A 53584-nucleotide genomic window follows, 5' to 3' on the forward strand; every position below is an offset into this window, starting at 1 on the left:
ATTGCCAATGGCTGGCCAAACAGCGATATCGACGCCCTCATGCCATGGAATTACCAGCGCTGAACGGCCTCAGCTGCCCGCTTACGATCTATCTCCACTGTGACTCGACCGCCAGCCATTACATCAAGGTGATGATGGACGGCATCTTCGGCCATGAGAACTATCGAAACGAAATCACATGGAAGCGGGCGCAGACAGTCAAGGGTAACTTCGGCCAAGGAACGAAGGCGTTTGGCAGGAACACCGACACAATCCTCTTTTACACTGCTTCAAACCACTACACGTTTAACACGCAATTTGCCGACTATTCAGACGAATACCTAGAGAACTTCTACAAATTTAAAGAAGCGGACGGTCGCCGGTATCGATTGATAAGTATGATCGGGCCGGGCGGCGCCGCAAAGGGCAACCCGTTCTACGAAGTCATGGGTGTTGAGCGACACTGGCGCTACTCGAAAAAGAAGATGGCCGAACTGATCGACCAAGATATGGTTGTGCAAACCAAGCCCGGCACAGTGCCCCAAAGGAAACTCTATCTCGACAAGGGGCGCGGGGTCGCGGTTCAGACGTTGTGGGATGACATCAACGCTCTATCGGCTGGTTCGAAGGAATCTCTCGGGTATCCGACGCAAAAACCAATTGCGCTGCTTAAGCGCATTATCGAAACGTCAAGCAACAAAGGCGATGTTGTTTTTGACCCGTTCTGCGGGTGCGGCACAACGATCTATGCGGCTCAGGAGACAGAGCGCAACTGGATCGGCTGTGACATTGCAATCCTATCTATCAAGCTGGTTCGCGAGGTGCTGACTGAGAAGTATCGAATGGTAGAGGGCCACCACTACGTTGTAGATGGTATTCCTACGAGCGTGGATGGCGCACAGGAGTTGTTCGATAAAGACCCTTCAACATTCCAGAACTGGTTTGTCGAGCGCGTTGGCGGCTTTCCTATGCAGCGTAAGAGCGCCGACAGGGGGATTGACGGTCGTATCTACTTCGAGACGCGCGATGGCCTCCGCGAAATGATGATCCAGGTGAAGGGCGGCAAACACGTCCGCCCCACGGACGTTCGCGATCTTCGAGGCGTTTTGGAGCGGGAGAGCAATGCCGCAATGGCGGGCTTCCTTAGTATCGCGCCGCCCTCCAAGGCAATGATGTCTGAGGCTGCTGAGGCTGGCACCTACGAATACGCGGGGGTTCAATATCCGCGCATCCAGTTTCTGACCACGGATGATGTTTTGGTAGGCAAGCGCGAGTTCCACATGCCAACTCGCGTCAATACCAAGATCAGCACCGGCCAACACTCTCTTGCACTGTAAGAGGGCGTAGCCGAGGGCACAGGAAGTTACTCATTCCCCCCAAGAGTAGGAAGGAACATCCCCTCCTCCTTGGCAGCAGCCAGGAATGCCTTACGGGCCTCCTCAGGTTCCATCTCGTCGGCAATGCAGGCGATGCAAACGCGCACCGCTTGGTTCCATTTGGGGCCACGCTTGGTCCACTTCATCAGCTCCTGGCCGGCTGCCTCGACGTTGTTCACGTTCCGGGTCAGACCAGCGCGCTCAGTCCTCACAGGGACCGGAGGGGAGAACCAATGGGTTGCCATGCCAAAGCCGCCAATTGATCATCAACTCGACGCCGGCAGCGAAACGGTTCTTTTCCTACGAACGCGACCGATGACAAACGCAGTTGGACATAGGAACATTGGAATCAACGCAAACTCTGGCCCAGTCTCTAGGGCCCACGCAACGACCGGCAGAGCGGCAATGATCGCAGCTCCCCCAGTTGCAACCATGACCATGACCACAATCGCAATCGAAACGATGGTAACGGCTGCGAGAATCGAGGCGAAGAACCCGATAATCGACGCTGTCCAGCCGCTCGGCAATCTCTTCGCGATCCAGATTCCGACGACCACCATGATTACGGCAAGTACCAGATTGTATTGCACGTAGATGCTCATCATGTAGCCAGCAAACGTGTCCATCTAATCCTCCCAGCCGCCCTCTCTATCCCCTTTACCATGCACCAAGCCGGGTCGGGAATGTTTGGTAGAAATTTCTGAGCGGGGGATCGGATAACTGGCTCGCGCGAGGACCCCCCGTGCCCCCTCTTCGTCACCACGCATGGCGCGCTAAGCCTCCCATTGTCACAGCATTTGTCACAAGCTGGCAGTTTATCCAACGATTTCAACAGCATGGAACAGATAAGGTATCCAATGCGGTGCGCTATGGGCACATGAGGGCATGTGAAGGGGAGCGCAAGGGTTCGGAATGTCCGGTCGCATGTCTCATAATCGGTGCTTTTGTGAATTGACAATCTGTCACGATTTGACCCGGCGATTGCCCCACGGTTCAACGCTAGGTGCAAACGCTAGGGGCACATCGGCAACGCACATCGGCAAACCTTGCCGTGTCTCTAGCTCCGCGCGTATAGGGGCGCAGGCGGTTTCCTGTTAGGGCGATTGATGGCTGACAGTTATTTGATGCTTTGGAGTGGATTGCTTGTCGGCACGCTTGGCGTGTCGGGGATCTGGTGTCGGTCACGCGGTGATAAGGCGGGGATGTGGTCTTGCCTGCTCTTGGCGCTATTTGGTGCGCTTGCGTTGATGCTGGGGAGGTGGAATTAAGACTCCGCAAGCGGACTTAATCGGCCATTTCGGGCATTTCGCGGATTATTCTCAAACTTTCTTTCATAACAATTTCAGCGGGTTAGCATGAACATGCAACCCATCTGTTGTTTTTTCAACAGCTCCGCTTGCGTATCTAATACGGTTGTGAGACAAAGAGACACCGAACGAGACGGCGACGACGCCAGACGGACGGGACCGGGGACAAGACCTCGGCGCAGGCAAGGGCTTCCGAGCCCAAACCATACAGCGGAACCAAAGGTCAGACTGGTGCGGAACCGGGAGGCGCGCATAACCGGGATGGTTGCGAGATAAGAGCCTAGAGCGAAAGCTGAAGAGCTAGGTGGACCGCAACTAACGCAGTGGCAAGACCGCAAGGTTGAACCGGGCAGCGTGACAAGTGTGATCTTGTCAATCCCCTAAGGTACTAGGTACGGCAACGTAGGGGATCGACAAGCTCACATTTGGAGATTTCCAATGATCAACACCGCTTCTGAAATGCAGGCTGCATTGCGCACCGCTAAATTCGCAGGCGTCATCCTCTATGAGGGGCCGTCAATGATCGACGGTTCGCCAATCGTCGTCATCGCTAACCGGATCACGGCGCGTTCCAAGAATGAGAAGACTGGCGCAATGATCCAGACTTTCATCATTCGGTCGGACATTGACCCTGTCACGGCTTTGAAGTCTGGCGACGATGCATCGGTCTGCGGCGACTGCCCGCACCGCCCGGCAAACAACGGCACATGCTACGTTCGCGTGTTCCAGTCGGTCGCGTCCACCTTCAAGGCATATAAGCGCAACCGTTATGCCCGGCCCGGCGTCGACTATGACGTCAAGCTGACCGCTGACCTGTTCCGTGGTCTCGCCTTCCGCATGGGTTCCTATGGTGACCCTGCAGCGGCCCCTTTCATGGTCTGGCGTCGGGCAACCGTCAACGCCGCTGTGATCAACGGCTATACGCATCAATGGCGGCAGGTCGAGTTTCAGGCTTTCCGCCTGCTTTGCATGGCCAGCGCCGATAGCGTTGCCGACATGAACGACGCCCATGAACTCGGCTGGCGCACCTTCCGCGTTCGGGCTGCAAATGAGCCTGTCGCGGCAAAGCGTGAAGTGGTCTGCCCTGCATCGAATGAGGCTGGCAGCCGCACTAGCTGCGCCGATTGCAAAGCCTGCGGCGGTCTGTCGGCCAAGGCCAAGGTGTCAATGGTGATCATTGCCCACGGCGCAACGGCCAAGCGGTTCGCAACTGCGGCCTAACGCCTCCCACAAGGTACCAGTTCCCTGAGCGCATCGGCCGGCTCCTCCAGTGCTGGCCGGTGTCGCTCGGGTCAATCTCAAAGGACCCTCCAATGCCAACTGAAACGCTTGTCGCCGCTGTCCTGTGGTCTGGCCTGATCACCGGCTGCGCCGTGTTCTTCATCGCAACCCTTCGGAGCCCGTCATAATGGACACGTCAATCTGTGAAGCCGCCATGTGCCTCTGGGAGGCCATGCTCGAAGCCCGCTCGATGGAAGGCACCTCGCAAGCCGCTTGGGCCGCGCCGATCTTCGCCCGATGGGACCAATGGGGCACCGTCGAGATGCGCCATGACTGCGTCGCCCTCGCCCCAATCGCCGAGCGCGTTTGGATGGCCATTCGGGAGACCGGCGAGGAGGATCATCTGGTCCCCTTCGATTGGGAGTTCATCCCGGCATTCTTACGCCGCGTGGAGTTCACCGACGCGCGTTGCAGCTATGCCTTCGAGACCATCGACGAGGCAGCCATGGTTGCCGATCTGCTGGCCATCAAGGCGGTGCCGGCATGATCGTCTACAACGTCAGCCGCGCTTGGTTCACCATGAAGAACGACGCCGAGGCGCACCGCAAGCGCCTTGGGCTGCCACCCGCCACCACCGCAACCATCCGCATCGACAGCCGCGAAGAACTCGCCGGCCTACTCAACTCCCTAATGGGCTTGGGCGAGATCGAGGTGGCCGAGGCCAAGACCATGGTGGCTGGTCCAGCCTTGGTCCCGCCCGAGGTCGTTAAGCGCAACCAGATCACCAACACACCACCGGATTGCGTCCCCGCGTTCCTCGTCAGGGAGTGGGAGCAGAAGATGAAAGGCGTCTACAAATAATGACCAAGTTCGTCGTCCAGCGCCTCGATCAATACACCGACCGGGGCAACAAATGGCTGCTGTTCACCGAGCATCAGGATGGTGCCCGCACCACTCTCGGCTTCCACATGAAGCGCACCGCTGCGGTCACTGTGGCGCGGCTCCTGGCGGGTCGCCGGGGCAAGGTCGAGGTCCGTGACAAGCCCGTCCGCATCACTGAGTGGAGGATGGAAGCGTGACCCTCACTCAGTTTGTAGATGCAAACGCAATGTTTATGTTTTGGTCCATCTCCCTCTGGATCGCCTGAGCCTTTTCACGCTCAGACGCTACACTCAACTCGTGCAGGGATTGAGGAGTTGCGCCGACGAGGGCTTCGATGGAGTGAGACAAAACCTTTTTTGCTGCGTCGAGTATCGCGGCCTCAGCTTCTACTAGACTCTGAGCTTCTTTGGCTTTGATGCGAACACGCGCAACAATAACGTGTCCGAAATCTTCGCCCAATTCAGGGGCATCAAACTGAAGTTCAACTCGACCGAATAGGCAATCCCTATCTGGCGTGAATGATATTTCGGTTACAGTCCCACGTTCCAGTTTCATCGCTGCCAATCCTAATTAGAATCGCACGCTAGCACGTCCGCGCAACCCTTGTGGATTAATCGCCCTTGGGCACGTGAAATGTAGCCGCCTTCCGGGCCAGCACTGCCACACCCCTAGTGAACCAGATTTGCTCGACTTCCCTCGCGGCCTCGCGGGGGGTGTCCTCGAACCCACCGTGGCTGAAGCCTGTGTCCCCGATCATGGCGTTCATTGTCCAATACCAGCGGTGACCCTGAGGGCCACCAGCCATTTTGTAGATGCGGCCCACTCCCTGCTCCTCGGCAAAGGCCGAGAAGTCGTCGGGACGGTCATCCCACGTCCGCTTCCACCTCAACTTCAACTCGATCTCGCTCATGCCAGGACAAATACTGCCTCGACGTGAACGGAGCAAGAACAGGAGATCACCATGCACCACGTCAACGAACTCTTCCTGACCGAGGGGAAGGCCACCACCTTCATGCGGGACTACAGCGACAAGTACCGCCCCTCGATCTTCGGCACCCGGCTGGCCAAGCGGCGATCCCGTTGCGGCCAGTATTGGGAGGTGGTCGGCTCCCGCTTCGCCATCAACTGATGGCACATTTCTTGCATTTCGTAGTCCCGGTTCGGGTGGTCCGCCCGGGTCAAAACTCTCAGCAACTCTCAAAGGCAACTGACATGCTCAAGAAGGAATTTTTCAAAGGCCAGCGTATCCGCATCATCGAGCCGGCGTGGGCCGACCACACCGATGGCTTCGCTACGGGCAACACCGTGACCATCACCGAGCCGGACCTTCACGGGCTGGTCGAAGCGGTCAGCGCCACGACAGGCAACACCGGCATACTCTACCCCGACGAGTTCGAGGTGATCGACGCCAAAGAGCCCACGGCACCGATGACCAAAGCGGTCCTCGATCTGCTGCGCCTCAAGGGCTCCACCACCGCCCTCGAAGCTGGTGGCGTTCTGAAATGTCGCCAGTTGCCGGCGCGCATCCTCGAACTGAAGCGCCTCGGCCATATGATCGTCACTCAGATGAGCGTCGACCCGACTGGCCAGAAGTACGCCCGCTACCATTTACAGGCTGCGTGAACCTTAGCCGGGGAGTGTGAGTTTCTCCTAATGTAGTCTCGCACTCCCGCTCTGGTGCCCTTACGTGAACCCTTCGCGGGGCCAGGAAGGGAAACCATGCCGAACGTGCCTGCAAAGGAAAGAGTGAGACGCACTGCCGTGATCGAGTTGGTCCTCGGCATCTGCGCAGAGATGGTCGCTCTTGGTGATAACCGGGACCTACATCTGGTCCTGATGGCGATACGCCTCGGGAACTACCAGAAGCGACCGATGGACGTGACGGGGCTTGCTGCGGCAACGAGCCTGCCACGGACGACTGTGATCCGCCACATCAAGGCTCTGGAGGAGCTAGGTAGGATCACGGTCGTGAATACCGGGCGCCGCGCGCTGCCGATCCTCATTGGTACTGATCGCCCGCTGACAAAGGGCTTCTACAAGAGGCTGGAGCAGCTCGTTCTTCAAGCATCAGCTAACCTGTCCAAAATGGACACGTTACCGGATAGACACAAAATGTGACCGTCGTTAAATCGATTGTAGCCGCCCCACCCACGGGACCACGGCCAACTCAGGGAACTACACATTATGCAACCACACCAGATCGAGGTCCTCCTCGATAGACTGACCCGTATCGCCATCGCTTTGGAGAGTGCGGGAGGGGTCGCGCAAGGGGGAAGCGCGGCAGCCCCCAACAACCCCTACCAGAGCCCTGACGTGCCCGATGGGTACGACACGGTGCTCGGCTACTTCTCGAAGAACATGCCCGGCGCGTTCGAGTTGATGGACGACCCCATCACTGGAACCCTTCGGGACGGACACTGGCTCACGCATCAGGCCAGTCGGCGGGGGATCGGGATCATCAAGGTCCCAGCGCCGGAACCTCTCGTTGAGATCGGCATCAACGAACTGAACGCCTATCCGGTGTCGCTTCTCCAAGAGCGTATCCGGTAACACAGGCGGGGGATAACAGGGGGAACTGTGGCGGAGGTCTATGAGGGAACCTCCGCTATTGCAGTAGATGCGGGACTGGAATAACAACTACCTCGTACCTATCACTGGGAAGGAGTTACCACCATGAACGCTGGCACGCGCGGGGTCGAGAACAAGACCGCCCGCAAATTCATCGCCTTCATTGACGAGTTCAGGAAACTGAACGCCGAGATGCAAGCCCAACAGATCAGCCTGTTCCTGCACATCGTTGCGCAGCCGGAGCTGACCATCAAGGAATACGCTCAGCGCGCCGGGCTCGGCGACGGTGGGCCTATCTCGCGCAACATTGAGGCGCTTAGCGAGAAGCGGAAGGTCATGGTCGCCGGCAAGCCCGAGCTGGTCGACGGTCACGGCCTAATCGAGACCTACGAGGACCCTCTGGATCGCCGCTTCAAGCGCGTCAAGCCGACGCAGCGGGGTCTCCGGGTCTACAACACCCTGATCCAACTCTTGGGGAGCTAATCATGTCCGTCAGGAAACGCGGCGACACCTATATGGCCGACTTCATGGTCGCGGGAACCCGCTACCGTGAGACCTTCGACAGCGAGGTTGAGGCCGAAGCATACGAGCTGGAGACGCGCGCGGCCCTCGTGCGTGGCTCTCCTGTCCCGTCCCCCAAGAACGGTCGCACCGAGACCGGCTCCTCCCTGCACACGCTCGGGGCGCTGTTCGACTATGTGAAGACCGACCATTGGGAGAACAACCCGAAGATCAAGGCTCCGCATACGGCCATCGCCAACGGGCGCGAGGTCGTGGAGTTCTTTGGGCGCAACACGCCGGTCCAAGACCTCACCCAGGACGAGATGAAGCGGATGGCCCGCCACGTCGTCGAGAGTGGGCGATCCTTCGCCACCGCTGACCGCAAGCTCGCCGCTCTGTCCAAGATGCTGCGCTTCGCGGTCGAGCGTGGGGTTATCCCTCGCGTCCCGAAGGTGCCCCTCTATCGAGAGGACAACGAGCGCCTGCGGTTCCTGACCAAGGACGAGGCTCAGAAGCTCCTGAAGCTGTGGCGCGACTGGCATCAGCCTGACGCCCACGCCTTCACCGTCTTCGCCCTGCACACCGGGGCGCGCGTGGGAGCCATCATGGACCTCCGCTGGAACGCCTTCGGCCCGGGCTTCAACACCGTCCTCTTCCTCGGCGGCGACAAGAAGTCCAAGCCACGGACCCTGCCGATGTCGAAGGCTGCCAAGGAAGCGGTTATCGCCATGCAGCGCGCCTATCCCGACAGCAGAGGGCCGTTCCAGCACATGAAGGGCTCGGACGGTAAGGCTCGCCATCTGCGTGACCTGTGGGACGAGATGCAGAAGACCCTCGGGTGGGACGATGTCGTGGTCCACACGCTTCGCCACACCTGTGCGAGCTGGTTGGTCCAGAACGGGGTCGACCTCAAGCGCATCCAGACGTGGCTCGGGCACAAGCGCATCGAGACCACGCTGAAATACGCCAAGCTGGCGACCGGCGACCTCGACCTTGCCGGCGACATTCTCGGGGACATCCTCGACGACACCAAGCCGAAGCTGAAGGTGGTTTCCGCCGACAACTAGGCGCTCGTTGACTTGTGACAAACGCCGTGACAAACGGTGACAAAGTGACAATTTCAGCGGGTATGGTGGAATTGGTAGACACGCTTGGTTTAGGTCCAAGTGCTTGAAAGCTTGGGGGTTCGAGTCCCTCTACCCGCACCAGCTCCGCTAGCGGAACAGATTTAGGTTCCAGTGCCGAAAGGCGTGGGGGTTCGAGTCCCTTCATCCGCACCACCCTTCGCTCTTCGAGCTTCGGGTGGCAGGCCGCTCGAAGCTCGTTAGACGAAGGAGTGCCCTCCGAAGCCTTGGCGGAGGAGGACAGGCGCCACTATGGCGCACCATTTCGATCCCCCGAGCGCCGACACCTAGATTCTTCCGCGCTTCAATAGAGCGGCTCCTCGAACAGCGTCTTGTCGCCGTCCACCAGCGCCTTGATCTGCGCCGTGCCGTTGGCCGCGATCGCGACGCGGATGCCGAACGGCCGCACCCGCATGTCATTCTGGATCGCCATGCCCTCGCCCTCCGGCAAATAGAAGCGCTCGATGCCGTAATCCGGCGCGATCGTCGTGGCTGCGCTGAGATCCGAGCCCTCGGAGACGTGTCCGACGATATCGGCTTCACCGGATGCTGCCGGCACCGGCGCTTGCCCGAACCAAGCCGCGGTCGGACCCCAATAGCCGTCGGCGCCCGGCTTCAGCCTGACCACGATCGGCGTGTCGTCACTCGCCAGCTTGCCGGCTGGAATGTTGCCGATCAGCTTCACCGGTATGCGCGAAATCTCGTAGCCAAGCGAAATATAGTCACCGCGCAGGAGATCGCGCGGATCGATCGGCTCAACCCTGAGCAGGACCTGCTTGCCGTCGCGCAGGATCGCCGCGCGTCCGGCGATGATCCAGCTCAGGAAGCCGATCTGGACAAGCGCCAGGACCAGCGCCGAGATGATCAGTCTTTTGCCGGTCATCATGCTGCCGCTCCTGTCATGTCCGGGGCGTTCATGCGCTTTTCTATGCGGATGATAATGAAAGCAAGAACGGCGAGAAGCACCGCCGCCGCAAGAAAGAAGCCTGCCGTGTCGAGCATTGATTGCAGCATCACCACATAGATGATGGCGAGTTCGAAGGCGAAGCCCGCATAGGCAACCCAGCGCAGTCCTCGGCTCTCGCGGCCGCCCAGCACGATCGCCGCGACGATGCCGGCCAGCGCAACAGCCGAGGCAATGGCGAAGCCGCTGCTGTAGCTGCTTTCATCCGCCAGTTCGAACTGGATCATCGCCAGGCCGGTGAGAAAGCCGATCAGCGCGTGCAGGGGCAGCCTGCCACCCAGTTGCAAGATCCTGTCGACCGGCCCGGCAGCAAAGATCGCAGCGATAAAAAGCAGCACCGACGCGACAACGAGCGGGATAGCGACTTGCAGCGTGTCGTACCGCGTCACCAGGAGCACGAGATAGAACAGCACCGACAGGATGATCAGGTGGCGCGCCGCCTGGCTGCGCGTCCAGAACGAAACGGCAAAAAGCACCAGCGCCATGACGACGAAGAGATGCGGGAATTCCGCGCGATACTCGAAGCCTTTCAGGAACAGCCAGGCATCGGCGATGCCGACGGCAGCGACGGTCAGCGGGTTCGAGCGCAGCGCCACCGCCGCCAGCGCCGTGCCGGCGCCCCAGGTGACCACGGCGGAGGCCTCGTCGCCCGACAAGTGGTACATCTGGCCGATCAGCGCGATCGATCCGCCGAACGCTGCTGCCGCGACGATCCACAGCGCTTCGCCGATCGCCGCATGGTCACGCATTTTCAGCACCGCGCCGCCGACATAGCCGGCAAGGATAACGGCAAAGAGTGCCGCCACCCGCACCAGCCTCGGAATGACTTCCCAGTTGGCGGCGATGAAGATCAGGATGGCCGCGCCGAACAACAGCGCCGCCATCATCGCCAGGATCGAGCCGAAGCTCAGCGATTTGCGTTCGTTGGCCTCGACGTCGCGCGTCAGCACGTCGGCTGTCGGCGCGTCGATCAGGCCGGCCTGCTGCCATCGTGCGATATCCAACCTGACCCGTGACGAATAGCTCGCCATGCCCCTCCCCCTTTGTTTAGCCCTTTTAGCTCGTCCGCCCAAGCGTTTGACCTAACGGCATTTTCCGATCTGGGCAGAAAACCGGACGCGCGTTAATGCTGCAATGCACAATTTGCATTGCTGCCATGCACCAATAGCGCTTTTAAATCGATATGACCCCTCTTATCTTCACGGTGCACACAAAGACGGAATGATCCGAAAGAAAGACGAAACGAGAATACCATGAACCTGATCCGCAACTATCGCAACTGGCGCCGCTACCGGGACACCGTTTCTGAGCTGAGCCGCCTGAGCACCCGTGAACTGACCGACCTCGGCATCAGCCGCGGCGACATCCACTACGTCGCCCGCAAGGCGGTCTAATCCTTTCGGACCGCAAATGGTCCGAACCAGTTTTGAAAGAGAACGACAATGAACCTGATCCGCAACTATCGTAACTGGCGCGTCTACCGCGAGACGGTTACCGAGCTGGGTCGCCTGTCAAACCGCCAGCTCAATGATCTCGGCATCGTCCGCGACGAGATCAAGATGGTCGCTCGCAGGGCGATCTAACCAGCAGAATTTCGCCAGGGTCGACCTCCTCCCCGACCCTGACGGATACGGTCAGCCTTCACCTCCTCCCGAGGGTTGACCACAAAAACGGCGCCCGCCGGACCTCCTCCCCCGGCGGGCGTTGTTTCTAAGAAGGGTTTCGCGCCCTTTCAAATGGCGAAAGGAATTTCGTCAAAGCCGACCTCCTCCCCGGCGATGACGAATACGGTCGATCTTCACCTCCTCCCGAGGATCGGCCAACAAAACGACACCCGCCGGACCTCCTCCCCCGGCGGGTGTTGTTGTTTTCAGGCTCGAAACGCCCTGAGAGTCGTTTTTGGCGGGACGTCCCCGTCGTCAGTCCAGCGCGCCGCTCTTCAGCACGCCTCGCTTCTTCCACTGGCTCAGCGGAAAAATATCCGGCGCGCCGCCCATCGGCGCATACCAGGAATCCACCACCCATTCTGTACCGCCGCGGTCGCTGATCACCGCCGTCCAATGCGGATAGCGCCCGTCGACAAACAGGCCTCGCGAGGCCTTGTCCTCGACCTTATGAAACCTGAGCAGTTTTCGCTCGGCAAGATAGACCAGCAACGCATGCGTATTGGTCGATTCGTCGACACAATCCATCTGGCCCCTGACGCGCGATGCACCGAATTTCGACTGCGGCTGGTCGCGGACGCCGATGGCCTGGAAAATGCGCTGTTCGAAATAGCGGACGGCCTTCGAAATAGCGGAGCGCTCGGCCTGGGGCGAACCCGCGCCCGCACGCAGGATAGAGCGGAAACGCGCACCGTCACTGGGGCCAAGCGCCAGCGTCGTGCGATAGTTGCAACCGTAACCATGGCATATGGGGATCCGCTTGGAAGCCGTCGCGGCCGGTTCGCCGGCCGCTGCTGATCCGCCCACGGCGATCACGACTGTCAGAAATGTCGCTCTGGCAAAGACCCCGAGACTCCCACCCATTCGCAATAGTAGACGATTGCAGCGCGTGGCGGCAACAGCGCGGCTGATTCGTGTAATTGCAATCGCCGCGCCAAGGGATTATTTCGGCGCTCATGAACACAAATCCCATTCACGTCATCGGTGGCGGTCTCGCCGGCTCCGAAGCTGCTTGGCAGGCGGCCGAAGCCGGCATTCCGGTTATCCTGCATGAAATGCGTCCCGTCCGCGGCACCGATGCGCACAAGACCGACGGGCTGGCCGAGCTCGTCTGTTCCAATTCCTTCCGCTCCGACGATGCGCAAGCCAATGCCGTCGGCCTGCTGCATGCCGAAATGCGGCTCGCCGGTTCGCTGATCATGAGCGCCGGCGACGCGCACCAGGTGCCGGCCGGCGGTGCGCTGGCCGTCGACCGCGACGGATTTTCCGAAGCGGTCACCAGAAAGCTCGAAGCGCACCCACTCATCACCATCCGGCGCGAGGAAGTGCCTGGCCTGCCGCCGGCGGACTGGGACCAGGCGATCGTCGCCACCGGCCCGCTGACCGCCCCTTCGCTCGCCCAGTCGATCGCGGAAGCAACCGGCGCCGACGCGCTCGCCTTCTTCGACGCCATCGCGCCGATCGTCCATTTCGACACGATCGACATGGATATCTGCTGGTTCCAGTCGCGCTACGACAAGGTCGGCCCCGGCGGCACCGGCAAGGATTACATCAACTGCCCGATGGACAAGGAGCAGTACCTTGCCTTCGTGCAGGCGCTGGTCGACGGCCAGAAAACCGAATTCAAGCAATGGGAAGGCACGCCCTATTTCGACGGCTGCCTGCCGATCGAGGTGATGGCCGAGCGTGGCATCGAGACATTGCGTTACGGGCCGATGAAGCCGATGGGGCTGACCAATGCACACAATCCGTCTGTAAAGGCCTATGCCGTCGTCCAGCTTCGCCAGGACAACGCACTGGGCACGCTCTACAACATGGTCGGCTTCCAGACCAAGCTGAAGCACGCCGAGCAGGTGCGCATTTTCCGCACCATTCCCGGGCTGGAAAACGCCGAGTTCGCCCGCCTCGGCGGCCTGCACCGCAACACCTACATCAATTCGCCGACGCTGCTCGACGCTTCGCTGCAGTTGAAGTCGCGGCCCGGCTTGCGTTTTGCCGGCCAGATCACCGGCTGTGAGGGCTATGTCGAGAGTGCCGCCATCGGCCTGCTCGCCGGGCGTTTCGCCGCCGCCGAAAGGCTTGGCCATGCGCCGTCGCTGCCGCCGTTGACCACCGCTTTCGGCGCGCTGCTCAACCACATCACCGGCGGCCATATTGTCTCCGACGACGAGCCGGGAAAGCGCTCTTTCCAGCCGATGAACGTCAATTTCGGCCTGTTCCCGCCCGTGGACGCGCCAAAGATCGAAGGCAAGCGGCTGCGCGGCAAGGACAAGACGGTCGCCAAGCGGCACGCGGTGACATCGCGCGCGCTGGCCGATTGCCGCGAATGGCTCGGGCTGCCGGCGCAGGCGGAAGCTGCGGAATAACGGTCGGGTTGGCTACGCGGCAGCCTTTATGCGACCGGCCAGCCCCGCGTTGCGCGCCGGAACAAGAGCCAATGCCGGTGCAAGGCCGAAAGCCGCACCGCGCCATCAAGCGGTGAATGGCGGGAGCCGTCCATCTTGCCGAGATAGGCGCCCGTCAGCGCCAGCGGCAGAAACGCCGGACGCAGTGAAACCGGCAGGGCGGACGCTCCCTGCTCGAAAGCAGACAGATGTTCGCGTGCCAGCGCGATCATCGCGGCAACGGCGCGTTCCGCGCCCGGCCCGCCGTCGCTTGTAACGAACTCCTGCGGCGACGTTCCTGCGGCGGCCAAGATATCGGCCGGGACAAAGCATTGCCCTCGCTTGCGATGCAGCGGCAGCAGAAGCAGGAGACCGGTCATTGCCTGCGTACAACCTGCCCTGCCGGCAAGTTCCGCAAAGCGCGGTGCTTCGACCGGATCGAGCACCATCGCCGCAAGCTGGATAAGTGCTGCGGCAGTCTCGCCGCAATAGCCTTCGAGATCGGTGCGCGACGGCATCGGGTCGTCATAGAGATCGAAGATGCGCGCTTCGAGCATATTGTCGAAAGCGGCCTTCGGCAGGCGATGAGCGGAAATCGTCGCCCTCAGCGCGTCCGCCACGGGATGGCCGACCTTAGCGCGATCCTCTTCGGCGGCGATGACGTCTCGCCACCATTGCAGCCGGACTTCACCCGGCAGCGCTTCGCGGATGCGATCGCGTATGCCGGCAATTTCGGCGTTGAAGGCATAGAGCGAAAACACCGCGTCCCGCTTGTCTTCGGGCGCGTAGAGCGCGGCGAGATAGCGGTCATGGTCGGCGGCGCGCACCGTCTCCATGACGGCTTTGGTGTTTTCGGCCACGTCAGTCGACGGCGATGAGTGCTGCGGCCACGGCGCGGTCTTCAGCCAGCAGCACATTATAGGTCCGCACTGCCGCCCCGGTCGACATCGGATCGGCGGAAATGCCGGCATCCTTCAGCGCAGCACGCAACGCCGCCGGCAATGGCCTCAGATCCTTGCCGCTGCCGACCAGCAGGATCTCGACCTTGTCGGCCTCGTTGAACAGCTTGGTGAAATCCGCTGCCGTCAGCGCCAGCGGATCGGCCGGCTCCCAGCCATAGATGCCCGAAGGCAGACACAGCAACGAGCCGCGATGCGACATGTCGGCAAAACGGAAGCCGCCATTGCCGTAAGCCTCGATCGGTGCGCGGCCGGGGAAATGCGCCTCGCGGATGACGATGCCTTTGGCCACTAGTGGTCCGATTCTAACTGGCGCGGCAAGCCGTGCGGCGGGCCGTCAGGTGGCTATGGCTTTGCCGCCGCCCACCGGCTTTTCCTCGTCCGACGCTGTGGCCTGCGGCCGCAACTTGAACAGAATGAGCAGCGGCGCGGCAATAAAGATCGACGAATAGGTGCCGAACACGACGCCGAACAGCATCGCCATGGTGAACGAGCGGATCACCTCGCCGCCGAACAGCACCAGCGCCAGCAGCGCCAGGATCGTCGTCACCGAGGTCAGCGTCGTCCTCGACAGCGTCTCGTTGATGGCGTTGTTCAGCAATTGCGGCAGCGGCATTCGCTTGTATTTTCGCAGATCCTCCCGAACGCGGTCATAGACGACGATCGTATCGTTGAGCGAATAGCCAATGATGGTGAGGATCGCCGCCAGCGACGACTGGTTGAATTCCAGGCCGGTGATGACGAAGAAGCCGATCGTCATGACCACGTCGTGCACAGTCGCAACGATGGCGCCGACCGCGAACTGCCATTCGAAGCGGAACCAGACATAGATCAGGATGCCGAGCAGCGCGACAAGCATGGCGATGGTGCCTTGCTTGGCAAGCTCGCCCGAGACCGTCGGCCCGACCACTTCGACGCGGCGGAAATCATACTGGTCCTGCAGTTCGCCGCGCACCTTGTCGATGACGGTCTGCTCGGCATTCTCGCCGCCCTCCTGCGTACCGACGCGGATCAGCACGTCGTTCGGCTCGCCGAACTGCTGAACCTGCACCTCACCGATATTGAGTTCCGTCAGCCTGCCGCGGATGTCGGCCAGATCGGCATTGCCGGTCTTGGACTGCACCTCGATCAGCGAGCCGCCCTTGAAATCGATGCCGTAATTGATGTCGATGGTCATGAACCCGACGACCGACAGGACTGAAAGCACGCTGGACAGCGTGAACGTCCAGCGGCGGATGCCCATAAACGGAATTTTCGTTCCGGGCGGAACGAAAGTCACAGGCGCCCGCGGCAACTCCTTCGGACGGGCCCGGCGAAGCCAGATCGACACCAGCAGGCGGGTGAAGGTGAAGGCGGTGAAGACCGTGGTCAGGATGCCGATGGCATAGGTGACGGCAAAGCCCTTCACCGGCCCGGTGCCGAGATAGAACAGCACCACGGTCGCGATCAGCGAGGTGACGTTGGAATCGACGATTGTGGCCAGCGCCTTGCTGAAACCGGTATCGATCGCCTGGATGACCGAGCGGCCGGCACGTCGCTCCTCGCGGATGCGTTCATAGATCAGCACGTTGGAATCGACCGCCATGCCGATGGTCAGCACGATACCGGCGATACCGGGCAAGGTCAGCGTCGCTCCAAGCAGCGACAGCAGCCCGACGATCATCGCCACATGCACCGCCAGCGCGATGTTGGCGAGGAAGCCGAAGAAGCCGTAGGCGACGAACATGAACGCCACAACCAGGATCGAACCGATGATGCCGGCGACTTTGCCGGCATGAATGGAATCCTGTCCGAGGCCAGGGCCCACCGTGCGCTCCTCGATCACCGTCAGCGTCGCCGGCAAGGCGCCGGCGCGCAGCAGCACGGCGAGGTCGTTGGCGCTCTCAGCGGTGAAATTCCCCGATATCTGGCCGGTGCCGCCGGGGATCGGTTCGCGGATCTGCGGTGCCGAAATCACCTGATTGTCGAGGATGATGGCAAACAGCTTGCCAACGTTCTGTGATGTCGCCTGGCCGAACCGCTGCGCCCCTTTCGAATCGAAGCGAAACGAAACAACCGGCTCGTTGTTCTGGGAGTTGAACGTCGCCTGGGCATCGACGAGGTTTTCACCCGAAACGATGACGCGGTTCTCGATCAGATACGGAACCGGCGGGTCGTCCTGCGAATACAGCACCGAGGATCCCGGCGGCGGACGGCCGTTCAGCGCGTCCTGCACCGGCATCGATTGGTCGACCATCTGGAAGGTCAGCTTGGCGGTCTGGCCAAGAATTTCCTTCAGCCGTTGCGGGTCTTGGAGACCCGGCACCTGCACCAGGATGCGGTCGTCACCTTGCCGCTGCACGATCGGCTCGGTCGTGCCGAGTTCATTGACGCGGCGGCCGACGACCTCGATCGACTGCGTCAGCGCTGCCGAAGTACGATATTTGATGCCCGCATCGGTGACGGTGAACTTGAGCAGGCCGGGCTCGGAATCATCCAGCGTCATCTCCTGGATCGAGCCGCCGCTGAACAAGCCGGCCGCCACCGGATCGGTCAACGTCTTCAACGCCTTCTTGGCAGCCTCGATCTGTGCGGGATCGGTGATGCGGACCTGCACCGTGCGGCCCGTTCCGGCAAGGCCGGTATAGCCGATCTTGGCATCGCGCAGCAGCGTCCTGATTTCGTCGCGCGTCGTCTCCAGCCGATCTTTGATCAGATCGTTCGGATCCATCCTGAGCAGGATATGCGAGCCGCCCTGCAGGTCGAGGCCAAGCGTCATCTGCCGCTTCGGCACCCAGTCGGGCAGCTTGGCCAGCGTGCTGGCGGAAAAAAGGTTGGGCGCAGCGAGGACCACTGTGGCGGCCACGGCCAGCCAGATCAGGATCATCTTGAAGCGCGAAAAATAAAGCATATGGCGTCGTCCGTCAGGGCGTACTGGCGGATCGTTCCGCCGACAATTCGGTTATTTCTTGGCGTTCTGGTTCGCCACCGGCTCGCCCTTGACGCGCACGTCGGCAAGCGTCGAGCGCAGCGCCGTCACCTTGGTGCCGCCGCCAAGGTCGATCTCGAGCTCGTTGTCGTCGATCACCTTGGTAACCTTGCCGACCAAGCCGCCGCCGGTGACAACGGTGTCGCCGCGGCGAACCGCCGCCAGCATCTCGCCGCGCTTCTTCAGCTGCGTGCGCTGCGGCCGGATGATCAGAAAATACATGATCACGAAAATCAGAGCAAACGGCACGATCTGGATAAACATTGCGGACGAGTCCCCGCCGATGCCTTGGGCGTATGCCGGTGTCACGAACATCGAGGTACTCCTGAACTTTGAAAAACAGCCGCAAGGCGGCCCCGCCAAATTTGGCCGGAATATAGTCGGTAACGTTGCCAATGCAACTGCGCTGCCGGGCAAATCGGCTGCTTTTCCGGCCTGGTGAGCCGTGTTAGAGGGTGATCACGAAAAGCGATGCTCGGTTTTCGCAAAAGATCATGCCCGAACAAATGCTTGGGACGAGTTTCGAAACCGCTGAAATCAGGTAGGTTGCCCTACCGCACCGTCCTGAACGCGAAACAAAACGCGAAACAAAAAGACAAGAGATGACCGACAGCCCTATCGATATCCTGCACCAGAAGCTCGACCGCCTGATCGAGGCGGTCGCCCGCCTCGCCCCGCCGCCGGTGCCTCAAACCGACCTCCGCGAGGCCGATTGCTTCGTCTGGCAGGCCGATCCCGGCTATCTGGAACCGGTGCGCAAGGTCAACCGCGTCCATATCGGCCTGATCCGCGGCGTCGACCGCGTCCGCGACATATTGGTCGACAACACCGAGCGCTTCGCCTCCGGCTACGCTGCCAACAACGTGCTGTTATGGGGCGCGCGCGGCATGGGCAAATCGTCGCTGGTCAAGGCGGTACACGCCTCGGTCAACGCTTCGGCGAAGCCCGACGTGCCGCTCAAGCTTATCGAGATCCACCGCGAAGACATCGACACCCTGCCGAAGCTGATGGGCCTGCTGAAGGCAGCGCCGTTTCGCTTCATCTTGTTTTGCGACGACCTGTCATTCGACCATGACGACACATCCTACAAATCGCTGAAGGCAGCACTTGAAGGCGGCGTCGAAGGCCGCCCGGCCAACGTCATCTTCTATGCCACCTCGAACCGGCGGCATCTGTTGCCGCGCGACATGATCGACAATGAGCGCTCGACGGCGATCAACCCGTCGGAAGCGGTCGAGGAGAAGGTTTCGCTGTCGGACCGCTTCGGCCTGTGGCTTGGCTTCCACAAATGTTCGCAGGACGAATATCTCGACATGATCGATGGCTATGTCCGCCATCATGATCTGGCCATCGATCCCGAGACGCTGCGCGCCGAGGCGCTGGAATGGGCGACGACCCGCGGCAGCCGTTCGGGCCGCGTCGCCTGGCAGTTCACCCAGGATCTGGCAGGCCGGCTCGGAAAATCGCTCAAGGACTAGCCGCTCAAGGACTGGCAACAGAAGAAGCCCGCACCTTGCGGAGCGGACTTCCTCGGCGGGCTGAAGGTCAGGCGGCCCGCAAAATCGGATTTTTCTCTATTCGAGATAACCCGACGGATCGACCGGCGCCGAGTTCTTGCGCACTTCGAAATGCAGTTTCGGCGAGTCGGTGGTGCCGCTCATGCCGGACAGGGCGATTTCCTGGCCGCGCTTGACCTTCTGGCCGCGCTGCACCTCGATCGAGCTGGCATGGCCGTAGACGGTGACCAGACCGTTTTCGTGACGCACCAGCACTGTGTTGCCGAATTCCTTGAGGCCGTCTCCGGCATAGATGACGACACCGTTTTCGGCTGCCTTGACCGGCGTCCCCTCGGGCACCGCGATGTCGACGCCGTCCTTGCCGCCGCCGAAGCTGGAGATCACGCGGCCGCGCACCGGCCAGCGCATCTTGCCGATGCCGGTTGCATCCGGCGCCACCGCATCGTCGTCCTCGGCCTGCTGGATGACTTTCGCGTCCTTCTTCGGCGGCGTGTAGGAGGCGAGCGTCTGCGTCGGCGTGCCCTTGGCCGGCGGCTGGGTGGTGGCCGTCGTCACCGGATCGACCTTTGCCGGCTTCGCACTGGCGACGACAGCGGTTCCGCCTGCCGGCACTTTCAGGGTCTGGCCGATCTTGAGCAGTCCATCCTGCATGCCGTTCGCCTGCTTCAGCGCAACGACGCCGACGCCGGTCTTCCTGGCGATGGCGGACAGCGTATCGCCTTGCTGAACCGTGTAGGTGCCGCCGGCTCCGGCCGGCTTGGCCGTCGCCGAAGCAGTTTTTGGCGCGGCCTTTCCATCCTTCGGCTGGCTTGCGGCAGCCGAGGCATCCACCTGCGCGGCGGACTTGCCTTCCCTGACCTTCGGCTGCTGCGGCAGCACGGCCACCTTCTCCGGCGCATCGGCCGGCTGGTCGTGCCTGGTGCCGTTCGCGGGCTTGGCATCGGCGACTTTCGGCGCGGCGCCGTTGCTCGAATACGCATAGGCCGGGATGACGAGCTTCTGGCCGGTCTTCAGCCCTTTGGTCGCGCTCAGCCCGTTGACTTTCATGATGGCGTCGGCCGGCACGCCGTAGCGCCGCGACAGGCCGGAAATGGTCTCACCGTCCTTGACGACGATCTCGGTTGCATGCGGTGCGCCGGCGGCCGTCGCCACGCGCGGCGCGTCGGGCTCGGCGTTCTTGAACGGCCTTGCCGCAGGAGCGACGGTGCCGGTTGCCGTCCTGTCGACACGAGGAGCGGCAGGCGCCAGGGCCGGCGCGGCAGCGGTACGCACCGGGCGAGCGGCGGGTGCCAGGGCGGGAGCCGGCGGCGGCAATTGCTGCGCCGTAACGGGTTCGAGGCTTGAGCGGCTGACCGACTGGGTGTGGCTGCCGTCGATCGGCGCGGCCGCAACATCGCCCGGATAGGGCTGGGCAGCATCCTGCTTGTCGATGATGGCGCGCTGGTTGTTGGTCGAGGCGGTGAACACGTCGTCGACGCTGTTGAACCGCGCCACCTGGGAACTACACCCCGTCGCAGCCCCTGCGATCATGAGGACGGCGCAGCCACGCGCCAGATTGCGTCCGTTTGCCTTCAAAACACTGAATTGCATCGCACTAACCCGCACAGACCCGGTACAACTGAGCCTGATTAAAGCGCGTTAATGTTACCGGTCGGTTAAACCTGTAGAATCAGACGCAAATTTTCTTAAAAATGTTTCGAGGATCGAGCGCCGGGTGTGTTGAGATTCAGGTCAGGCCGAGCCGAAAATGGTGGATCCGAGAACCGGAGCGGAGCGTACATTTGGGTACGTGAGCACCGGAAGCGGAGGAAGCCGCAATTTGCAGGCCGGCCTCACCTGAATATCGACACACCCTAGATGATCGCCGCGACACTGCGCAGGATCGGCTGCAGACGCACCAGGCCGATATCCTCGCGTTCGAAGCGGCTGCCGACCTTGGTCAGCTTGGCCAGCACCTGCTCGCCCTCGTCGGGTCCGATGGGCGCAATGACGATGCCGCCGCTCGACAATTGGTCGAGCAGGAAACGCGGCAGGCTGTCGAAGGCCGCCCAGGCGACGATGCGGTCGAACGGCGCTTCGTTGGCCAGCCCGTTGGAACCGTCCGCCTGGCGCACGATGACGTTGCCGATGGCGAGTGCCTCGAGACGCTGCCGGGCCTGTTCGGCCAGCGTCTTGTAACGGTCGATGGTGACGATCCGCGCGGCAAGCCGCGACATCACCGCCGCCGTGTAGCCGGACCCGGTGCCGATCTCGAGCACGCGGTTGCCCGGTTCGATGGCAAGTGCCGCGATCACCGCCGCCTGCAGGTCGGCGCCTTCGATGGCCTCGCCGCATTCGATCGGCAGCATACGGTCCGACCAGGCAATCGAGTGGAAATGCGGAGACAGGAAGCCGCGCCGCGGCGTCGCCTCGAAGGCGGCGATCAGCGCCTTCGGCACCGTGCCCCTGCCGCGCAGGCGAAGCAGGAAGGCAGCGAAACCTTCGCGGTCGTCGACCGTTGCAGCGTGATTCAAGTTCATGCGAGCGCCTTGGCCAGTTGATCGCGGATTTCATGCGCGGTGAGATCGAGCTGCAGCGGCGTCACCGACACCAGCCGATTGCGCAAGGCATGGAGGTCGCTGCCTTGCTTGCCCTCGACCGGCTCGCGGCCGAAGCGCAGCCAGTAGTAAGGCAGGCCGCGCCCGTCGCGCCGCTCGTCGACCCACAGGCTGTGGACCAGCTTGCCCTGCGAAGTGACCACAGTTCCGGCGATCTCTTCCGGCGCACAATTCGGAAAATTGACGTTGAGCAGCACGCCGTCCGGCAACGGCATGGCGACGAGCTTTTGAAGCAGCGCTGGCGCCAGCGCCTCGGTTGTCTCATAGGGAACGACGCGGTCCTCGCCGACATAGGAATAGGCTTGGCTGATGGCGATCGAGCGCACGCCGAGCAGCGCGCCTTCCATGGCGCCGGCGACGGTGCCCGAATAGGTGACGTCGTCGGCGATGTTGGCGCCGGAATTGACGCCGGACAGGATCAGGTCGGGCGCTTCGGGCAGGATCTTCTTCACGCCCATGATGACGCAGTCGGTCGGCGTGCCGCGCACGGCAAAGTGTTTTTCGCCGATTTTCCTCAGGCGCAGCGGCTCCGAGATCGACAGCGAATGCGCATAGCCGGACTGGTCCTGTTCCGGTGCCACCACCCAGACGTCGTCCGACAGCGTGCGGGCGATGCGTTCGAGTGATGCAAGGCCCTCGGCATGGATGCCGTCGTCGTTGGTCAGAAGGATGCGCATTATTTCGATTCGATCTTTTCCAGACCGCCCATGTAAGGCCGAAGCGCTTCAGGAATGGTTACGCTGCCGTCCTCGTTCTGGTAATTTTCGATGACGGCGATCAGAGCGCGGCCGACGGCGGTGCCCGAACCGTTCAGCGTGTGGACGAAGCGGTTGCCCTTGCCATCCTTGTCCTTGTAGCGGGCGTCCATGCGCCGGGCCTGGAAATCGCCGCATACCGAGCACGACGAGATTTCGCGATAGGTATTCTGGCCGGGCAGCCAGACCTCGATATCGTAGGTCTTGCGCGCGCCAAAGCCCATGTCGCCGGTGCACAGCGTCATGGTGCGGAACGGCAGGCCCAGCCGCTTCAGCACCTCCTCGGCGCATTCGGTCATGCGCTCGTGCTCGGCAATCGACGAGTCCTGATCGGTGATCGACACCAGCTCGACCTTATTGAACTGGTGCTGACGCAGCATGCCGCGCGTGTCGCGGCCGGCCGAACCCGCCTCGGAGCGGAAGCACGGCGTCAGCGCGGTATAGCGCAGCGGCAGTTTTTCGTGCGGCGTGATCTCCTCGCGCACGAGATTGGTGAGTGGGACTTCGGCGGTGGGGATTAGGCCAAGCCTGCCATCCCCATGCCGGGCGAAGAACAAATCTTCCTCAAACTTTGGCAGCTGCCCAGTCCCGAAAAGCGCCTCGTCGCGCACCATCAGCGGCGGGACGATCTCCTCGTAGCCGTGCTCGGTGGTATGCAGGTCGAGCATGAACTGGCCGAGTGCGCGCTCCATGCGCGCCAGCTGGTTCTTGAGCACCGTGAAGCGCGAGCCGGAAAGCCTTGCCGCGTGCTCGAAATCCATCATGCCGAGCGCTTCGCCGATCTCGAAATGCTCTTTCACCCAATTCGGCCGCGTCGGCAGCTTGCCGACGACGCGCTTGACGACGTTGTCGTGCTCGTCCTTGCCGACCGGCACATCGTCGAACGGCACGTTGGGCAGCACCGCCAGTGCGTCGTTCAGCGCCTTGTCGAGTTCGCGTTCGCGCGCCTCGCCGTTCTGGATGAAGGCCTTGATCTCGCCGACCTCAGCCTTCAGCCGTTCGGCAAGCGCGGCATCGCCCGAGCGCATGGCATTGCCGATCTCCTTCGATGCGGCGTTGCGGCGCTCCTGCCTGGTCTGCAGCTCGGTCAGATGCTCGCGCCGCGCCTCATCCGCAGCGATCAGATCGTCGACGGTGGACTGCGCCGCCTCGGCCGACCACGAGCGCTTCTGGAGCGCGTCGACAAGGGCCTTCGGGTTGTCGCGAATCCATTTGATGTCAAGCATGGTCTGTTCGTCCTCGAGGGCATGTCGCCCAAAAAATGCGCAGCGGTTGTGGGGCAACGACATGCCCAAAACAAAGACCAGAGGGCGTAAACCGCATCTTTCATTGATGCAAGACGGGAACGCCGGCGTTTCTTCACGCCGCCATCTGTCCCGCCGACTTCACAGACGGCAGCACTCGCAACATTTGGTCGAAAGGGAACCTGAAACAAAAAAACCCGCCTCAGAGGGCGGGTCGTCGGCGCCGAATCAGCACCATACCCAGATTAGTAGCATAGCTGCCGGCACAAAGCAAGAACAAAGTTGCTGCGGCCGGAAGAAAGATGCCAGCCGGTAACCCCACCTACGTCGACGACGCGTCCGCCGGCTTTTCGGCCACCTCTTCCGTGGCGTCCTGCTTTTCGCGGGCGACACGGTCGCGCTCCTTGCTGCGCTCGATCAAGCGAGCCGACCAGATCGAGACCTCGTAGAGCAGGATCGTCGGAATTGCGAGGCCGATCTGGCTCATCGGGTCGGGCGGCGTCAGCACCGCCGCCACGACGAAGGCGATGACGATCGCCCATTTGCGCTTCTCGGCCAACCCTTGCGACGACAGCATGCCGACTCGCGTCATCAGGCTTGTCACCACCGGCAACTGGAACACCAGGCCGAAGGAGAAGATCAGCGTCATGATCAGGCTGAGATATTCGGACACTTTCGGCAGCAGCGAAATCTGCACCTGGTCGTTGGTGCCGGTCTGCTGCATGGCGAGGAAGAACCACATCACCATCGGCGTAAAGAAGAAATAGACCAGCGACGCGCCCATCAGAAACAGGATCGGCGAGGCGATCAGGAACGGCAGGAAGGCATTGCGCTCGTTCTTGTAGAGGCCGGGCGCGATGAATTTGTAGATCTGCGTGGCGATCAGCGGAAAAGCGATGACCATGCCGCCGAACATGGCGAGCTTGACCTGGGTAAAGAAGAACTCCTGCGGCGCCGTATAGATCAGCTCGACCTTGTGCGGGTCGAGCCCGGCCCATTGGGTCGCCCATCTGAACGGGATCACCAACAGGTTGAACAGCTTCTTGGCGAAGAAGAAGCACACAAGAAAAGCAACGAAAAAACCGCCGATCGACCACATCAGCCGCCGGCGCAACTCGATCAGGTGCTCCATCAGCGGAGCCGACGATTTTTCGATCTCGTCCTTTTCCGTGTCCGAAGTGCTCACTTGGCGGCTCCCGCCGTTTTCGTGGCGGCCGGCTTCTTCGTTGCTGCCGCAGGCTTCTTCGCTGCTGCCGCCGGCTTCTTCGCTGCTGATGACTGCGCTTTCGGCTCAGCTTTTGCCTTCGGCGCAGCGGTTTTGGCCGGCTTGGCCGGCACTGCGGCCGCGGCGTTCGCGGGCGCCGGCTTCTTCTTTGCCGCCGGTGCTTTTTGCGGCACGGCCGCTGCAGTCGTTTGCGCCTCTACTGCCGGCGCCACGACGGACTCGTCCGTCATCGCCGGAAAGATCGGCGTGGCCGGCGTCGGCTCCGGCGGGCTGACGCCCGGCATCGTCGTCGCGCCGTTCTTCAGCGGCTCGGCTGCCTGCTCTGTCGAGGCGGCCTCGACCGCCGGCTTGGGTTTCATCACGGCATCGACGCCGGAACGGACGTCGGCGGCGGCCTGCTCGAATGGATTGAGCTGCTTCCTGATCTCGGCTGCCGGATTGAGGCTTCTCAGCGACTCGACCGACTTCTTGACGTCGTCGAGTTCGGCTTCCTTCAGTGCGTCGTTGAACTGCCGCTGGAAATCCGACGCCATGGCGCGCAGCTTCGCCGTTGTGCGGCCGAAGGTGCGCAGCATGTTGGGCAAATCCTTGGGCCCGACGACCACGATCATGACGATCGCGATCACCAGCATCTCGGTCCAGCCGACTTCGAACATGGCTATACGTTCCGACTCAAGTTTCAGGCCGACTCAAGTTTTGGCCAACCAAAGTTTTGGGCTCAGCTTTTGCTGGCCTTTTCCTTCGGTACCGACACGGTCTCGTCGGAACGGTGTTCGACGGTGCGCTTGTCCTCGGCAGTCTCGTCGTCGGCCATGCCCTTCTTGAAGCTCTTGATGCCCTTGGCCATGTCGCCCATCAGCTCGGGGATCTTGCCGCGGCCGAAGACCAGCAGCACGATCACCAGAACGATCATCCAGTGCCAAATCGAAAATGAACCCATAGCAAATCTCTCTCGAACGGTTTCCCAGACGCTGATCTATGCGCTTTCGGGTTCGGATTCAAACAGAACTGCGCCAGAGTTCATGAATGAGTGGCCGAAGTCACGCACTTTCGGCACGGCGGCCCGCTACCAATCGGCGCAGTTCCATCCTGGCTGTGGCTTAAAGATGGCGCTCGTCTCAATCGTCCGTGACGCGCGGCGTCAAAAGGCCGAGTTCCTCGAGGTCGATGTCGGTCAGCGGATCCTCTTCGTCGGTGAGCGCATCGGGGTCGGCCGGCGGCAGCGGCACCGCGAAATTAGACGGCATGCGGCCGGACAGCAGCCCGGCACCTTTCAATTCCTCCATGCCGGGGAGATCGCGGATCTCCTCCAGCGCGAAATGGTCGAGGAAAATGTCGGTTGTGCCGTAGGTGACGGGACGGCCGGGCGTGCGGCGCCGGCCGCGCATCCTCACCCATTCCGTCTCCATCAGCGTGTCGAGCGTCCCCTTTGACGTCTCGACGCCACGGATGTCCTCGATCTCGGCGCGCGTCACCGGCTGGTGGTAGGCGATGATCGCCAGCACTTCGAGGGCGGCGCGGGACAGCTTGCGCTGCTGCACCGTGTCGCGGCTCATCAGGAAGGCGAGGTCGCCGGCGGTGCGGAAGGCCCAGGCATCGCCGACGCACACCAGATTGACGCCGCGCCGCGCATAGATCTGCTGCAGTTCGGCCATTGCCGCGGCAATGTTGATGCCGTCGGGCAGGCGCGCGGCGAGTTGTTTTTCGCTGACCGGCTCGGCGCTGGCGAATACGATCGCCTCGGCCATCCGCACGGCCTCCGCCATATGCAGCCGCTCGCCGGGATTCTGCGACAAATTCTGCCCCTGGTTTTGTGCCGGGTTCTCGGCAACCGCGCCTTGCTCGGCGTCGTCCTCGACTTTGAACGGAATGACCGAGGCGTTGGCGCGTTCGCTCATGGTGTCACCTCGACTATCTTGATGGCTTGAGCGCGGCCGCGCAGATAAAGCGGCGCGAACACCTGGTCCTGCCGCATCTCCATCTTGCCTTCGCGCACCAGTTCCAGCGTTGCGGCAAACGAGCTGGCGACAGCGGTGCGCCGCTCTTCCGGGCCGGCGAGATATTCGACCAGGAAACTGTCGAGCGCCGTCCAGTCGCGTAGCGACCCGATCAGCCTGATCAGCACGTCACGCGCATCCTTGAGCGACCACACGCCGCGCCTGGCGATCGTCACATTGGTGATCGCCTGCTTTTGGCGCTGCTGGGCATAGGCGGTCAACAAATCGTAGAGCGAGGCCGAATAGGCATTTCGCTTCTCGACGATGACCATTTCCGGCATGCCGCGCGCAAACACGTCGCGTCCGAGCCGGTTGCGGTTGACCAGCCGTGCCGCCGCGTCGCGCATCGCCTCCAGCCGCTTCAGCCGGAACTGCAGCACTGCCGCCAGTTCCTCGCCGCTTTCGCCTTCGTCGCCGGGCTGCTTGGGGATCAGGAGCTTCGACTTGAGGAAGGCCAGCCATGCCGCCATCACCAGATAGTCGGCGGCAAGCTCCAGCCGCAGCGCCCTCACCTTCTCGACGAAGGCCAGATATTGCTCGGCCAGCGCCAGGATCGAGATGCGCGACAGGTCGACCTTCTGGTTGCGGGCAAGATGCAGCAGAAGATCGAGCGGACCCTCGAAACCGGCCACGTCGACGACCAAAGCGGGATCGCCGGTCAGCCGGGAATCATCGTTCTCGGCCCACAGACGGTCCATCGGTGCGGCCTTGCCGGCCTTCAGGTCCAATGTTTCCGCCACTTCGCTTCCTTTGATGCTAGGCCACCGCGTCGAAATAACTGGCAAATTCGGCCCGAATCTCGGTCTCGTCCGCTACGTCACGGTTCCTGATATAGGTCAGCGCCCGCTCCGCGCGCTCAAACGACTTGCCTTCAAGTCCGGTCGTTCGCGATGCAATGCCGGCCATCTCCTCAAACACGCCGTTGCAGTGAAGGACCAGATCGCAGCCCGCCGCAAGGATAGCGGCCGCCTTTGACGGGAAATCCCCAGAAAGTGCCTTCATCGAGGTGTCGTCGCTCATCAACAGACCGTCGAAGCCGATTTCGCCGCGGATGATCTTTTCGATGACCTTGCCGGATGTCGTGGCCGGGTTCTTCGGGTCGATCGCGCTATAGACGACATGCGCCGTCATCGCCATCGGCAAATGGTTGAGCTCCCCGAACGGCGCAAAATCATGCCGCTGCAGGTCGCCGATCGAGGCGTCGACGGTCGGCAGTTCGAAATGCGTGTCGGCGAAGGCCCTTCCATGGCCGGGAATATGCTTCATCACCGGCAGCACGCCGCCCGCCATCAGGCCTTCCGCCGCGGCGCGACCCAATTCGATGACGGCGCGCGGCTCCTTGCCATAGGCGCGTGCGCCGATGACGTCGCTGGCGCCCTCGATCGGCACGTCGAGCACCGGCAGGCAATCCGCCGTGATGCCGTAGCGCAGCAGATCGAAGGCATGCAGCCGCGCCATCAGCCAGGCGGCACGGGTGCCGGCGTCATGGTCGTCGCGCCACAAGGCGCCGAGTGCGCCGGCAGCCGGATAGTTCGGCGCCAGCGGCGGCCGCAGGCGCTGCACCCGGCCGCCCTCCTGGTCAATGAATACCGGCGCATCCGCGCGCCCGACGCAGTCGCGCATGGCGGCGACCAGATCGCGGATCTGCTCGGTCTCGCCGATATTGCGCGCAAACAGGATGAAACCCCACGGGCATTCGTTGCGGTAGAAACGGATCTCGTCGCGGGTCAGTGATTTCCCGGCGCAGCCGAGGATCATGGATTTTGATTCGGTCATGCGGAACAGTTTAGAGCTTCGCGCCGACAAAGGGAATCGCCCGCAATTGCCTCCAGGGATTTCCGTTCACGCAAAAAAGCCGGCGCGAGCGCCGGCTTTTCGAGAGGTTTTTGGTGCCGCTAGTGGGACACGAAGCAATTGCCGCCGGCAGCCTTGTAGCTGGTGCACAGTTTGATCGCCTCGTTGCGCGACTGCGCTGGAACGCGGACGCGGTAGAAGGTGCCCTTGCCGGCAATTTCGGCCTTGACGATGTTGGCGGTGCGGCCGGAAAGCACGCTGCCGTAGCGGCGCTGCAGATCCTGATAAGTCGACTGGGCGCTTTCGACTGTCGGCTGCGAAGCGATCTGTATCGACCACGAACCAGCGCCGGCCGCGGCCGGATCGATGGAAGCAACCTGATCGGGCTTGACTTCGCCGACTACGTCGACCGGCTGGTCGGACGGACGCTGCGGCGCCACTGGGACCGTGGCCGGGGTGTTGGCGGACTGCTTGCTGGCTGAGGGCTGGGCCTTGGCTTCGGCCTTGGTGTCGGGCTTGGGCGCCGGCTGCAGCTTGGTGGTTTCGGCCTGATCGCCACTCGCCTGATCGCCACTCGGCTGGTCACCAATCTTCTGATCGCCAATCTTCGGATCACTTGTCATCTGCTCGATCAGGGGCACGGTGCCAGTCTGCGCGGCGGCGTCGGCCTGGGCCGACGGAGCCACGTGCTGCGGCGCCGGATCTGCCGGCTCGGCAGCAGCCATCTGCGGGGCGGCAGGCGCCGGATCCTCGCGCGCCACCAGCGAGCCGTCAGGTTTCACGACCATGGTCCGTACCTTGCGCGGCGCAACGGCGACGATCTCGGGGTTGGCACCCTTCTCGGCCTCCTGCAGAACCTGCGCGATGCGATCCTCGGACTTGGGCGCCGGTGCGGCGGCAGTTTCGGTACCGCCAGCGGCATTGGCGCCAAGCGCATCGGTGTCAGGCGCGTTGGTATCAGGCGCGTTGATACCAGAGGCGTTGGTGTCGGACGCCACTGTGCCGGGCGCGTCGAGATCGTCCGCGGCGTCGGGGTCATTGGGCGAAAGATCGACGACGCGGCTCTCCGGTTCGTTGGCTTTCAGGTCCACAGGCTCTTCGGTGTTGGTGACCAGCTTCTGCTGAACGGGCTCGGCGGGCTTGGCGCCCTTGACCACAGCGTCATAGACCTTGTTGTCCTGGTTCGGCACGACGGCGCCGCCTGGATTTTCCGGCTTGATCTTGATCGGCCTGTTGTCGGCCTTGACGATAATCGGCGCATCGCCGTCGCTCTTGCCGCCGAGGGTCAACGCAAAGGCGCCAAGGCCTCCGGCGATCGCCACCGCGCCGACTATCGCTCCTATCAGCAGCCCGCGCCTGCGCGGCCGCCTTTCGGCCTCGCGTTCGGCGAGGCCCGGGACCGACATCTCGTCGTCCAGTTCGGGATCGTAGTCGAGCTCATCGAAGGTGAAATCGTCGGCTTGCGAAACCGGCTGGCCACCGGGCAATGGGCCCAGATCGAAACCGTCCGCTGCATCGGCATAGGAAGCGGCCGCCGCGCTGACGGGGGCTTCCGCAGGCTTGGCGCCATAGGCGCGCGTCTCGCCACGATCTTGCTTATAACCAGACGCAAAGCCCGCATCGTATTCATCGTCATAGCCAGCACTGCGCACCGGGGCAGGCGCTATATCCGTGGCATTCATTTCGGTGAGAAGGCTGGCAAAATCGGCATCAAGATCGTCGTAGGCGGGCGCCACCGGCTCGTCATCGTCGAAGTTGAGCTCCGGAATGTCGAGATCGTCCGCCAGCGCCACGACGCGCTCGGGCACGTCGACCGTCTCGACATCGGGCATCTCGTCATACGCGGAAGGCTGTTGATGCGAGGTTGGTGCAGCTTCCGTGTAGGCGGGCCGATCGTCATAGGACGGCCTCTCTTCACGGGATGCCTGGCCTTCATAGGACGGCGCCTCTTCGACCGGTGCGGCCCGATAGGACGGCGCCCCAGCCGGCTGCGGCGGTGGTGCCGGACGCGCCGATGCCACCGGCTGGCTTGCAAAAGCGGGCTGAGGCTGTGCGACCGGCGTCACGCGGCTCCACGAGCGAGCCGGCTCGGGCGGTGTGGCGCGTGTCGTCGGCCAGTTCAGCGCATCGAGCGGGTCTTCTTCGGCAGCAGCTGCCGCACTCTTGTCGGCCGAGTCATGATCCAGGCCGATATTCCTGGCGAAGTCGGCATCGAGCGCATCGTTGTCCAAATCATCCGCAGGTCCGGCAGCGGCTTCAGCGCCGAAATCCTCGCCTTCAAGCTCATCCAAGAGGACACTGCCAAGATCGGCGTCATCGGCGGCACTGGACTGCTGCGGCTCAGCGGGCTCGTGCTCGTCGAGTTCCCAATCCAGCTCGTCGACAGGATGCACCGGTTCGTTGGTGACGTCTTCAGCCGCCACCATGGGCTGTTCAGCAGCCACTGCTGGCTCCTGAATTGCGGGCGCCACGGGCTGCTGAGCAGCAGCCATCACAGGCTTCTGGGCAGGCTGCTGGCTTGTCTGAGGTTCGTTGGCCGCTTGTGCCGGCCGTGTGCTCATTGCACCCAGCAGCGCGTTCAGCTCGTCTTCCAGGCTGCGTTCCTCAGCCACTGGGGCTGTCGGGACGACAGCGGCCGGCGCCACTGGTTCGGCCGCAACCTGCGCCACGGGCTCTTCGACGTCCTCCGCAAGCGCATCGTCGAGGCTCAGATCGAAATGGTCGTCGAACGCCGCTTCAGCAGCCGTGCCGGAAAGCCGGGCGGCCTCTGGTTCTTCGATTTCGGCAGGCTCGTTCGGGCGAACGTCTAAGTCCATGTCGACATCGGCCATGGCATCATCGAAATGGCCGGCAAAATTCTCATCGTCCGAAACCGCCTCAACCGGCGATGCCGGGGCGGCGACGGTTTCCGCCGGCTCATGCTCGTCGAACATCAGCTCGTCTTCGAGCGAGCTTGCAGCGGCATCGTCGAACTCGTCATCGAACGCAGGCTCGGCGGCTTGCGCCGCGGTTTCAACGGCGACGGCCTGCTCCATCGGCTCATGTTCTTCGAGCATCAGCTCGTCTTCGAGCGAGCTGGCCACGGCGTTGTCGAACTCATTGTCGAAGGCAGGCTCGTCGTCGAAGGCAGGCTCGTCGACCGGCGCGTATGCATCGGCTGCGGCCCTGGGTCCGTCCTCGCCCGTCGCCCCGATCTTACCCGTCACATCGTCGTCGAGCCGAAAATCCTGGTCGACAGGGCCGGCAAGTTCGTCGTCACTCGACAGGTCGTCCTCGAACGGCGACACGTCTTCGAGCGAGCCGGCGACGGCATTATCGAACTCGTCGTCGAACTCCGGCTCGACAGCGGGAGCGAACGACCTTTCGGGGCCGGAGGCAATTTCGTCGGCGGCAACAGGAGCGGCCGCAACAGGAGCAGCATCATCCACCGCACTGTCGTCGAACGCGAAATCCTGTTCGAACGAGGCGGCAAGCGCGTCCTCCATCTCATCCGTGCTAGCCGGTTCGGGTGCCGGCTCGCGAAACTCGACAGGGGAAGCATTGTCATTGGCGTCGGCGCCGAACTCGCCCATCAACTCCTTCTCGAGATCGATGTCGAAATCGCCCTCGCCCACCGGCGGCTCGACGGCAGCGGTTTTCGGCTGGGCCGGGGTTTGCGGTTTGACCGGCTGGCGCGGGTCGAACCCCATGATCCTGGTCAGTTCCGCGAACGGATCATCGTTGGCGATGTCGTTGTGGTCGGCTGCTCTCAGCTGGGTTCTGTCTGCCATTATTGTTCCCGAACTCGCACTCATTCGGACGCCATGGACGTCGCGTAGGGTTGGCCCTTACCAGCGCAATGTGGGCAAAAGGTGACAGGTTTTTTACTCAAACCTAACGCATTTCGGTGGGCGCATTGGCTCCGATCAGCGTCAGGCCGGACGTCAAAACGTCCGAAACAGCCTGCACCAGCCCTAGTCTGGCATGCGTCAATTGTCGGTCGTTAACCTTAACAAAACGTAAGTCGGGATTATCGGTGCCCCGGTTCCAGTGTCCGTGGAAGCTGGACGCGAGTTCGTAGAGGTAGAATGCCAGCCGGTGGGGCTCAAGCGCGAGCGCCGCGGCTTCGATCAGCCGCGGATATTCGGCAAGCTTCCTGATCAGGCCGATCTCGCCCTCATCGGTCAGCAAAGCCACTTCGGCGGCCAGCTGGTTGCGGTCGAACATGGCCTCGCCCAACTGCTCGCTTGCCTGCCGGAACACCGAATGGCAGCGCGCCGAGGCATACTGCACGTAGAACACCGGATTGTCCTTCGACTGCTCGGTCACCTTGGCGAAGTCGAAGTCGAGCGGCGCGTCGTTCTTGCGATAGAGCATCATGAAGCGAACTGCATCTCGTCCAACTTCTTCGATGACCTCCCGAAGAGTGACGAAATTCCCAGTTCGCTTTCCCATCCGCACCGGCTCGCCGGCGCGAAAAAGCCTCACCAGCTGGCAAAGCAGCACGGTAAGCTTGACCTCGTCGCCGGCAATCGCCCGGGCAAGCGCTTCCAGCCGTTTCACATAGCCGCCATGATCGGCGCCAAGCACATAGATCAGGTTGACGAAGCCGCGATCGACCTTGTCCTTGAGGTAAGCGACATCGGCGGCGAAATAGGTGAAGGTGCCGTCCGACTTGACCAGCGCCCGGTCCATATCGTCGCCGACCGCGGTCGAGCGGAACAGCGTCTGCTCGCGGTCCTCCCAGTCGTCCGGCTTCTCGCCCTTGGGCGGCGGCAGCTTGCCCTTGTAGATGTGGCCCTTCAGCGTCAGGTCGTTGATCGCCGAGCGGATCTTCTTTGCATTGTTGGCATGCAGCGTCCGCTCGGAGAAGAAGACGTCGTGATGCACGTTGAGCAGCGCCAGATCCTCACGGATCATCGCCATCATCGCGTCGATCGTCCTGTCCTTGACGATGGCAAGCGCCTCCTCGTCCGGCATCTGCAGCAGGGAGCGGCCGAATTCGCTGGCCAGCGCCCGGCCAACGGGGATCAGATAATCGCCTGGATAAAGCCCGGCCGGAATCTCGCCGATCTCATCGCCAAGCGCCTCGCGGTAGCGCAGCATGACCGAGCGTCCGAGCACGTCGATCTGCGAACCGGCATCGTTGATGACATATTCCTTGGTCACGTCGTAACCGGCGAAGGCCATCAGGTTGGCGAGCGCGTCGCCGACCACGGCACCCCGGCAATGGCCGACATGCATCGGTCCGGTCGGGTTGGCCGAGACATATTCGACATTGGTTTTCTTGCCGCCGCCGACCGTCGAGCGGCCGTAATTGCGGCCTTCGCCGAGCAGCGCCGTCAGATGCGCCTGCCAGAAGCCGTCCTTGAGCCTGAGATTGACGAAGCCCGGGCCGGCGATCTCGGCGGCCGCGATATCTTCGTCGACGCGTAGCGCCTCGGCCAGCCTTTCGGCCAGCGCGCGCGGATTCTGGCCGGTCGGCTTGGCCAACACCATGGCAGCGTTGGTCGCGAGGTCGCCATGGCTGGCATCGCGCGGCGGCTCGACGGCGATGCGCGACAGGTCCGGCGGCACGCCATCCTTGTCTTTCAAATCAAGCGCTTCGACGGCCTTTATGATTCGCGCGTTGAAATCGGCGAAGATGTTCATTGCTATGGCTCTGACGGTTTTGCAGGGGATCCGGCTCGTTGGCCGGCAAAATCGCGCCCGCCCTAGCTCAAATCCGGCGTATGGTCAAACAAACGCCTGTGTTCCTTGAGTGCATACGTGTCCGTCATGCCGGCCAGGAAATCGGCAACACTGCGCGCCTTGACGCGATCCTCTGCCCGGTCGAGCCCTTCGCGCCAGCCATCCGGCATGGCGCGCGGATCGGCGAAATAGACGTCGAACAGGTCCCTGACGATCTGGTCGGCCTCAGCGCGCACCCGCATGACCTCCGCGTGCCGATAGAGATGCTTGTAGAGAAAGGCCTTCAGCTCCTTTTCCGATACGGCCGTCTCGGCGGAGAAGCTCACCATCGTCTCGCCGGCCGCCCTTACCGCCTCGGCGCTGTCGGGCTTGATGCGCGCCAGATTGGCCGTCGTCGAGACGATCACGTCCTCGACCATGATAGTGATCTGCCGGCGCATCAGCTCGTGGCCGGTGCGTACGTCATCGAGCGCCGGATAGCGCTCACGCACCCCCTTGAGGATCGACCCCGGCAGCGAGAGGTCCTCCAGCATGTCCAGCGTCAGCAGCCCTGCCCTCAGCCCGTCGTCGATGTCATGGGTGTTGTAGGCGATGTCGTCGGCAATCGCCGCGCACTGCGCCTCGATACCGGCGAAGCGGTCGAGCTCGAGGTCGTGCAGTTCGGAATAGTCGCGGATCGCCTGCGGCACCGGCCCCTTCAGCCCTTTGCCCTTGGCATCGGTCAGTGGGCCATTGTGCTTGACCAGCCCCTCCAGCGTTTCCCAGGTGAGGTTCAGCCCATCGAACTCGGCATAGCGCCGCTCCAGCCGCGTCACCACGCGCAGCGATTGCGCATTGTGGTCGAAGCCGCCCCAGGCGGCCATCTTCTCGTTCAGCGCGTCCTCGCCGGTATGGCCGAAGGGTGTGTGGCCGAAGTCGTGCACCAGGGCCACCGCCTCGGCCAGGTCCTCGTCGCCGCGCAGTGCCCGCGCCAGAGCGCGTGCAATTTGCGCCACCTCGATCGAATGCGTCAGCCTTGTGCGGTAATGGTCGCCTTCGTGTGCGACGAACACTTGCGTCTTGTGCTTCAGCCGGCGGAACGCCGTCGAATGGATGATGCGGTCGCGGTCGCGCTGGAACGGCGTGCGCGTCGGGCTTTCCACCTCGTCGAACAGCCGGCCGCGCGACTTCGCCGGGTCGCTGGCATAGGCCGCGCGCGGCCGATAGCCGAATCCGATGTCGCCCAACTCGTTGGTCATAGCGTATGCCGCAGTTGACTTGCCCCGTCGCGCTTCATACCTATCATACGAAACCGAAAGCAAGGTGACGCCCATGGGCGCTGATGCCAAGACCGCCATGAAAGTCGAGATGACCGACGCCGCCGCCAAGCGGATCGCCAAGATCGTGGCGAGCGAAGCCGGCAAGACGGCCCTGCGCGTCTCGGTCGAGGGCGGCGGCTGTTCCGGCTTCTCCTACAAGTTCGATCTGGTCGATAGGCGCAATGATGACGACGTCGCCATCGAGAAGGACGGCGCAACCGTGCTGATCGACGACCTGTCGCTGGTCTATATGGGCGGCTCGGTGATCGATTTTGTCGACGATCTGATGGGCCAGTCGTTCCAGATCAGGAACCCCAATGCGGTCGCCTCCTGCGGCTGCGGCACCAGCTTCTCGATCTAGAAATGCCCGACATCGGCGCGGTCCGTCAGATCGCGCTTTCCGCCGGACGCGACCTCGACGCAACGCTGGCCTTCTGGCGCGAGGTGCTCGGCATGAGTCTGCATGCGCGTTTCGATCCTCCAGGCATCGCCTTCATCATGGCAGGTGACGTGCGCCTGCTTTTCACCGACGGCCTGCCGGCCGGCACCGTCTATCTCGACATATCGGACCTCGAAGAGTTCCACGCTTCGGCAAGGGCCGCCGGTGTTCCCTTCACCGCGCCGCCGGCGCTCGTCCATCGCGACACCGAAGGCCTGTTCGGCCAGGCGGGGGAAAGCGAGTGGATGGCCTTCCTAAAGGACCCGGCAGGCAATACGATCGGCCTTGTCGAACGTCACCCGCCGGATCGCTAGTCTCCGGACCACCAGCCTATCGAGGACGTCATGAAAATCGTCACCTGGAACATCAACGGCGTCCGCGCCCGCATCGGCAATTTGACCCATTGGCTGACGGAAAGCGCGCCCGACATCGCCTGCCTGCAGGAGATCAAGACGGTCGACGAGCAATTTCCTCGCGCCGAGATCGAGGCGCTCGGCTACAATGTCGAGACCTACGGCCAAAAAGGCTTCAACGGCGTCGCCATCCTGTCGAAGCTGCGTTTCGACGAGGTCAATCGCGGCTTGCCGGGCGACGATGCCGACGAGCAGGCGCGTTTCATCGAAGGCGTGTTCTCGACCGACAAGGGCGCCTTGCGGGTTGCCTCTATCTATCTGCCGAACGGCAACCCAATCGACGACGAGAAGAAGTTCTCCTACAAGCTTTCCTGGATGACGCGGCTGGAGCGCTGGGCCGAGGAGCGGCTTGCACTGGAAGAGCCGCTGGTCCTGGCCGGCGACTACAATGTCATTCCTGAGCCGGCCGATGCGAAATATCCGGAAAACTGGCTAAGCGACGCGCTGTTCCAGCCCGCAACGCGGCAGGCGTTCCGGCGGCTGAAGAATCTCGGCTTCACCGAAGCCGTGCGTGCCGTCACCGACGCCCCCGACGTCTTTACGTTCTGGGACTATCAGGCCGGCGCCTGGCAGAAGAACAACGGCATCCGCATCGACCACCTGCTTCTGTCGCCCGAAGCCGCCAATTGGTTTTCCTCGGCTTCGATCGAAAAACAGGTGCGCGCCTGGGAAAAACCCTCCGACCATGTGCCGGTGGCGATCGATCTGGCGCTGCGGCCGGCCTGATCGGAGCTGCTGTCCGGCGGCACATTGAGAAGTTGACCTCTTATCGCCACAAATCGCGCGCTTGATGAGAAATCATCATGGTGGCTGGGGTTCCCATGACTATCCGACTTGCACTTTGCACGTGTGCCGCGGCGCTCGCTTTTGGCGCGATGCCGGCCGTTGCCGCTCCGCTATGCCTTGCCAATGGCAAATCGTTCCAGATCGGTCAAATGGCCTGCCTGACACTTGCCGGACAAAGCCACCTCGCCCGCTGCGAGATGGTGCTCAACAACACGTCCTGGACAAAGCAGCGGGACGGCTGCCCGGAGAACACACTGGCCCCGCATCTGCAAGGCACGCCGATATCAACACCGGCGCCCGGCGGCGTGCCGGCGAAACCGACCGAGAACTGATTTAAATCGACAAATCCCGCCGGCCTACTGGTCGCCGCCACCCTTGGTCAGGATGTCGTCGGCCAGCGAAATCGCGGTGCGACGGTCGGCTTCGCCGGCGGCGGCAAACGCTTCTTCCTGCATGCCGCGGATCCATGGCTGGTCGGCGGGTGAGGCTCGTTCGAGTGCCGCGGTCATCATCGCCAGCCCGCGGACGATCTTGCCGCTTTGGAAAAGCAGGTTGCCGAGCGTCGCCTGCGCGCCCGCATGGCCCTTTTCGGCCGCCAGCTGGAACCAGCGTCCGGCCTGCTTGACGCTGGCCTTGACGCCGCCCTCGCCCTTGAGGAACATCTGGCCCATCTCGAACTGGGCGTTCGGATTGCGGTAGTTGGCGGCGGCACGCATGTAATATTCCTGGGCCGCCACCTCGTTCTCCTCGACGGGGCTGCCGGGAATGCCTTTCCTCAGATAGTCGCCAAGCGCCACCAGCGCGTCCGAAACATAGCTTTCCTCGGGCGAACCGGGCTCGACGTCCTGGTCGACGATCTCGCTGAAGAACTTGAACGCCGCGTAGTCGTCTCGCGCCACGCCATCGCCTTCGGCATACATGCGCGCAAGCTTCCAGGTGGCGCCGATCTGGCCGTTCTCGGCGGCATATTTGTAGGCTTCCGCGGCCTGCTCCTTATGGCCGTTCTTGTAAGCGGAAAAGCCGAACTGGAACACCGCCCACGGGCTCGACTGCGGCTTCACGCCGGTCTTGTCGTCGAACACCTTGTCGTCGAAGGCCATGGCCTGGCCGACGGCGCCTAAGGTCGCGCCAAACGTGGCGAGCGCAACCAGTGCCGAAAGGACAGACGACCTCAACAACTCAGATGTCCGCATAGCAGTGTGTTTCTTTGGCACCGCCCGGATGGGTGACCGCGCCGTCGCGGGCAGATCCGACCGTCTGTGCGTATTTCCAGATCGCGCCCGACTGATAGTCGGTCGTGCGCGCCTTCCATGCTTTTGCCCTCGCCGCCAGTTCGGCTTTGGACAATGCAACCTCGATCGTGCCGTTCACCGCATCGATCGAGATCAAGTCGCCGTCTTTCAGAAGCCCGATCGGGCCACCGACGGCCGCTTCCGGCCCGACATGGCCGATGCAGAAACCGCGCGTCGCGCCAGAAAAACGCCCGTCGGTGATGAGCGCCACCTTGCCGCCCATGCCCTGGCCGTAGAGAGCCGCCGTCGTCGACAGCATTTCGCGCATGCCCGGGCCGCCGCGCGGACCCTCGTAACGGATGACGAGAACCTCGCCTTCGCTATAGTTACGGCGCGTAACCGCCTCGAAACATTCCTCTTCCGAATCGAAGCAGCGCGCCGGACCCGAGAATTTGAGTTCCGCCATGCCTGCGACCTTCACGATCGCGCCTTCGGGGGCAAGGTTACCCTTCAAGCCCACGACCCCGCCGGTCTGGGTAATCGGCTTGTTGGCGGGACGGACCACATCCTGGCTGTCATTCCAGGAAACATGTTCCATATTTTCGGCCAAAGTGCGGCCGGTCACCGTCAGGCAATCGCCATGAAGATAGCCATGGTCGAGCAGCGTCTTCATCAAGAGCGGAATGCCGCCGGCCTCGAACATGTCCTTGGCGACGTATTTGCCGCCCGGCTTGAGGTCGGCGATGTAGGGTGTCTTTTCGAATATCCTGGCCACGTCGAAAAGGTCGAACTTTATCCCGGCTTCGTGCGCGATCGCCGGCAGATGCAGCGCCGCGTTGGTCGAGCCGCCGGTGGCCGAGACCACGGTCGCGGCATTTTCCAACGCTTTCATAGTAACGATGCCGCGAGGGCGGATGTTCCTTGCGATCAACTCCATGATCTTTTCGCCGGAAGCGAAATTGAAGCGGTCGCGCATCTCGTAGGGTGCCGGCGCGCCGCAGGAATAGGGCAGCGCCAGGCCGATCGCCTCAGCGACGGTGGCCATGGTGTTGGCGGTGAACTGGGCGCCGCAGGAGCCGGCCGACGGACACGCGGCTTGCTCGATTTCTAGCAGTTCGGCGTCGCCGATGGTGCCGACCGAATGCTGGCCGACCGCCTCGAATACGTCCTGCACGGTGATCTGCCGGCCACGGTAGCTGCCGGGCAGGATCGAGCCGCCATAGATGAAGATCGACGGCACGTTGAGGCGCACCATAGCCATCATCATGCCGGGCAGCGACTTGTCGCAACCGGCCAGGCCGACCAGCGCATCGTAGCAATGGCCGCGCATGGTAAGCTCGACTGAATCGGCGATGACCTCGCGTGACACCAGCGACGACTTCATGCCCTGGTGGCCCATGGCGATGCCGTCGGTGACGGTGATGGTGCAGAATTCGCGCGGCGTGCCTTTGGCGGCCGCCACGCCCTTCTTGACCACTTGCGCCTGGCGCATCAGTGAGATGTTGCAAGGTGCGGCCTCGTTCCAGCAGCTGGCGACACCAACCAGCGGCTGCGCGATCTCGGCCGCCGACAGCCCCATCGCATAGAGGTAGGAGCGATGCGGCGCCCGCTCGGGACCAACGGTCACGTGACGGCTTGGCAGCTTGGCCTTGGAGATCGCTCTGGCGTCCATACTCGTCCTTGCCGCGGGCGGTGCGGCCTGTCTCTTCGCCTAGCCTTTTGGCGCGTGTCCCGAGACAAGTTCGAGGTGCGCCGGGTTTATGGCGGGAAATGGGCAATGTTCCCAGGCGGCCGGGTGGCGCGAGGGTTGTTCAGAAACTGTTGCCGAAACGTCACAATTATCGGAGCGAACATCATGGGGGCAATTGTTGCGCTGGCCGAATGACGGATGACGCACCGAACGAAACGACCGGGCAGTGCCCGGCCGTTTTGTCGTTTAAAAATTTGTAGTTAGAACTTGATCTTGACGGAAGCCGAACCGGCGAGAAGCAGGTCGTTGCCGTAGGTATAGGTGACGGCATTTGCCACGTCGCCGACACCGCTGAAAGTCGATGACCCGCTCGTCAGCACACCGATCGAGCCGCCGAGCCTGACCTCGACCTGGTCGTTCGGCGAATAGGAGACGCCGCTGGCCACGGCCCAGGTATCCGACTGATAGCCGGAGGTCGTCGAGGTGCCGCGATCCCAGGTCAGCGAAACCACGCCCGACAATTGGTCGGTGAACTTGTGACCGATACCGCCCGTGATCGTCCAGCCGTCGCGATAAAGCAGGTCGAATGAAACGGGCGAGGGAGCACCGGTTACCGGACTGCGCACGCCATTGATGGCAATGACGCCAAGCTTGCTCCACTCCTGCCAGCGGATGGAACCAAAGGCCAGCCAGCCAGGAGCTATACCGCTCTGCAGCTTGAATTCCAGAGCCTGAGGTATCTCGGCCGACGCCGAGACTGGGTACACGCCGGTAGAGCCAGGAACCAGATCCGCTGGAAAGGCGCCCCTGAAGCCGGTCGTGTCGACCGTTCCCGACAGCCCGTCATATTTATAGCTGGAAGAGTACATCAGGCTGGCGCGCAGAGCGATCTCGGGGATCTCATAGGCTGCGCCCGCACGCCAACCCCATGCCTCGTCGGACAGCTTGAAGACGCCGAGGCCGGTATTGCCGAAGGCGAGCAGTGTCTGGCGGGACAGAAACGCGTCGACCTGCTGGTAGGAGACACCGCCAATGAATCGTATGGCGCCCTTGCCGACGTTCACCTTGTAAGAGCAGGTGAGACCGAAATCGTCTGTGTCGACGGAGTATTTGACCGCTGTCGGCGAATAGGCGTTGTTCATGCCGAAATTTGCGTCCGCACCATACGGTCTGGTATAGGTGGCAAGACAGTCTACGGGCTCAAAGATGTTGGCCTTGATGCCGACATGCGGCACCGCATAGTCGCCACCAACATCCACCGCCGACGTCGACAGCCCCGAGCCGTCCAGACGCTGCACATTTTTGAGCGTGCGTTGGGGCGAAACATAGGTGACGCCTGCATCGAACGAATATGGCGCCGCGTCGAACAGCTGGTCGATGTTGACGCCGCCCCGGTCAAAGCCTCCGGAGTGCGCCGTCCCGACCAAAGCCAGCGAAAAGGCCGCTGCGCCCAGCAGCGCTTTCAGACGCGAATAACACATGAATCTCCTCCCCGAATGTCATTCCATCAAGCTAGAACCAATTCAGGTTAATGGCGCAACAACGAATTCGCCGTGCGTACATGTACACCCTGGCCGAACGCATTTCCGACAAGGTGTCGGCCTTCTCGACAAGGCGGGAAAATGGCTGGCTCGGTACAAATCAATGAGAAAAATCGGGAAAATCGCCTAAATCACGACAAAACTGGGCATTTCGCGTGCGCAGCCACCCATTGTTACATTATGGCAACAATGGGGCAAAAACATTCAGTTTGCCTCAAGATTTACGCTGCGGAATGCCTGTTTTCGTGGCAGGAAGCCCATCTGGAAAGCAGATTCGTGACCCGGCGAATCTGCTCGATCAGCCGGCCCAATTTGCTCTATCAGCCGGCCCAATTTGTTCGATCAGCCGGCATCGCGCACCCGCGTCAATGCCACCGAAAGCTTCTCTTGCGCCTCGCGATATTCGGCGAGTTTTTCGCGCTCGGCCTCCACCACCTCGTCCGGTGCGTTGGCGACGAATTTCTCGTTGGACAGCTTCTTGTAAAGCCGCGCAATTTCCTCGGTCACCTTGGCAAGTTCCTTCTGCAGGCGCGCTGCCTCGGCTGTAACGTCGATCAGGCTGCCGAGCGGCAGGCAGATGGTCGCCTCGTTGACGACGATCTGGGCGGAGCCCTTGGGCGCCGCATTGACCAGCGAGATGTCGCCGACCCGCGCCAGCCGCTTGATGGCCGATGCCTGGCGCTCAAGCCTTTGGTGGGTCGTTTCATTGGCACCGATCACCATCAGGGGCGCGATCGCCGCCGGCGGCACGTTCATTTCCGAACGCACCGAGCGGATGCCGGAGACGAGATCGACCAGCCAGTTGATATCGGCGGCGGCCTCCTCGTCCTCGAAGTCGGGCGACGGCCAAGCCGCATGACAAAGCAGCGACGGCCGTTGCCTGCCTTCGCCGGCGGTTTCGGCCCACAGTTCCTCGGTCATGAACGGCATCATCGGATGCAGCAGCTTGTAGATCTCGTCCAGCACGAAGGCGACGCATGCCCTGCTCTCGGCCTTGGCGGCCTCGTCGGTGCCCATGAACACCGGCTTCAGCAGTTCCAGGTACCAGTCGCAGAACTGGTTCCAGACGAACCGGTAGGCAGCACCCGCCGCCTCGTTGAAGCGGTACGAGGTGATGCCGTCGGTTATGTCGCGCGCGGCTCGCGTCAGCTCCGTCAGGATCCAGCGGTTGACCGCCAGCTTGGCGTCCTGCAGCCAGAAATCGTCGTCGCGCGCCACTTCGTTCATCTCGGCGAAGCGCGTCGCGTTCCACAGCTTGGTGCCGAAATTGCGATAGCCGGCAATGCGGGCCGGATCGAGCTTAACGTCGCGCCCTTGCGCTGCCATCACCGTCAAGGTGAAGCGCAGCGCATCGGCGCCATATTCGTCGATGAGGTCGAGCGGATCGATGACGTTGCCTTTCGACTTCGACATCTTCTGTCCATTCTTGTCGCGAACCAGCGCATGCACATAAACGGTATGAAACGGCTCCTGGTCCATGAAATGCAGGCCCATCATCATCATGCGGGCGACCCAGAAGAAGATGATGTCGAAACCGGTGACCAGCACGTCGGTCGGGTAATAGGTCTCCAGCTCCGGCGTCTGGTCCGGCCAGCCGAGCGTCGAGAACGGCCACAGCGCCGACGAGAACCATGTGTCGAGCACGTCCTCGTCGCGGGTCAGGATCTCGCCAGGCTGGAAATTCTCGAGTTTGTCCTCGACCCAGGCCTTCCACGGCCCTTCCAGCGCCAGATAATATTCGACGGCGGCACCGAGCGCTTCTTCCTCGGTCTTTTCGACAAAGACATGCCCGTCCGGCCCGTACCAGGCAGGGATCTGGTGGCCCCACCAGAGCTGGCGCGAAATGCACCAGGGCTGGATGTTCTCCATCCAGTCGAAATAGGTCTTTTCCCAGTTTTTGGGCACGAAATTGGTGCGGCCCTCGCGCACCGAGGCGATCGCCGGCTTGGCCAGTTCCGCCGCATTGACATACCACTGGTCGGTCAGAAACGGCTCGATCGGCACGCCGCCGCGGTCGCCGTGCGGCACCGCATGGCGATGCGGCTCGACCTTTTCGAGAAAGCCGCCCGCCTCCATCAGCTCGACGATCTTCTTGCGCGCATCGAAACGGTCCAGGCCATCGAGGCCGTCCCAGACGGCCTGGCGCTCCGGCGTCACTTCCAGTCCGGCCAGAAAGTCCTCATTGTCCTTGAGGCTCACCGCCGCATTGACGGTGAGGATGTTGACCGCCGGCAGCCGGTGGCGCTTGCCGACCTCGAAGTCGTTGAAGTCATGCGCCGGTGTGATCTTGACCGCACCGCTGCCTTTTTCGGGATCGGAATACTCGTCCGCCACCACCGGGATCTTGCGGCCGACGATCGGCAGGATGAGGTTCTTGCCGACGAGATGCCGGAAACGCTCGTCGTCGGGGTGGACTGCGACAGCCGTATCGCCCAGCATCGTCTCGGGGCGGGTCGTCGCAACGGTGATGAAGGTCTTCGGATTTTCCGGATCGAAGGTCATGCCTTCGATCGGATAGCGGAAGTGCCAGAGGTTGCCGTTGACCTCCTGCTGCTCGACCTCGAGATCCGAGATGGCGGTCAACAGCTTCGGGTCCCAGTTCACAAGGCGCTTGTCCTTGTAGATCAGCCCTTCCTTGTAGAGCGTCACGAACACTTCGAGCACTGCCTTCGACAGGCCCTCGTCCATGGTGAAGCGCTCGCGGCTCCAGTCGGCCGAGGCCCCGAGCCGCTTCAGCTGGTTGAGGATGGCGCCACCGGACTCGGCCTTCCACTCCCACACCTTGTCGATGAACTCATCGCGCGTCAGGTCGCGGCGATGGATCTGCTTTTCCATCAGCTGGCGCTCGACCACCATCTGCGTGGCGATGCCGGCATGATCCATGCCCGGCTGCCACAAGACGTTCTTGCCGCGCATGCGCTCGAAGCGCACCAGAATGTCCTGCAGCGTGTTGTTGAGCGCATGGCCCATATGCAGCGAGCCGGTGACGTTCGGCGGCGGGATGACGATGGTGAAGGCTTCAGCCCCCTCCTCGGCGCCGGCACCGGCCCGAAACGCGTCGGCCTCTTCCCATATCCTGGCAATCTTCGGCTCGACGGCTTTGGCGTCGTAGGTCTTTTCGAGCATGGGAAAACGGTCCGCGCTGTCCGGAATTTGTGGTCCGGTGTAAATCGGAAGGTTGTTGCCAAGTCAACCGCAAGGGCGGCATGGCCAAATAGATAGCGCTGGGATGGTTAGGTGCAACTCGCGGAAGTGATCGTTGCAAGGCAATCGCTTCAGGTTGCACTGCCCCTCATTGCCCTGCCTTGCAGCATTGGTGGTTGGCGAAAGCCAAAGCGTCATCCGATCTCCCTTCTTGCGGGGGAGATGTCCGGCAGGACAGAGGGGGGTGGGAAGGATCGCCACCTTCGACGTCTGTCTTCCCCAATCTCGGAAATTCAATTGCCTGCAGGCGTAGCTGCGATCGTTGAGAGGCCGGAGGGACAGCACCCCCCTCTGCCCTGCCGGGCATCTCCCCCGCAACGGGGAAGATTGGATGCTTCGCCGATGGCGCCTGTCGGCAGGGCGGATGAGGGGCAGCGGCGATTTCGACACCGGAGGGGTGGCGTCCAAACTCAATAAAGACGCCGCCTGGAGACAGCCTTTGGTCCTGGTTTCTGAACTTACTGCGCGCCGCGCGCGACGCGCTCGATTTCCTCGCGCACCAGCCGCTCGACCAGCGTCGGCAGGTTGTTGTCCAGCCAGTCCTGCAGCATCGGCCGCAGCATCTCCTCGGCCATCTCGTCGAAGGTCTTCTTGCTGCGGCTGGCAAATGCGTCTGAAAGCTCGCCGAAGGCGGCGGCAACCTGCCGCCCCGTATGTTCCGAAAGGATCGCCGGCCGAGAGTACGGCGCCTCGCTGGCCGCCGAACTCGCCAATCCCATTTTCGAAGGTCCCGGGCCGATTTTCGAAGGTTCCAGGCCGCTTTCCGAAGACTGCGGCCCATTTTCAGAAGGCTCCGGCGCAGGTCCAGCAGTCGCCTCGTCTTCGAAAACCTCGGCTTTTGGCCCGGCGTCCGGCGTCCGGGGTGGCTCGGCCCGGTCCGGCTTGGCCATCGCGTCGTCGACCGCTGCGATCTCGCGCCGCCAATCGGCAATGATGGTGTCCGTCGTCTCGGCAGCCTTGGCCGTCGCAGGCCGATCCGGCTTTGCGGGCGGTTCGGGAGCGGTGTTCACCTCAGCCAGAGTGACCGGCGCTTTTGCCGGGCCGGGACGCACTTCCGTATACGCATTGACGGGCGCGGATGATGGCTGCACCTCGGCCCGCGTGGCCGGCTTGGCGATCTCCAGTCCGCCGCGCAGTTCGGAACGGAACGCATCGCCCTCCGCTGCCCGTCCGGCTGCCGGCGCCGGTTGCAGATCCTGGCGCAGCTCGTCCGCGTCGCCCGGCTGCTTGCGGCCGGTATCGCTGTCCTCGATGATCCTTCTGATGGAAGCCAGTATCTCTTCCATGGAAGGTTCGCGCTGTACGCTGCTTGCCGTCGCCATCGTCACATCCGCCGCCCTTGTGACTCGTTCTCAGATTTCCTGTCCGGCAATGCCGGATTCGAATCATGGCGACAGCGTAACCGACGGAACGCCCTGCGAGAATCCCCAATCTGGCGACATCTCGGATTTCAACAGATTAGGGTCGGGAGTGGAAGCCCGCGCGTCGTTCGAGCGCGGGCTGAAACCACGGCCTGGCGATCAGCGGCCGTCCGGCGTGCGCAGGCCGATCCACTTGTCTTTGACGGCGTTGTAATGCTCTTCCGGCCTGTACTTCGTCACATTGAGCGCAAGGCGGTCTGCCGACAAATGGCCAACCGCAGAGAGGATGGCATAGCTTGCCACCACCACGTCGCGTTCGGCACTGGCAAGATTGATCTTGGCAGTGATGACGGTCGCCTGCGCATTGAGAACGTCGAGCGTGGTACGCTGGCCGACATTGCGCTCCTCGATGACGCCGTTCAAGGCAAGCTGCGCGGCGGCGACCACCTGCCGGTTGGCCGTGACGCTTTGCTGCGCGGCGGTATATTGCGTCCATGCCGATGTCACGGCCTGGCGCACCTGGTCGCGACTCACGTCGACTTCGATCCGCGCCTGGCTGAGCGATTCCTTGTTCTGGCGCACGGTCGCCGAGGTCCGTCCGCCGGAATAGATCGGCACGGTCAGTGTCGCGCCGATGTTCGCCGACGTCCTTGTACCATCCTGCGATGCCCCAAGGACGCCCGGAACCGTGTTGCGATAGTCGCCGGAAACGCCGGCGCTAGCCGAAAGCTGCGGCAGCAGCGCGCCTTCGGCCGATTTAACCGAAAACGCCGCCGCGTCGACCAGATGCTCGGTGGCGAGGATGGCCGGATGTTCGGCCGATGCGATCGCAATCGCTGCATCGAGACTCGACGGCAACAGCTTTGACAGCGGCGAAGCCGGCCTGAGCCTGCCCGGCTCGTCGCCGACGATCTGGCGATAGGTCGCAGCACTTGCCAGCGCTGTCGCGCGGGCGGCGCTCAACTGCGCCACCGCGGAGGCGCGCGAAGCATCGGCTTGCGCGACGTCGGTGCGCGTGCCTTCGCCGACCTCGAAGCGCGAACGCGCCGCACGCGCCTGCTCGGTCAGGAATTGCAGATTCTGTTCGGTCAGCACCGCGATCTGGCGGTCGCGGATGACGTCCATATAGGCACTTGCCGCGTTGAACAGGGTGTTTTCTTCGGTGTTGCGCAGGCTCTCGACCGAGGCGCTGACCCGCGCTTCAGCGGCCGCGACATTGTTCCTGGTCTGAAAGCCGTCGAACAGGGTTTGATTGATCTGGACGCCAAAGTTGCCGGTAGTTATGCGTGCGGTTCGACTGGTACCATTGACGTGGGTGCTGGTGTAGTCGATGTCCGCGGAACCGGTGATGGTCGGGCGCCAGCCGGACTTGGCGATTGCAACGCCCTCGTCGGTGACGCGGACGCCGGCGCGTGTCGAATTGAGCGAGGAATTGTTTTGGTAGGCCTTTGAAAGGGCCCCGATGATCGTTTCGGCCGAGGCGACCATTGGAGAAAGCGCGGTCGCCGAAACGAGGACAGCGGTAAAAAGCAACTTGCGTACAGACGGCACGTTATATTCCCTCATTCGTTTTGCACGGGAACTGCGCCACGCTGGCTTCTCCTCTGATCAGCCGGCGCCGCGTTTTTTATCGTTCCCCCGCTGAAAGCCCCCAAGAAACACCCGGTTATGCAGATCAGCAACGATTGTTCAAACGCAAGCGATCATGACAACGCCTTCGCTGCAAGGCAAAATCACTCAGAATTCGAAGGCGGGAATGCGTTCAAATCCAGGTAGTGGCTTAATTGCCGCATTAAATGCGCGTCTTCCCGTTACAACCCCTCCAGTCTTAAAAAAAAGCCGGGCTACGCCCGAATTGCCCTGCCCCTCCACGGCGACGAGTCGGCCGCCTTCGGCAAGCTGGTCGAACAGCGCCGCCGGCACCTCCCCGACGCAGCCGCCGAACAGGATCACGTCGTAAGGCGCCTTGGCAACATGGCCTTGCGGCAGCGGCCCCTGGACCACCGTGACATTGCCGCAACCCAGCGCGGCAAGCGTCGAAGTGGCGGTTTCGGCCAGCGCCGGATTGCTTTCCAGCGCGACCACGGACCTTGCCAGCCGCGACAGGATCGCCGCCGCGTAGCCGGTGCCGCAGCCAACATCGAGTGCCGAAGCGCTTGGGCCGATATCGGCCAGCTGCATCAGCTTGGCCAATGGCGACGGTTCCATCAGATAGCGCGGGCCATCGGCCGTATCGGCAATACGGATGTCCTCATCGATATAGGCGAGATCGCGCTGGCCGGCGCCGACAAAGGCCTCGCGCGGCACGACAAGCATCGCCTCGAGCAACGGCGCGCTGGTCACGTCGGTGGTGCGGATCTGGCCGTCGACCATCTTCACCCGGCGTTCGGCAAAATCAGCGCTCATGTTCCAACCATCCGCTTGCCGCGCAGAGGCCGCGGCTGTTTCGACCGGAACTGAAGCCCCCTGGCGCTGACGCGCGGGAGCTCGGGCATTGGAGGCCTCGCCCGGAATCGAACCGGGGTGCAAGGATTTGCAGTCCTCTGCGTAACCACTCCGCCACGAGGCCTCATTGCTCCCGGCGTTCCACCCGGCTCCAATAGGTTGCGGCGAAAATGCCGTCAAGCGGCCACCATGCATTCCCACCGGTTCTTCCGACATCGAGGCACTGCTTATCAACGCAATACCATGCTAGCAATAACATATTAGCTTATCGTTAAGCACGATTCTCGGCGAGAGGAACCCGATACCGGCGGCCACGTTGGGCAGATAGGAGGGTCCGCCATGCGTCGAGCAGCTACGGAAGACGGCACACCGCGCGGATTGTCGCAGTCTGCAGAGCTTGTGCGCTATGCCATCGACCGCCTCAGCATAGAAGGCGCAAACAGCCTGCCACCGCGCGACCGTGCGCGGCTGGCATCGGCCACCGCCGTCCTCAAGGAGCTTTGCGAACGCCTGGAAAGCTGCTTCGACCAACCTCGGTAATGCAGAAGCTATTGCATAGGCGGAGCACGCCGTCCTCCGGCATTTTCCGGCTAGCGGCGCGTCAGCAGGGCAATCTCAGTCCGGCCGCCGCCGCCGCTCCCACCAGACGACGAAACGGCGCCGGTGACGGCGCACCAATGCGAATTCGTAGGAGAGCACCAGCAATCCGATCGGCACCATCCAGAACCCAAGGATCGGCAGGAAGCCGAGAATGCCGCCGATGATCAGCACGACGCCGATCGCAATCCTGAGGCCGCGCGAGCGCGGCATGGTGAACTGGCGGCCGAAGACCGAGATTTTCCGGGCCGGTGGCTGTTCGTCGCTCATTGCCGTCATGTGAAATGTCGATCCGTTTGCATCAGTAGCACCATCAGCCGGAGAAAGCCGCAACGGCCTTTTCCGTTCCCCGACAGGCGAGAGACAGCTCATATGAGGGCGCTCGCCGGCCATTGCCAGAAAGCCCTGCGCCAAAAAGCACCGAAAAAATGCGAAATGCTTCTTTGCAAAGCCGAAACGGGTTTGCTATAGGCTGCCCCACTCACATGAGAGCCTCTGTTCCCCGGTAGCTCAGTGGTAGAGCAACCGGCTGTTAACCGGTTGGTCGCTGGTTCGAATCCGGCCCGGGGAGCCATCGCCTTTTCTACGCCAAGTCGCGATTTTGCACGCCGGCGTGCGATTTTTCCCTACGCTTCGATCTCGTGTCGGAGCATCGAGGACAGATGAAATCAAGCGCAGAATAGCGGCCTCGCCCGCCCCGCCTATTCTTCGCAAGCCGATCGCAGGACTGGCGACGCAGATGCTTTTTAGTGTTATGATGGGCTTGCAACGCGCGTAATCTCGACCTCGGCAATATGGCAGAGGTCGAAAGCTATTGCCTTGGCACAGGAAGCTTTCGCCCCCAGCACTTGATCGCCTCCGAAACGCTAGGTGTGCTGCTTCCCTGACTGACCCAGGGCGAGGAGGTTGTCCATGTCCACGAGTAGTGTTGACCGCCCGCTGCAGCCGGGCGACCGGGCACCGAATGTTGTGCTCAATGCGATCTCACGCGAAGGCAAGATCGCGCTCGATGATTTTCGAGGCCGTAGCCCGTTGTTGATCGGTTTGTTCCGAGGCCTGCACTGTCCGTTCTGCCGGCGCCATGTCGCGGCGATGGCGCAACTTAAGCCGGCCCTGCGTGAGAAAGGCGTCGAATGCCTGGCTGTGGTCAATACGCCGGTCGAGCGGGCGCGGCTCTATTTCCGTTACCACCCGGCACCCGATCTTCTCGCCGCATCCGACCCGGAGCGAGCCTCGCACCGTGCTTTCGGCTTGCGCGAGGTCGGGATGGACACGGTCATGGCGATACCGTTCCATCTCCCGGGCGAGTTGCCCGAGCCTATGGACGTCATGGCAATGAATGAATTTCTTAACAAGAAGGAAGGTTATGAGATTACGGAAGTCGATCAGCAGGCGATGGCTTCCAGCCAGGCGCAGCTTGTCGGTCAGTTCCTAATCGACCGGGCGGGCATCGTACGCTGGAACTTCACTGAAGTTCTGGAGGATGGCCTCAACACCTTCAGAGCGCCGAATCCCGAGGAATTGATGTCGGCAGCTTCCCAAGTTGCACATTAACAGGCTGCGGAAATGGGCTGCTAAAAACTCGCTCGACGGCCACCGTCCTGTGGTGATTCTTTGGATTTAACAATCGTCGAAATGCTCAGCGCGGGAGGCTAAGGTCTGCCCGTGGGCTTCGTAGCGATTTTTCGATTCAACGGTCTGCGGACCGCCCCGACGCTAGAGTGAGCAAGCCGCATAGGCGGGGCAACGTCCGCTCCTTGCCGCAATCACGTTGTTCCGACAGGCGCGCATAAGGTAATTATGCCGCCTCCCCGTCTGCTGCTCAGTAGACTCCATAGCGAACCTTGATTAGCGGCCCCTCCCTCGCACATCCGGGTTAGATAACAGCGGGGAACGCCGATGTCTGTGAGATCGTGTGTGCGCACAACGCCTCGTTCCTTCGCGAGTGCGACTGCCCGTTGCCTCAAAGATGGTTTTGGCCCACCGGTTGATCGGAGGCGCACGGCGCGCTCCCGGTCACGCTTGCGAGTCTTGATGGCGGGCTGCGGCGCAGTTTTGAGAGGAATCGGCAGCTCATAGTTCGCAGTTTCGTCCGGCCCGGGAAGCCAATATTTTTCAAAGGCGTAGAGGCTCCGGCGTTTTCATTGTTTTGGCTGACACCACGGTTTTGACAACGCCAAGACCATGGTCACTGCGTCTGGGATTCCCTATCGTGGAAGAATGTAATTGCTGAGCGACGATTCCGCTCGCCACTCCACGAACTGTGTCAGTCGTCACCACTGCTGACGGCCGGCTATGTAATGGGTAAGCGCCGCCGATTGCATTCCCTTCCCTCCTCGTTGACGAAAAGTGTTCGTTCGAATGATGCTTTTCCGTTGCCCTAAGCGCAAGGTTTTGACCAGCCAGCACAGGGCCTCCTCTTAAGCTCGCTGGTCGTCAAGGCCCAGCGGCCTCTAGCTGCCGTCCCCCCCGCAACCAAGCCGCTGGGCCGCCTCGCCAACGGCGAAGCTTGCAGGCCGAATGTATATTAGCAATATCTTGACTAGGCACCGTCCGCTCCAGACTCAAGCGTCTGGCGCGGGGCACTGGTTGCGATCACGGCCACGATACGTAGGCGGGTCATTGAGGACCGGACAAGCGTCTCGATTCCGAGCTACGGCTTCCCGCATTGCATCGTGGACAGCACGTCCAAGATCAAGAGAGGTCAGCAGATCGAGCTTGCCGGCGAGATCACGCGCATAGAGGAGGAAGGCGGCACTCACAATCGACATGGGACCGCTGTCAAGCCTGACGCCGAGGGGTATTAACCGACCTTCCTTTTAAATCTGAAATGCCTTACCCGAGGCCCGCCCTGGAACGGTAGGTCAGCGCTGATCTTCCTCGTCCGGCTCAGCCTGCATCGCGGGCCTTCATGAAAAGCTCCAGCAAGTCGGCGCCAATGCCGAGGGTTGCCATGAGGCTGAACTTAGAGCGGCTAGGGAGTTTCGTCGTCTCTGGCCTTACCAATCGCCTCAAGTAATGAAGCTAGGGTTGGGGTTAGCTCTGTTTCGACTGGCCCAAACAGCTTCTGTACATGACGACGATTGTCTTCGGTTCCGATCAACTGCCGAACGGCGTCCGCAAGGGACTTATGCCCAGCTTTGTCGCGCTTTGTCATGTCGGCCGAGGTTCCCCGCCTGTCGCGCAACTCGGAGATCAGGGAATGGTTGCATTAGGGATCAGGAATGTTTGGGAACTGGGCTCGGGTAACTGGCACATTCGGCCCTAATCAGACGAGCGCAGCACCCCTCCTCCTCGGCAGCAGCCAAGAATGCCTTTCGTGCCTCCTCAGGTTCCATCTCGTCGGAAATGCAGGCGATGCAGACGCGCACCGCTTGGTTCCATTTGGGGCCACGCTTGGTCCACTTCATCAGCTCCTGTCCGGCTGCCTCGACGTTGTTCACGTTCCGGGTCATACCGGCACGGTCAGTCGTCACAGGAACCGGAGGGGAGAACCAATGGGTTGCCATAAGGGGAACTTAGAGCGGCACAAGCCTGCCGACCAACCCAGGTTGTAGGGAACGATGTAGGCCCTCGCGGGGTTAGAACTTGCAGCGGTCGAGTCTTCGTGGATGCAGCCGCTGAGGGGGTCCGTCGCCTGTCCCTCACCGGCGGCGGGCTCCTTTCTGGAAGGCGGTGTTGGTCAGAGACACATAGAACCTTATACCGCAAAACAATTTAGCTATTTGTCGTTGGGGGAATTAACGTCCCCTCCTCCATCGCGGCAGCCAGGAATGCTTTGCGGGCCTCCTCGGGTTCCATCTCGTCGAATATCACGGCCATGCAAACGCGCACCGCGAGGTCCCAGCAAGGGCCACGCTTGGTCCACTTCATCAGCTCCTC

The 53584-nt window shown here is 62.1% G+C and carries 56 protein-coding genes and 3 tRNA genes; 24 read left to right on the forward strand and 35 right to left on the reverse strand.

Features of this window, described 5'->3' with window-relative positions:
- Nucleotides 1-1316: DNA methyltransferase (locus tag NKH91_RS29755; protein WP_352885486.1), on the forward strand; the 1316-nt coding region annotated here is incomplete at its 5' end.
- Nucleotides 1317-1342: 26 nt separating this feature from the next.
- Here NKH91_RS29755 and NKH91_RS29760 read toward each other — a convergent pair.
- Both NKH91_RS29760 and NKH91_RS29765 read right to left on the reverse strand, forming a co-directional pair.
- On the reverse strand, nt 1343-1600 hold the full coding sequence (locus tag NKH91_RS29760; RefSeq protein WP_352885485.1) for a DUF982 domain-containing protein: 258 nt from the start codon (nt 1598-1600) through the stop codon (nt 1343-1345).
- 21 nt (nt 1601-1621) lie between these two features.
- Nucleotides 1622-1981: a hypothetical protein gene (locus tag NKH91_RS29765; protein WP_352885484.1), complete on the reverse strand. Its 360-nt coding sequence runs from the start codon at nt 1979-1981 to the stop codon at nt 1622-1624.
- A gap of 1119 nt (nt 1982-3100) precedes the next feature.
- Here NKH91_RS29765 and NKH91_RS29770 point away from each other — a divergent pair.
- The 4 genes from NKH91_RS29770 to NKH91_RS29785 all read left to right on the forward strand — a co-directional run bounded on the left by NKH91_RS29770 (nt 3101) and on the right by NKH91_RS29785 (nt 4962).
- A complete protein-coding gene (locus NKH91_RS29770) occupies nt 3101-3883 on the forward strand; it encodes a hypothetical protein (RefSeq protein ID WP_352885483.1) in 783 nt (260 codons plus the stop codon).
- A gap of 187 nt (nt 3884-4070) precedes the next feature.
- On the forward strand, nt 4071-4430 hold the full coding sequence (locus tag NKH91_RS29775) for a hypothetical protein (protein ID WP_352885482.1): 360 nt from the start codon (nt 4071-4073) through the stop codon (nt 4428-4430).
- Entirely contained in the window at nt 4427-4744 is a 318-nt protein-coding gene (locus NKH91_RS29780; protein WP_352885481.1) for a hypothetical protein, read from the forward strand. Before NKH91_RS29775 ends, NKH91_RS29780 begins: the two co-directional genes overlap by 4 nt.
- Complete coding sequence (locus tag NKH91_RS29785) at nt 4744-4962, forward strand: hypothetical protein (RefSeq protein WP_352885480.1); 219 nt, start codon at nt 4744-4746, stop codon at nt 4960-4962. The genes NKH91_RS29780 and NKH91_RS29785 overlap by 1 nt, the downstream gene beginning before the upstream one ends.
- A 7-nt stretch (nt 4963-4969) precedes the next feature.
- Here the strand turns inward: NKH91_RS29785 and NKH91_RS29790 are convergent, their stop codons facing one another.
- Nucleotides 4970-5320 (reverse strand): hypothetical protein, encoded by a 351-nt coding sequence (locus NKH91_RS29790; protein WP_352885479.1) that lies wholly within the window; start codon nt 5318-5320, stop codon nt 4970-4972.
- Nucleotides 5321-5375: 55 nt separating this feature from the next.
- On the reverse strand, nt 5376-5675 hold the full coding sequence (locus NKH91_RS29795) for a hypothetical protein (protein WP_352885478.1): 300 nt from the start codon (nt 5673-5675) through the stop codon (nt 5376-5378).
- 51 nt (nt 5676-5726) lie between these two features.
- On the opposite strand from NKH91_RS29795, the gene NKH91_RS29800 reads away from it, so the two are divergent.
- The 7 genes from NKH91_RS29800 (at nt 5727) to NKH91_RS29830 (ending at nt 9042) form a co-directional block, all read left to right on the forward strand.
- The gene (locus NKH91_RS29800) at nt 5727-5894 is read left to right on the forward strand and encodes a hypothetical protein (protein ID WP_352885477.1); all 168 of its coding nucleotides are present in this window, start codon (nt 5727-5729) and stop codon (nt 5892-5894) included.
- Nucleotides 5895-5977: 83 nt separating this feature from the next.
- Complete coding sequence (locus NKH91_RS29805; RefSeq protein WP_352885476.1) at nt 5978-6388, forward strand: helix-turn-helix domain-containing protein; 411 nt, start codon at nt 5978-5980, stop codon at nt 6386-6388.
- Nucleotides 6389-6484: 96 nt separating this feature from the next.
- Entirely contained in the window at nt 6485-6883 is a 399-nt protein-coding gene (locus NKH91_RS29810; RefSeq protein WP_352885475.1) for an ArsR family transcriptional regulator, read from the forward strand.
- A 66-nt stretch (nt 6884-6949) separates the two neighbouring features.
- Nucleotides 6950-7315 carry a hypothetical protein gene (locus tag NKH91_RS29815; protein ID WP_352885474.1) on the forward strand — a complete coding sequence of 122 codons (366 nt, stop codon included), beginning with the start codon at nt 6950-6952 and terminating at the stop codon, nt 7313-7315.
- Between the two features lie 123 nt (nt 7316-7438).
- A complete protein-coding gene (locus tag NKH91_RS29820; RefSeq protein WP_352775833.1) occupies nt 7439-7816 on the forward strand; it encodes a winged helix DNA-binding protein in 378 nt (125 codons plus the stop codon).
- Between the two features lie 2 nt (nt 7817-7818).
- Entirely contained in the window at nt 7819-8901 is a 1083-nt protein-coding gene (locus NKH91_RS29825; RefSeq protein WP_352775836.1) for a tyrosine-type recombinase/integrase, read from the forward strand.
- Between the two features lie 56 nt (nt 8902-8957).
- Nucleotides 8958-9042, forward strand: a tRNA-Leu gene (locus NKH91_RS29830).
- A gap of 220 nt (nt 9043-9262) precedes the next feature.
- Here the strand turns inward: NKH91_RS29830 and NKH91_RS29835 are convergent.
- Nucleotides 9263-9844 carry a GDYXXLXY domain-containing protein gene (locus NKH91_RS29835; RefSeq protein WP_352844236.1) on the reverse strand — a complete coding sequence of 194 codons (582 nt, stop codon included), beginning with the start codon at nt 9842-9844 and terminating at the stop codon, nt 9263-9265.
- Nucleotides 9841-10953 carry a DUF2157 domain-containing protein gene (locus NKH91_RS29840; protein WP_352790524.1) on the reverse strand — a complete coding sequence of 371 codons (1113 nt, stop codon included), beginning with the start codon at nt 10951-10953 and terminating at the stop codon, nt 9841-9843. The genes NKH91_RS29835 and NKH91_RS29840 overlap by 4 nt, the downstream gene beginning before the upstream one ends.
- Before the next feature lie 222 nt (nt 10954-11175).
- Between NKH91_RS29840 and NKH91_RS29845 the strand changes: the two genes are divergently transcribed.
- Both NKH91_RS29845 and NKH91_RS29850 read left to right on the forward strand, forming a co-directional pair.
- Complete coding sequence (locus NKH91_RS29845) at nt 11176-11316, forward strand: DUF1127 domain-containing protein (RefSeq protein WP_023720174.1); 141 nt, start codon at nt 11176-11178, stop codon at nt 11314-11316.
- Between the two features lie 48 nt (nt 11317-11364).
- Nucleotides 11365-11505: a DUF1127 domain-containing protein gene (locus NKH91_RS29850; RefSeq protein WP_023678914.1), complete on the forward strand. Its 141-nt coding sequence runs from the start codon at nt 11365-11367 to the stop codon at nt 11503-11505.
- A 336-nt stretch (nt 11506-11841) separates the two neighbouring features.
- On the opposite strand, the gene NKH91_RS29855 is transcribed toward NKH91_RS29850, so the two are convergent.
- The gene (locus NKH91_RS29855) at nt 11842-12393 is read right to left on the reverse strand and encodes a hypothetical protein (RefSeq protein ID WP_245278626.1); all 552 of its coding nucleotides are present in this window, start codon (nt 12391-12393) and stop codon (nt 11842-11844) included.
- Nucleotides 12394-12542: 149 nt separating this feature from the next.
- On the opposite strand from NKH91_RS29855, the gene trmFO reads away from it, so the two are divergent.
- Nucleotides 12543-13952 carry a methylenetetrahydrofolate--tRNA-(uracil(54)-C(5))-methyltransferase (FADH(2)-oxidizing) TrmFO gene (trmFO, locus tag NKH91_RS29860; RefSeq protein WP_023720176.1) on the forward strand — a complete coding sequence of 470 codons (1410 nt, stop codon included), beginning with the start codon at nt 12543-12545 and terminating at the stop codon, nt 13950-13952.
- Between the two features lie 26 nt (nt 13953-13978).
- On the opposite strand, the gene NKH91_RS29865 is transcribed toward trmFO, so the two are convergent.
- The 4 genes from NKH91_RS29865 to yajC are packed head-to-tail and all read right to left on the reverse strand — an operon-like array spanning nt 13979 to nt 18212.
- Nucleotides 13979-14806 (reverse strand): phytoene/squalene synthase family protein, encoded by an 828-nt coding sequence (locus NKH91_RS29865; protein WP_502899042.1) that lies wholly within the window; start codon nt 14804-14806, stop codon nt 13979-13981.
- Nucleotides 14807-14831: 25 nt separating this feature from the next.
- Nucleotides 14832-15221 (reverse strand): Mth938-like domain-containing protein, encoded by a 390-nt coding sequence (locus NKH91_RS29870; RefSeq protein WP_023720178.1) that lies wholly within the window; start codon nt 15219-15221, stop codon nt 14832-14834.
- A 45-nt stretch (nt 15222-15266) separates the two neighbouring features.
- A complete protein-coding gene (gene secDF, locus NKH91_RS29875; RefSeq protein ID WP_352586940.1) occupies nt 15267-17819 on the reverse strand; it encodes a protein translocase subunit SecDF in 2553 nt (850 codons plus the stop codon).
- 51 nt (nt 17820-17870) lie between these two features.
- On the reverse strand, nt 17871-18212 hold the full coding sequence (gene yajC / locus NKH91_RS29880; RefSeq protein WP_023678921.1) for a preprotein translocase subunit YajC: 342 nt from the start codon (nt 18210-18212) through the stop codon (nt 17871-17873).
- On the opposite strand from yajC, the gene NKH91_RS29885 reads away from it, so the two are divergent.
- Together NKH91_RS29885 and NKH91_RS29890 are read left to right on the forward strand one after the other, a co-directional pair.
- A complete protein-coding gene (locus tag NKH91_RS29885; RefSeq protein WP_210164500.1) occupies nt 18118-18339 on the forward strand; it encodes a hypothetical protein in 222 nt (73 codons plus the stop codon). The two genes, yajC and NKH91_RS29885, sit on opposite strands and share 95 nt — an antisense overlap.
- A gap of 160 nt (nt 18340-18499) precedes the next feature.
- The gene (locus NKH91_RS29890) at nt 18500-19375 is read left to right on the forward strand and encodes an ATP-binding protein (RefSeq protein WP_352844240.1); all 876 of its coding nucleotides are present in this window, start codon (nt 18500-18502) and stop codon (nt 19373-19375) included.
- A gap of 96 nt (nt 19376-19471) precedes the next feature.
- Here NKH91_RS29890 and NKH91_RS29895 read toward each other — a convergent pair whose 3' ends face one another.
- From NKH91_RS29895 to NKH91_RS29955, 13 genes are all read right to left on the reverse strand, one after another.
- The gene (locus NKH91_RS29895) at nt 19472-21004 is read right to left on the reverse strand and encodes a peptidoglycan DD-metalloendopeptidase family protein (RefSeq protein WP_352482134.1); all 1533 of its coding nucleotides are present in this window, start codon (nt 21002-21004) and stop codon (nt 19472-19474) included.
- A gap of 263 nt (nt 21005-21267) precedes the next feature.
- Complete coding sequence (locus NKH91_RS29900; protein ID WP_352885473.1) at nt 21268-21933, reverse strand: protein-L-isoaspartate(D-aspartate) O-methyltransferase; 666 nt, start codon at nt 21931-21933, stop codon at nt 21268-21270.
- Nucleotides 21930-22688, reverse strand: coding sequence for a 5'/3'-nucleotidase SurE (gene surE / locus NKH91_RS29905; RefSeq protein WP_352482131.1), 759 nt, complete (start codon nt 22686-22688; stop codon nt 21930-21932). The genes NKH91_RS29900 and surE overlap by 4 nt, the downstream gene beginning before the upstream one ends.
- Nucleotides 22688-23992 (reverse strand): serine--tRNA ligase, encoded by a 1305-nt coding sequence (serS, locus tag NKH91_RS29910; RefSeq protein WP_352482130.1) that lies wholly within the window; start codon nt 23990-23992, stop codon nt 22688-22690. The genes surE and serS overlap by 1 nt, the downstream gene beginning before the upstream one ends.
- Before the next feature lie 340 nt (nt 23993-24332).
- Nucleotides 24333-25196 (reverse strand): twin-arginine translocase subunit TatC, encoded by an 864-nt coding sequence (gene tatC / locus NKH91_RS29915; RefSeq protein ID WP_023720061.1) that lies wholly within the window; start codon nt 25194-25196, stop codon nt 24333-24335.
- Nucleotides 25193-25891 (reverse strand): Sec-independent protein translocase protein TatB, encoded by a 699-nt coding sequence (gene tatB, locus NKH91_RS29920; protein ID WP_352844242.1) that lies wholly within the window; start codon nt 25889-25891, stop codon nt 25193-25195. Before tatB ends, tatC begins: the two co-directional genes overlap by 4 nt.
- 62 nt (nt 25892-25953) lie before the next feature.
- Nucleotides 25954-26175, reverse strand: a complete 222-nt coding sequence (locus NKH91_RS29925; protein ID WP_023678929.1) for a twin-arginine translocase TatA/TatE family subunit — start codon at nt 26173-26175, stop codon at nt 25954-25956.
- A gap of 178 nt (nt 26176-26353) precedes the next feature.
- The gene (scpB, locus tag NKH91_RS29930; protein ID WP_352844244.1) at nt 26354-27133 is read right to left on the reverse strand and encodes an SMC-Scp complex subunit ScpB; all 780 of its coding nucleotides are present in this window, start codon (nt 27131-27133) and stop codon (nt 26354-26356) included.
- Nucleotides 27130-27930, reverse strand: a complete 801-nt coding sequence (locus NKH91_RS29935) for a segregation and condensation protein A (protein WP_352482297.1) — start codon at nt 27928-27930, stop codon at nt 27130-27132. The genes scpB and NKH91_RS29935 overlap by 4 nt, the downstream gene beginning before the upstream one ends.
- 58 nt (nt 27931-27988) lie before the next feature.
- Nucleotides 27989-29008: a beta-N-acetylhexosaminidase gene (gene nagZ, locus NKH91_RS29940; RefSeq protein ID WP_352844246.1), complete on the reverse strand. Its 1020-nt coding sequence runs from the start codon at nt 29006-29008 to the stop codon at nt 27989-27991.
- Nucleotides 29009-29127: 119 nt separating this feature from the next.
- Nucleotides 29128-32796 (reverse strand): SPOR domain-containing protein, encoded by a 3669-nt coding sequence (locus NKH91_RS29945; RefSeq protein WP_352951027.1) that lies wholly within the window; start codon nt 32794-32796, stop codon nt 29128-29130.
- A gap of 103 nt (nt 32797-32899) precedes the next feature.
- On the reverse strand, nt 32900-34657 hold the full coding sequence (gene argS, locus NKH91_RS29950) for an arginine--tRNA ligase (protein ID WP_352885471.1): 1758 nt from the start codon (nt 34655-34657) through the stop codon (nt 32900-32902).
- Nucleotides 34658-34719: 62 nt separating this feature from the next.
- Nucleotides 34720-35934 (reverse strand): deoxyguanosinetriphosphate triphosphohydrolase, encoded by a 1215-nt coding sequence (locus NKH91_RS29955; RefSeq protein WP_352844252.1) that lies wholly within the window; start codon nt 35932-35934, stop codon nt 34720-34722.
- 73 nt (nt 35935-36007) lie between these two features.
- On the opposite strand from NKH91_RS29955, the gene erpA reads away from it, so the two are divergent.
- The 4 genes from erpA (at nt 36008) to NKH91_RS29975 (ending at nt 37964) form a co-directional block, all read left to right on the forward strand.
- A complete protein-coding gene (erpA, locus tag NKH91_RS29960; protein WP_352467016.1) occupies nt 36008-36355 on the forward strand; it encodes an iron-sulfur cluster insertion protein ErpA in 348 nt (115 codons plus the stop codon).
- A 2-nt stretch (nt 36356-36357) separates the two neighbouring features.
- Nucleotides 36358-36747 carry a VOC family protein gene (locus NKH91_RS29965; protein ID WP_352495391.1) on the forward strand — a complete coding sequence of 130 codons (390 nt, stop codon included), beginning with the start codon at nt 36358-36360 and terminating at the stop codon, nt 36745-36747.
- 30 nt (nt 36748-36777) lie between these two features.
- Nucleotides 36778-37572, forward strand: a complete 795-nt coding sequence (xth, locus tag NKH91_RS29970) for an exodeoxyribonuclease III (protein WP_023720052.1) — start codon at nt 36778-36780, stop codon at nt 37570-37572.
- A gap of 77 nt (nt 37573-37649) precedes the next feature.
- Entirely contained in the window at nt 37650-37964 is a 315-nt protein-coding gene (locus NKH91_RS29975; RefSeq protein WP_023720051.1) for a hypothetical protein, read from the forward strand.
- A 24-nt stretch (nt 37965-37988) separates the two neighbouring features.
- Here the strand turns inward: NKH91_RS29975 and NKH91_RS29980 are convergent, their stop codons facing one another.
- The 8 genes from NKH91_RS29980 to NKH91_RS30015 all read right to left on the reverse strand — a co-directional run bounded on the left by NKH91_RS29980 (nt 37989) and on the right by NKH91_RS30015 (nt 49229).
- Nucleotides 37989-38825, reverse strand: a complete 837-nt coding sequence (locus NKH91_RS29980) for a tetratricopeptide repeat protein (RefSeq protein WP_023678939.1) — start codon at nt 38823-38825, stop codon at nt 37989-37991.
- A complete protein-coding gene (gene ilvD / locus NKH91_RS29985; RefSeq protein WP_352495392.1) occupies nt 38812-40536 on the reverse strand; it encodes a dihydroxy-acid dehydratase in 1725 nt (574 codons plus the stop codon). The genes NKH91_RS29980 and ilvD overlap by 14 nt, the downstream gene beginning before the upstream one ends.
- A 278-nt stretch (nt 40537-40814) precedes the next feature.
- Nucleotides 40815-42035, reverse strand: coding sequence for an OmpP1/FadL family transporter (locus NKH91_RS29990; RefSeq protein WP_352482115.1), 1221 nt, complete (start codon nt 42033-42035; stop codon nt 40815-40817).
- 402 nt (nt 42036-42437) lie between these two features.
- A complete protein-coding gene (locus NKH91_RS29995) occupies nt 42438-45221 on the reverse strand; it encodes a valine--tRNA ligase (RefSeq protein WP_352844256.1) in 2784 nt (927 codons plus the stop codon).
- Between the two features lie 536 nt (nt 45222-45757).
- Entirely contained in the window at nt 45758-46621 is an 864-nt protein-coding gene (locus NKH91_RS30000) for a PopZ family protein (RefSeq protein ID WP_352844258.1), read from the reverse strand.
- A gap of 198 nt (nt 46622-46819) precedes the next feature.
- Nucleotides 46820-48211 carry a TolC family outer membrane protein gene (locus NKH91_RS30005; protein WP_023720047.1) on the reverse strand — a complete coding sequence of 464 codons (1392 nt, stop codon included), beginning with the start codon at nt 48209-48211 and terminating at the stop codon, nt 46820-46822.
- Between the two features lie 186 nt (nt 48212-48397).
- Entirely contained in the window at nt 48398-49066 is a 669-nt protein-coding gene (locus tag NKH91_RS30010) for a protein-L-isoaspartate O-methyltransferase family protein (RefSeq protein WP_352951028.1), read from the reverse strand.
- A gap of 89 nt (nt 49067-49155) precedes the next feature.
- A tRNA-Cys gene (locus NKH91_RS30015) sits at nt 49156-49229 on the reverse strand.
- Between the two features lie 215 nt (nt 49230-49444).
- Between NKH91_RS30015 and NKH91_RS30020 the strand changes: the two genes are divergently transcribed.
- A complete protein-coding gene (locus tag NKH91_RS30020) occupies nt 49445-49645 on the forward strand; it encodes a hypothetical protein (RefSeq protein WP_352643778.1) in 201 nt (66 codons plus the stop codon).
- A 75-nt stretch (nt 49646-49720) separates the two neighbouring features.
- Here NKH91_RS30020 and NKH91_RS30025 read toward each other — a convergent pair whose 3' ends face one another.
- Nucleotides 49721-49981: a hypothetical protein gene (locus NKH91_RS30025; RefSeq protein ID WP_023676401.1), complete on the reverse strand. Its 261-nt coding sequence runs from the start codon at nt 49979-49981 to the stop codon at nt 49721-49723.
- A gap of 220 nt (nt 49982-50201) precedes the next feature.
- Here NKH91_RS30025 and NKH91_RS30030 point away from each other — a divergent pair.
- A tRNA-Asn gene (locus NKH91_RS30030) sits at nt 50202-50276 on the forward strand.
- Nucleotides 50277-50614: 338 nt separating this feature from the next.
- On the forward strand, nt 50615-51256 hold the full coding sequence (locus NKH91_RS30035) for a peroxiredoxin-like family protein (RefSeq protein WP_287212788.1): 642 nt from the start codon (nt 50615-50617) through the stop codon (nt 51254-51256).
- Between the two features lie 1664 nt (nt 51257-52920).
- On the opposite strand, the gene NKH91_RS30040 is transcribed toward NKH91_RS30035, so the two are convergent.
- Together NKH91_RS30040 and NKH91_RS30045 are read right to left on the reverse strand one after the other, a co-directional pair.
- The gene (locus NKH91_RS30040) at nt 52921-53211 is read right to left on the reverse strand and encodes a DUF982 domain-containing protein (protein WP_023720041.1); all 291 of its coding nucleotides are present in this window, start codon (nt 53209-53211) and stop codon (nt 52921-52923) included.
- Between the two features lie 208 nt (nt 53212-53419).
- Nucleotides 53420-53575 (reverse strand): DUF982 domain-containing protein, encoded by a 156-nt coding sequence (locus NKH91_RS30045; RefSeq protein WP_352885606.1) that lies wholly within the window; start codon nt 53573-53575, stop codon nt 53420-53422.
- Nucleotides 53576-53584 lie beyond the last annotated feature (9 nt).

Source organism: Mesorhizobium sp. M0894 (assembly GCF_040319725.1).
Lineage (GTDB): Bacteria > Pseudomonadota > Alphaproteobacteria > Rhizobiales > Rhizobiaceae > Mesorhizobium.

Excerpts from the sequence above, each read along its gene's own strand:
- NKH91_RS29760 (WP_352885485.1), bottom strand. The coding sequence starts at position 1,600 with ATGGCAACCCATTGGTTCTCCCCTCCGGTCCCTGTGAGGACTGAGCGC.
- NKH91_RS29765 (WP_352885484.1), bottom strand. The coding sequence starts at position 1,981 with ATGGACACGTTTGCTGGCTACATGATGAGCATCTACGTGCAATACAAT.
- NKH91_RS29770 (WP_352885483.1), top strand. The coding sequence starts at position 3,101 with ATGATCAACACCGCTTCTGAAATGCAGGCTGCATTGCGCACCGCTAAA.
- NKH91_RS29775 (WP_352885482.1), top strand. The coding sequence starts at position 4,071 with ATGGACACGTCAATCTGTGAAGCCGCCATGTGCCTCTGGGAGGCCATG.
- NKH91_RS29780 (WP_352885481.1), top strand. The coding sequence starts at position 4,427 with ATGATCGTCTACAACGTCAGCCGCGCTTGGTTCACCATGAAGAACGAC.
- NKH91_RS29785 (WP_352885480.1), top strand. The coding sequence starts at position 4,744 with ATGACCAAGTTCGTCGTCCAGCGCCTCGATCAATACACCGACCGGGGC.
- NKH91_RS29790 (WP_352885479.1), bottom strand. The coding sequence starts at position 5,320 with ATGAAACTGGAACGTGGGACTGTAACCGAAATATCATTCACGCCAGAT.
- NKH91_RS29795 (WP_352885478.1), bottom strand. The coding sequence starts at position 5,675 with ATGAGCGAGATCGAGTTGAAGTTGAGGTGGAAGCGGACGTGGGATGAC.
- NKH91_RS29800 (WP_352885477.1), top strand. The coding sequence starts at position 5,727 with ATGCACCACGTCAACGAACTCTTCCTGACCGAGGGGAAGGCCACCACC.
- NKH91_RS29805 (WP_352885476.1), top strand. The coding sequence starts at position 5,978 with ATGCTCAAGAAGGAATTTTTCAAAGGCCAGCGTATCCGCATCATCGAG.
- NKH91_RS29810 (WP_352885475.1), top strand. The coding sequence starts at position 6,485 with ATGCCGAACGTGCCTGCAAAGGAAAGAGTGAGACGCACTGCCGTGATC.
- NKH91_RS29815 (WP_352885474.1), top strand. The coding sequence starts at position 6,950 with ATGCAACCACACCAGATCGAGGTCCTCCTCGATAGACTGACCCGTATC.
- NKH91_RS29820 (WP_352775833.1), top strand. The coding sequence starts at position 7,439 with ATGAACGCTGGCACGCGCGGGGTCGAGAACAAGACCGCCCGCAAATTC.
- NKH91_RS29825 (WP_352775836.1), top strand. The coding sequence starts at position 7,819 with ATGTCCGTCAGGAAACGCGGCGACACCTATATGGCCGACTTCATGGTC.
- NKH91_RS29835 (WP_352844236.1), bottom strand. The coding sequence starts at position 9,844 with ATGATGACCGGCAAAAGACTGATCATCTCGGCGCTGGTCCTGGCGCTT.
- NKH91_RS29840 (WP_352790524.1), bottom strand. The coding sequence starts at position 10,953 with ATGGCGAGCTATTCGTCACGGGTCAGGTTGGATATCGCACGATGGCAG.
- NKH91_RS29845 (WP_023720174.1), top strand. The coding sequence starts at position 11,176 with ATGAACCTGATCCGCAACTATCGCAACTGGCGCCGCTACCGGGACACC.
- NKH91_RS29850 (WP_023678914.1), top strand. The coding sequence starts at position 11,365 with ATGAACCTGATCCGCAACTATCGTAACTGGCGCGTCTACCGCGAGACG.
- trmFO (WP_023720176.1), top strand. The coding sequence starts at position 12,543 with ATGAACACAAATCCCATTCACGTCATCGGTGGCGGTCTCGCCGGCTCC.
- NKH91_RS29865 (WP_502899042.1), bottom strand. The coding sequence starts at position 14,806 with ATGGAGACGGTGCGCGCCGCCGACCATGACCGCTATCTCGCCGCGCTC.
- secDF (WP_352586940.1), bottom strand. The coding sequence starts at position 17,819 with ATGCTTTATTTTTCGCGCTTCAAGATGATCCTGATCTGGCTGGCCGTG.
- NKH91_RS29885 (WP_210164500.1), top strand. The coding sequence starts at position 18,118 with ATGATCACGAAAATCAGAGCAAACGGCACGATCTGGATAAACATTGCG.
- yajC (WP_023678921.1), bottom strand. The coding sequence starts at position 18,212 with ATGTTCGTGACACCGGCATACGCCCAAGGCATCGGCGGGGACTCGTCC.
- NKH91_RS29890 (WP_352844240.1), top strand. The coding sequence starts at position 18,500 with ATGACCGACAGCCCTATCGATATCCTGCACCAGAAGCTCGACCGCCTG.
- NKH91_RS29895 (WP_352482134.1), bottom strand. The coding sequence starts at position 21,004 with ATGCAATTCAGTGTTTTGAAGGCAAACGGACGCAATCTGGCGCGTGGC.
- NKH91_RS29900 (WP_352885473.1), bottom strand. The coding sequence starts at position 21,933 with ATGAACTTGAATCACGCTGCAACGGTCGACGACCGCGAAGGTTTCGCT.
- surE (WP_352482131.1), bottom strand. The coding sequence starts at position 22,688 with ATGCGCATCCTTCTGACCAACGACGACGGCATCCATGCCGAGGGCCTT.
- serS (WP_352482130.1), bottom strand. The coding sequence starts at position 23,992 with ATGCTTGACATCAAATGGATTCGCGACAACCCGAAGGCCCTTGTCGAC.
- tatB (WP_352844242.1), bottom strand. The coding sequence starts at position 25,891 with ATGTTCGAAGTCGGCTGGACCGAGATGCTGGTGATCGCGATCGTCATG.
- NKH91_RS29925 (WP_023678929.1), bottom strand. The coding sequence starts at position 26,175 with ATGGGTTCATTTTCGATTTGGCACTGGATGATCGTTCTGGTGATCGTG.
- scpB (WP_352844244.1), bottom strand. The coding sequence starts at position 27,133 with ATGAGCGAACGCGCCAACGCCTCGGTCATTCCGTTCAAAGTCGAGGAC.
- NKH91_RS29935 (WP_352482297.1), bottom strand. The coding sequence starts at position 27,930 with ATGGACCGTCTGTGGGCCGAGAACGATGATTCCCGGCTGACCGGCGAT.
- nagZ (WP_352844246.1), bottom strand. The coding sequence starts at position 29,008 with ATGACCGAATCAAAATCCATGATCCTCGGCTGCGCCGGGAAATCACTG.
- NKH91_RS29945 (WP_352951027.1), bottom strand. The coding sequence starts at position 32,796 with ATGGCAGACAGAACCCAGCTGAGAGCAGCCGACCACAACGACATCGCC.
- argS (WP_352885471.1), bottom strand. The coding sequence starts at position 34,657 with ATGAACATCTTCGCCGATTTCAACGCGCGAATCATAAAGGCCGTCGAA.
- NKH91_RS29955 (WP_352844252.1), bottom strand. The coding sequence starts at position 35,934 with ATGACCAACGAGTTGGGCGACATCGGATTCGGCTATCGGCCGCGCGCG.
- erpA (WP_352467016.1), top strand. The coding sequence starts at position 36,008 with ATGGGCGCTGATGCCAAGACCGCCATGAAAGTCGAGATGACCGACGCC.
- NKH91_RS29965 (WP_352495391.1), top strand. The coding sequence starts at position 36,358 with ATGCCCGACATCGGCGCGGTCCGTCAGATCGCGCTTTCCGCCGGACGC.
- xth (WP_023720052.1), top strand. The coding sequence starts at position 36,778 with ATGAAAATCGTCACCTGGAACATCAACGGCGTCCGCGCCCGCATCGGC.
- NKH91_RS29975 (WP_023720051.1), top strand. The coding sequence starts at position 37,650 with ATGGTGGCTGGGGTTCCCATGACTATCCGACTTGCACTTTGCACGTGT.
- NKH91_RS29980 (WP_023678939.1), bottom strand. The coding sequence starts at position 38,825 with ATGCGGACATCTGAGTTGTTGAGGTCGTCTGTCCTTTCGGCACTGGTT.
- ilvD (WP_352495392.1), bottom strand. The coding sequence starts at position 40,536 with ATGGACGCCAGAGCGATCTCCAAGGCCAAGCTGCCAAGCCGTCACGTG.
- NKH91_RS29990 (WP_352482115.1), bottom strand. The coding sequence starts at position 42,035 with ATGTGTTATTCGCGTCTGAAAGCGCTGCTGGGCGCAGCGGCCTTTTCG.
- NKH91_RS29995 (WP_352844256.1), bottom strand. The coding sequence starts at position 45,221 with ATGCTCGAAAAGACCTACGACGCCAAAGCCGTCGAGCCGAAGATTGCC.
- NKH91_RS30000 (WP_352844258.1), bottom strand. The coding sequence starts at position 46,621 with ATGGCGACGGCAAGCAGCGTACAGCGCGAACCTTCCATGGAAGAGATA.
- NKH91_RS30010 (WP_352951028.1), bottom strand. The coding sequence starts at position 49,066 with ATGAGCGCTGATTTTGCCGAACGCCGGGTGAAGATGGTCGACGGCCAG.
- NKH91_RS30020 (WP_352643778.1), top strand. The coding sequence starts at position 49,445 with ATGCGTCGAGCAGCTACGGAAGACGGCACACCGCGCGGATTGTCGCAG.
- NKH91_RS30025 (WP_023676401.1), bottom strand. The coding sequence starts at position 49,981 with ATGACGGCAATGAGCGACGAACAGCCACCGGCCCGGAAAATCTCGGTC.
- NKH91_RS30035 (WP_287212788.1), top strand. The coding sequence starts at position 50,615 with ATGTCCACGAGTAGTGTTGACCGCCCGCTGCAGCCGGGCGACCGGGCA.
- NKH91_RS30040 (WP_023720041.1), bottom strand. The coding sequence starts at position 53,211 with ATGGCAACCCATTGGTTCTCCCCTCCGGTTCCTGTGACGACTGACCGT.
- NKH91_RS30045 (WP_352885606.1), bottom strand. The coding sequence starts at position 53,575 with ATGAAGTGGACCAAGCGTGGCCCTTGCTGGGACCTCGCGGTGCGCGTT.